Source organism: Novosphingobium rosa NBRC 15208, from assembly GCF_001598555.1.
Taxonomy (GTDB): domain Bacteria; phylum Pseudomonadota; class Alphaproteobacteria; order Sphingomonadales; family Sphingomonadaceae; genus Novosphingobium; species Novosphingobium rosa.
Genome location: NZ_BCZE01000053.1, coordinates 1 through 55784 on the forward strand (window position 1 = coordinate 1; position 55784 = coordinate 55784).

A 55784-nucleotide genomic window follows, 5' to 3' on the forward strand; every position below is an offset into this window, starting at 1 on the left:
CGGTGCTGGCAACCATGATGATCTCGTTTCCTCACGCTTGGCCCGGCCTCTTGCCCTTGCCGTGTGGCCGACCTTGTGCGTCAGGCGGGCGGCCAGCACAACCGGCAGCTTGCCCCTTGCGATTCCTTGCCTTGCTCGACCAAAGCCGACTTCGTGCCCGGGAAAAAACCGTGTATGACAAGCCGATGACCGGCCAGATTCACGAGTCAAACACCATCGCGCCCCAGCCCAAGGTTTCGGCGCGCCCACGCTCTGCCCGCGCGGGCCGGATCGAGAGCGCGGTGAGCGCCGCCCAGCCCCGGCGCCGCGATGCCGTGCAACGGCGTGAGGCGCTGATCAGCGCCGCGGCGGAATGTTTCGAGACGCGCGGCTATTCGGTGCCGCTGGAGGAAATCGCCGATCTGGCAGGCGTCGGTCGCGGCACGCTCTACCGCAATTTCCGCGACCGCGTGGCGCTGGCGCTGGCCATTTTCGAGCGCGAGATCGACGATCTGAACCCCGATCATGAACGCAATCTGCCGCTGGATCAGGCCTTGCGCTCCATGGTGTTTCGCGGCGCGCGCATGTCCTCGCTCTTCACCCGCATGGCCGCCGAGGTGGAGCTGACCGATGCCCAGCTCGCCGATTTCAAGGCGCTGGGCCAGCGCGCTCAGGTGGCGATGGAGCCGCTGGTCCGCCGCGCCCATGCCGCCGGCCAATTGCGCAAGGACATCGGCCCGCCCGAGGTGCTGACCGCCGTGCGCATGCTGGGCGCCCTGTGCAAGACGATCAAATCCGACGAGGATATGGAGGCCCATATCGATCTGGGCCTCAATCTGCTGATGAAGGGTTTGGGGCCGCGCTGAAGCTTATGCCTGCCAGCGCCTAGTCATGCCAACCCAGGCCCAGAGCCTTGTTCACCGCAATAAAGTCCAGCGTCAGATCGGCATTGGCCTGCGCCAGCGAGAGCCCGGCCTGAAGGCGCGCATTCTCACGCCCGATCTGCTCCAGCCCCGAGGCCGTGCCCGCCGCGACACGCTGCGCGCCCAAGGCCTCGTCACGCTGCGCCGCGGCCTCGCCCTGCGCCAGATGCGCCAGACGCTGGCGCGCCGCGCCAAAGCGCGACAGGCTGCTCTCGGCATCCTCCAGAGCTTTGAGCACAGCGCTGCGGTATTGCGCCTCGGCGGTGTCGCGCTGGGCTTCGGACTGGCGCAGCACGGCATGGGCCTTGCCCCAATCCAGCCCCGACCATTTCAGCTGAGGCAACAGGCCCCACGCTCCCATCGAGGGATCGACCAGATCGCCCAGCTTGCTGCCGCCCAGCCCCAGAATGCCGGTAAAGCTGATGTTCGGCAGCAGCTTGGCCTTGTTGACGCCGATCTGCGCCGTGCTGGCGGCCAGCGCCCTTTCGGCCACGCGCACATCGGGCCGCTGCGCGATCAGCCGCGCCGGATCGCCGATGGCCACCTGAGCGGGCAGCGTGGGGATCGGCTGCGCCGCGCCAAGCTGCGCGTCCAGCGCGCCGGGCGCCTGGCCGGTCAGCACCGCCAGCTGGTTCATCGCCACCTCGGCCTGGGCCTGCAAGGGCGCGCCCTGCGCCAGCGTGGATTGCAGATCGGCTTGCGCGCGCTCGACATCCTGCTGGGTGGCGGTGCCCGCGGCCTGCCGCTGTTTCGTCAGATCCAGCGCATGGCTCTGGCGTTCGGCCAGCGCCACCAGCAGCGCCTTGCGGGTCTGGGCATCGCGCAAGTTGACATAGGCCTGCGCCACCTGCGCCGAAAGGCTGACCTGCGTATCGGCAAGGCTGGCCTGCCGCTGGCCGATGGTGGCGCGCGCCGCCTCATTGTTGCGGCGGTCCGCGCCCCACAGATCGGGCTCCCATGAGGCGGTCGCGCCCAGATTGTAGAAGGTGAAACTGGTGCGGTCGCCGCTGCCGCTGATCGGCGGAATGTCGAGATGAGCCGCCATGAAGCTGGGCGCCACGGTGGGCAGACCTGCCGCCTGGCGCTGGCGCAGAATGGCGCTCGCCTCACGGATGCGGGCCTGCGCCTCATCGATGGAGGGGTTATGCGCCAGCGCCGCGTCGATCAGCGCGGAAAGCTGGGGGTCGTTCAGGGGCTCCCACCAGCGGGCCAGAGCCGGGCCTGACGTGACCGCATCATCGCCGCGCGCAAAGGCCGGATTGGCCAGAGCGGCGGAAGATTTGGGCGGCCCGGCATAGTTCGGCCCCACAGTGCAAGCGGTTAATCCCAGCGGCAGAACCATGGCGAAAGGAAGGAAACGCATTGTCATGACGGGCCTCAATGCATCGGCGCGCTGGGCGCGGCATCGCTGGGGAAAGGGCGAAGGAACAGGACCAGCGGCAGCACGATCAGCGTGCCGACCCCCATGATCCAGAAGATATCGTTGAAGGTCATCACCAGCGCCTGCGCCTGAATCTGCTGCTCCAGTTGAGGCACGGCGCGGGTGATCCCGCCCAGCGAGGCCACCTTGGCCTGCACCAGATGGCCATTGGCGTTGAGCGTTTCCTCGATGCGGCGGGCGTGGAACCATGAGCGCTGATCCTGCACGATGGCGATGCCCGCCAGCGCGAAGCTGCCCCCCAGATTCCGGAAGGCGTTGAACAACCCCGAGGCATCGCCCGAATCCTCACGCGAGACCGAGCGCACGCAGGCCTGACTCAGGAACAGCATGCCCAGAATCTGCCCGAAACCGCGCATCAGCTGCGAGGCGACAAAATCCCCGCCATCCGAAACAATGGTGAGATCGGTGTCGAACAGCGCCGAGGTGCCCATGATCAGCAACCCCGTCGCCACCGCGATCCGCACATCGATGCGTTTTAGCAGGATCGGCACGATGGCCATCATGAACAGGCTGGGGATGCCCGAAAGCAGCACGATCTTGCCCGATTGCAAGGCGTTATAGCCCGAAATCAGCGCCAGAAACTGCGGGATCGCATAGGAGGTGCCATAAAGCACCACGCCCAGCACGATGCCCATCAGCGCCACCGCCCCGAACTGCCGGTCAGCCAGTAGCCGCAGTTTGATGACCGGGCGTTTCGCCGTGAACTGGCCGATGGCGATGCTGATAAAACCGGTGGCCGAGACCACCGCCATCCAGCGGATCACATCCGAGGCGAACCATTGCTCACGCTGGCCCTCTTCCAGCAGCACGGTCAACCCGCCCAGTCCCAGCGCCAGCCCGAGGATGCCGAACCAGTCGGCCTCCTTGAACTGGTCGAGATGGCTCTTTTCATGCGGCAGGCCGATGATCAGCAGCGCCAGCAACGCAATGCAGACCGGCAGGTTGAGGAAAAAGGCATAGTGCCAACTGACATTCTCCGTCAGCCAGCCCCCGATCAAGGGCCCCATCACCGGCCCCATGATCGCCGTAACGCCAAAGGCGGCGATGCCGATGGGTTGCTGGCTGCGCGGCAAACGCATGGCAATGATGGTCTGCGCGGTGGGGATCAGCGCCCCGCCGGTAAAGCCCTGCCCCACGCGGCCGATGATCATCTGCGGCAGCGTGCCCGCCATGCCGCACATCATCGAAAAGAGCGTAAAAAGACTCGCGGCGATCAGCAGAAAGGTGCGCAGCCCCAGCACCCGCTGGAACCATGCGGCCAGCGGGATGATGACGATTTCCGCCACCAGATAGCTGGTCGCCACCCAGGTGCCCTCGGTGCCGGACGCGCCGATTTCGCCCTGAATGGTGGGCAGCGCGGAGTTGACGATCGAAATGTCGAGCGTCGCCATCAGCGCGCCCAGGGTGCCCGCCGCCACGGCGAGCCATGCGGTCAGATCCGCCTTTTCGGGCGGCGGCGGCGGATGGGGCAGGTCGCCGACCATGGCTTAGCGCGCCTCATCCTTGGCAGCTTTGGTGTTGACGATGGTCGTCACCGACAGGCCCGGCACCAGCAGGCGGCGGGTGGCGGCATCGGCATCGATGCGGATGCGCACCGGCACGCGCTGCACGATCTTGGTGAAATTGCCCGTGGCATTGCTGGGCGGGATCAGCGAGAACTGCGCCCCCGTGCCCGGCGCCATGCTTTCCACCGTGCCATTGACGGCGCGGCCACCCAGCGCATCGACCTTGATCTTCACCGGCTGACCGGGGCGCATCAGCTCTAGCTGGGTTTCCTTGAAATTGGCGGTGACGTAGATCTTGCTCAGCGGCACCAGCGTCATCAGGCGGGTGCCCGCCTGCACATACTGGCCCGGGGTGACGGTCTTGTCGCCGATGCGGCCATCCTCGCTGGCGCGGATCAGCGTGGCGTCGACATCGACATTCGCCGCCGCCAGCTGAGCCTTGCCGCCCGCGCCCTGCGCCTTGGCCTGCTCGATCTGCGCCTGAAGCGAGGCGATCTTGCGCTGCTGGCCCAGAATGGCGGCCTGCTGCGCGCGCACCTGCGCCGCCGACTGCTGGGCATTGCTGCGCAATTGCGCCAGCTGCTGGCCCTGTTCCGCGCCGCTGGCCACCAGCGGCGTGTAGCGGCGCACCTGCTCGGCATCATAGGCGGCCTTGGCCTGCGCCACGACCAGCTGCGCGCGCGCCTGCTCGATGGCGGCTTCCTGCTCGCCTATCCCGGCCTTGGCGCTAGCGATCAGCGCATCGGCCACCTCGATCTGCGCCGAGGCCTGCGAGGATTTCGCCTGGAAATCGCGGGCATCGATGCGCACCAGCGGCGTGCCCGCCTTCACATCCTGATTGTCCGTCACCAGCACCTGGGCGACGTAACCGGCGATGCGCGGCGAGACGACCACCGAATCGACCTGAATCGTCGCGTCATTGGTGTCTTCGAGATATTTGCCGGTGGTTTCGTAATTGACCAGCCAGATGCCGCCGCCAACCAGCGCCGTCACGCCCAGAACCGAGAGAATCAGCCGCGCACGGCCCGCCTTGGCCGGCGTTTCGGCCTCCTCGGGGGCAGGGGTCTGGGCGGGGGAGGAAGGCTCGCTCATCGCTCTCTCTCAATCTCTTGGCAGCAGTGTGGCAGGCCGTGTCCTTCGGCCATGGGCATCCGCAGGAGCGGCTGACCGGACGCACCCATAAACGGACACTTTGTCCGCTTCCACCAAAAAATGCATAGGAGCACGAAAAGAGGGCGCGCAGGCGCAAGGGTTTGGCAGGGGCAGGATGCCCCCTGCTCAAACCTCCAAGCGGTTGTTTTGATCCCGCGAAAGGCGGTGTCAGCCTTGCGCCTCGGCCAGTTCGCGCACGAGCAGGGCGACGAGATCTGCGGCGGGCAAGGCACGCGCCAGCGGAGCCCCCTGCCCGGCCCATTGCGCGGCAAAACCGCTTTCGCCTTGCGCCTTGGCGGCGGCGTTCAAGGCTTTTCCGGCGTCATAGGTGCGGGGGTAATCGGGAGGCTGCAGCCCACCCAGCGTGGCCTCCAAAGCGGTAAAGCGGTTGGGCAAACTGCGCGCGATCCGGCCCGAGATCAGCCTTGTGAACACAGTATGCCCCGCCCCCGGCCCGGCCAGAGCCGCGCGAAACGCCGCATCGGCGGCGCTTTCCGGGCAGGGCACGAAAGCGGTGCCCAGTTGCGCGGCGACAGCGCCCAGCTTCAGCGCGGCGGCGATCCCCGCGCCATCCATGATCCCGCCCGCCGCGATCACCGGCAAGCGCCCCTGTGCCACCAGCAGCCGGGTCAGCGCCAGCGTGCCGAGCCGGTCGTCCTGCGCGCGGGGATCGAAGATGCCGCGATGGCCACCCGCCTCGATGCCCTGCGCCACCACCGCATCGACGCCGGCATCGGCCACCGCCAGCGCCTCGGCGGGGCTGGTGGCGCAGGCCAGAAGCACGATGCCCGCCGCTTTCAGCGCCGCGATCGCTTCCGCCGAGGGCAGGCCGAAATGGAAGCTGACCACCGAGGGGCGCGCCTCCAGCAGCAGGGCCAGCATGGCGGGATCGTCGGCAAAGCTGGTGTAGATGGTGGAAAGCTGCGCGGGCGGCTGCGCGCCGAACTCCGCAAAACCGGGGGCCAGAGCCTGCAGCCACGCCGCCTCCCGCGCGGGATCGGCCTGCGGCGTGGCATGGACGAAGAGATTGACGTTGAACGGCCGCCTGGTCAGCGCGCGGGCCTTGGCGATCATCGCGCTGGCGCCCGCGGCATCGGTCGCGCCCACCGCAATCGAGCCCAGAGCGCTCGCGTTGCTGACCGCCGCCGCCATCTCCGGCGTGGAAACACCGGCCATCGGCGCCTGCACCAGAGGAAGCGTCACGCCAAGCTGATCGAGGAAACTCATGGGCCATCCTTTCCTGCGGCAGTCTTTTTTCCTGCCTAGCCCGCCCCCGGCAAGGCAGCAATTGGACAGAGGTCGATCCCCACCTTCAAGAAAGCCGCATTTCCCGCTATGGGCGCGCCATGACCGAGCCCCTGCTGACCGTTGCCGCACTCTATCAGTTCGCGCCCTTTGCCGATTGCGCCGCCCTGCGCGCGCCCTTGCAGGCGCTGTGCGACGAACAAGGCATCAAGGGCACGCTGCTGCTGGCGCCGGAGGGGATCAACGGCACCGTCGCGGGCGCGGATCAGGCCATCGCGCATCTGCTGCAGCATATCCGCGCCCTTCCGGGCTGCGCCGGGCTGGATGTGAAGTTCTCCACCGCGCCCGCCATGCCCTTTCACCGCATGAAGGTGCGCATCAAGCGCGAGATCGTCACCATGGGCCAGCCCGACATCGATCCGCTGGCCAGCGTGGGCACCTATGTCGAGCCGCGGGACTGGAACGCGCTGATCGCCGATCCCGGCACCATCGTGATCGACACGCGCAACGATTACGAAGTGGCCGTGGGCACTTTCGCGGGCGCCATCGATCCGCAGACCCGCAGCTTCAGCGAATTTCCCGCATGGTTCCGGCAGCAGCGCGAAAAGCTGCTGGGCGCCGTTCAAACTGGGGGCAAACCGCCCAAGGTGGCGATGTTCTGCACCGGCGGCATCCGCTGCGAAAAATCCACCGCCTTCCTGAAAGCCGAAGGGGTGGAGGAAGTCTATCACCTCAAGGGCGGCATCCTCAACTATCTGGAACAGGTGCCGGAAACCGACAGCCTGTGGCAAGGCGAATGCTTCGTCTTCGACCAGCGCGTCACCATCGGCCACGGGCTGGCGCAGGGCAGCCACCTGCTCTGCCACGCCTGCCGCCGCCCGATCACGCAGGACGACACCGCCTCGCCGCTCTATGAGGAGGGCGTCAGCTGCCCGGCCTGCCACGGCGAGCGCACCGATGCCCAGCGCGCCTCCTACCGCGAAAGGCACAAGCAGGAGGCGCTGGCCGCCCGGCGCGGGGAGGCCCATCTGGGCGCGCGCCACGATCTGCGCCACGGAAGCGACATGCCCTCCTGATAGCTCCATGCCTGCGCTGCAAAAAACCGATGGCCGGATCGCGCTCTGATGCGTTCCTCTCTCGTTGGTTCACGGCAAGGAGGAACAGGCATGAGCGTTGAACATAAGGTCGCGGTGCTGGTCGGCAGCCTGCGCAAGGAGTCGATCAACCGCAAGCTGGCTCACGCCTTCATCGAGCTGGCGCCCGCCGAACTGCAGCTCTCCATCGTGGAGATCGGCGACCTGCCGCTCTACAATCAGGATCTGGACGACACACCCCCCGCCCCATGGACCCGCTTCCGCGACGAGATCGCGCAGGCCCGCGGCGTGCTGTTCATCACCCCCGAATACAACCGCTCGGTGCCCGGCGTGCTGAAGAACGCCATCGACATCGGCTCGCGCCCCTATGGCCACAGCGTGTGGAACGGCAAGCCCGGCGCGGTGATCACCGCCTCGCCCGGCGGGATCGGCGGCTTTGGCGCCAACCACCATCTGCGCCAGTCCCTGGTCTTCCTCAACGTGCCCGCCATGCAGCAGCCCGAGGCCTATCTGGGCCATGCCGACCAGTTGCTCGACGCGCAGGGCAAGGTCAGCAGCGAGGGCAACCGCAAGTTCCTCACCAGCATCATCGAGGCCTTCGCGCACTGGGTGGACATCCACCACTACTGAGCATCGTGCGAAAAAGTGGGCGCCGGTTTTTCGCAAAAACGATGCGACAACAAAAATCTGGGGCGATGCATGTTTCATGCATCATGCATCCCCCAGCCGGAACAAGCGGGGTCGATGGCTCGTTGTCCTTGCATGAAACCCGGCTTTTGGGCGCGATGCCCTTTACCGCCATAAAAAGGGAACGAGCCATGCCCCGCCAGATCGATCCAACCGAAGAAGACAACAGCGAACAGCGCGACGAAGGCCAGGCACAGGATGTCGCCCAGGACGCCCTCGAGCGCCAGACAGGCCTCTATGAGGACAGCGGCAAGGGCGACGAAAACGATCCCACCGAGATCCTGCCCGACGACGTGCCCGATCTGATCGACACCATGAACCAGATGATCAGCAGCGGCCAGATCGACAATGGCGCTTATGCCGGTGAGCCCGTCCATGACGACGAGGAAGGGTTTCTGGGCAACACCGATAGCGATGAGGATGATGAGTAGGCGATTGAAGGGAGAGACGATGCGAGGGCCATAAGCGTGCGCTTGTCGCACGCGACGAGCGTTGGCGCCCTCGCGCTCCCTTTAAGGCCTGCCCTGCGTACAACCCATCCGGCTGGCCATCGGCTGGATGCGCGTTCACAGGGTTTCCGGACCTGCTTGCTGGCGTTCCGGCCGAGGAGGAATGGCTCAATCCTGCCGCACATCGCCGACCAGAGCCCCCGTCATGCCGACAAGCTGCTGCGCCGTGGTGCGAAAGACATGCGCCGGGGAACCGGCCGCCGCCCAGAGCGGATCGAGCGACAGCAGGTCGCGGTCAATCACCGTGGTCACCTCACCGATATGGCCGACCGGCGCGACGCCTCCCACCGCAAAGCCCGTCTGTGCCCGCACCCATTCGGGATCGGCGTTTTTGACAGGCTGGCCCGTGATCGCGGCGACTTTTTTCCTGTCGATGCGGTTGGTCCCCGAAGCGATCACCAGCACCACATCGTCTCCGGCGCGAAAGACGATGGATTTCGCGATCTGCGCCACACAGCAATCGATGGCTCTGGCCGCATCCGCCGCACTATGCGTGCCGGCTGGAAATTCGACGATGGTGTCGTCATGCCCCGCCCTGAGCAAGGCCTGGCGCACGGCATCGATCATGCTGGTTCCTCCATACGAAAGCGATTGCAGAGGGTTATAACCCTTTGCCCGCCGGAGGCATCCTATTTCGCCGCTGACAAGACAAGCCGGATGATCGCCACCATCCCGCCGCAACTGCGGTTCTCCAGGGCGACCTCGGCGCGGAACAGCTTGGCCTGAGCCCGCGCGATGGTCAGCCCCAGACCGGTGCCGCCCGTGGCGCGCGACCGGCTCTGCTCCCCGCGCGCGAAGGGCTGGAACATGCGCTCCAGATCGCCTTCGGGGATGCCGGGGCCTTCGTCGGAGATGCGGATTTCCAGCTGCCCGGGCGCGGCGATGCAGTCGATCCGCGCCGATCCGCCATAGTTCACGGCATTCTCGACCAGATTGGTGACGCAGCGGGTCATGGCGTCGATCTTGATGGGGATGGCGAGGCCACAGGTCTTGCCGATCTCCACCTCGGCGCCCAGCTCCATGGCGTCCTCGGCGATACTGGCCAGCAGGGAATCGATGTCCACGGTGGACCATGGCTCGCGGTTGTCGGAGCTGCGGGCCAGATCGAGGCCGTCGCGCACGATGGACTGCATGATCGTCAGATCGGCGCTGAGCTGCGCACGGATCGCGGTGTCCGCCACCTCGTCCAGCCGCAGTTGCAGGCGGGTGAGCGGGGTTTGCAGATCGTGGCTGATGGCGGCCAGCATGCCGGTGCGCTCGCGGTGCCCCTCGCTGACGCGCTGCTGCATCAGATTGAAGGTGGCGATGGCTGTGCGCACCTCGCTGGGGCCGGTTTCGGCGAGCAGATGCGGTTCCTCGCCCAGCGAAAAGGCCTCGGTGGCGCGGGTCAGCTGGCGCAGCGGGCGGATGGCGACATAGGCCGCCAGCGTGGCCAGCAAAGCGCTCAGCACCACGATCAGCGCCAGATAGAGCGGATCATACAGCGTCTGACTGACGTTGAGATAGCGCGGCAGCACCACAGCCAGCATGCGCGGATGCCCGCGCGGGTCATCGAACCGCACCAGCCAGCAGGTCGGCACGCCGGGCCAGACGAACTGCATCTCCGGATCGTTGCGGTTACGCGGGAAGCAGTATTCATTGGGCTTGGCCTGCGCCAGAGCATGGGCGCGGGGGCCCAGCCGCGTGACCAGCAACTGGGTCAGCCGGGGGCTGGGCCGGTCGATGGTCCAGCCGGGTTGAGGCGTGAGGATATGGCGCACAAGGCCCGCCGCCAGCAGCTTCTCGGTGTCCTCGGGCCGCGCGCCCAGCTGGTTGGAGATGTCCTCCACCGTGGAGGCCACGCTGGCCATGCGCAGATCGTTGAGATTGCGGCGGTGCGCCTCCTGCGCCACCATCAGCGCGGCGGTGGCGACCAGCGCCATGCCGCCGGTCAGCAGCAGCACCATCCGCCCGGCCAGCGAGGCCCAGAGGCGCGAGGCCCAGAAGCGGGCCCCCCCATCCCTGAAAGCCCTCAGGCCCATTCAAAGCTGACGGTGCTGGCGAAGACATAACCCTCATTGCGCACGGTGACGATCAGGCCCTCATCCGCCCCTGCCGCCACCAGCTTCTGGCGCAGGCGGCTGATCTGCAGCACGATCGAGCGGTCCACCGCCACCGTCGCCTTGCGCTCGGGCAGCAGCAGTTCTTTCGACAGCACGCGGTTGGGCATCTCGATAAAGCGCTCGAGCAGGCGGAATTCGGCGGAAGAGAGGATCACCAGATGGCCATCGGGCGCCACCAGCCGCCGCCCGATCAGATCGAGCCGCCAGTTGCCAAAGATCGCATAACGCGCCCCGCGCGGACGCCCCCCGGCGGGCATGGCGGCAAAACGGTGCAGCAGCTTGCGCACGCGGGCCAGCAGCTCGCGGAAATCAAAGGGTTTGGTGAGGTAATCGTCGGCGCCCAGTTCAAGGCCCAGCACGCGGTCGCTGGTGCTGTCACGCGCCGTGACCATGATGATCGCCCCGGCATAGCCCTGCGCCCGCAATTGCGCGCACAGCGCCAGCCCGTCGCCATCGGGCAGGTTCAAGTCCAGCACGATCAGGTCGATCTGCTGGCTGCCCACGATCTGGCGCACCTGCGCCACATTGCCCGCCGTGCTGACATGGAAATGCTCACGCCCGAAGCGCTGGGCCATCATGCCGCGGATATCCTCATCGTCATCGGCGACGAGAATGCTCTCTCCCTGTTGTTCGGCACCTTCCTGCATGCTTGGCCTATAACCCGCCTGCGCCAAGCCTGTCACGCCGCGCCCCCGGCTTTGAGATGTTTTGAGACATTTCAAGATGCGCCGCAATATGCCGAGACGCACTGATCCTAGGCCCCATCGCCGCGCGCGCCTAGCCTGACGGCACGATGACAAAGCCACACCTCCATCCCAGCCGCCTGATCCCGGAAACCCGCGCATGACCGAATACAGCGAAGAAGCCCCTTCCCGTGAGCGGCGCCAGCGCCGCATCATCTTCGGCGCGCTGGGGGTGGTGGCGCTGGGCCTGCTGGGCTGGGGCATCTTCCACAAGAAGGCCGATGCGCCCAAGCCCGCCACCGCCATCCCCGTCACCACCGACAAGGCGGCGGTGCGCGACATGGCGATCAACATCGCGGCGCTGGGCGCGGCGCAGGCCTGGACCAGCGACACGATCTTCGCGCAGGTCAGTGGCCGGTTGCTGAAGGTGAACTTCACCGAAGGCACGATGGTGCAAAAGGGCCAGGTGCTGGCCGAGGTCGACCCCGCCCCCTATCAGGCCGTGCTGACCCAGGCTTTGGGCACGCTGCACCGCGACGAGGCCATTCTGGCCGGCGCCGAGCGCAACCTCACCCGCTATCAGCACCTTGTCGCCACCGAAAGCATCGCCCGCCAGACCGCCGAGGATCAGGCCGCCACCGTCGCCCAGGACAAGGGCACGGTGGAGTATGACAAGGGCGTGGTCGCCGCCGCGCAGGTCAATCTGCGCTGGTGCCATATTGTCTCGCCCGTCACGGGGCGGGCGGGTGTGCGTCTGGTCGATCCGGGCAATCTGGTGAGCGCCAGCGGCTCGACGGCCAGTGCGCAGGCCACGGCCTCGGCCACCAGCAATGCCTCGGCCACGTCCTCCAGCGGAAGCGGCATCGTGGTCATCAACCAGCTTGAGCCTATCGCCGTGACATTCACCGTGCCCGAGGGCCAGTTCGAGCATCTGGTGCAGGCCTCGCAGGGCTTCACCAAACCGCTGAGCGTGCAGGCCTTTGCGCAGGAAAGCGGACAGCTGCTCGACACCGGCCAGTTGACCATTGCCGACAACAAGGTCGATCCCGCCACCGGCACCGTGGCGATGAAAGCGCGCTTCACCAATGCGGGCAAGCATCTGTGGCCCGGGCAATTCGTCAATGTGAAGCTGGCCAGCCAGACGCTGAGCCATGTGACGGTGATCCCCAACGCGGCGGTCAACCGTGGGCCCAAGGGCAGCTTCGTCTTTATCGTGGGGCCTGACGGCAAGGCCCATATGCATGCCACCCAGATCATCGGCAGCGATGGCGGCTTTACGGCGGTGAAGGGCGGCGTCAACGCGGGTGACACGGTGGTGACCGACGGGCAGATGATCCTGAGGGACGGCTCCGCCGTGCGCGTCGCTCATGCGCCTGCCGGGCAGCCCTCCGCGCTGCAGGGTGGCGCATGAGCATCTCGCGCCCCTTCATCCAAAGGCCGGTGGCGACCACGCTGCTGGCCGCCGCCATCCTGCTGGTCGGCATCGTCGCCTATTTCAGCCTGCCGGTCGCGGCGCTGCCCAGCGTGGATTTTCCCACGCTGCAGGTCAGCACCAGCCTGCCCGGCGCCAGTCCCACCACCATGGCGTCGAACGTCGCCACCCCGCTGGAGCGGCAATTCGCGCTGATCCCGGGCATTTCGCAGATGACCTCGGTCAGCTCGCTGGGCTCCACCAGCATCACGCTGCAGTTCCAGCTCAACCAGAGCATCGACAGCGATTTCATGCAGGTGCAGGCCGCCATCAACGCCGCCAGCGCCCAGCTGCCATCGAACCTGCCCGCCCAGCCCACCATCCGCAAGGTCAACCCCGCAGACGCGCCGATCATGGTGCTGACGATGACCTCGGACACGCTGCCGCTCGATCAGGTGGACAATTACGCCGATGTGATCCTTTCGCAGCAGGTTTCCAGCATTCAGGGCGTCGGTCTGGTCACCATCGGCGGGCAGCAGAAGCCCGCGGTGCGCATCCAGCTCGACCCGGCCAGGGTGGCGGCGCGCGGGCTCCAGATCGACAGCGTGCGCGCCAAGCTGGTGGCCTCCACCACCAATGCGCCCAAGGGCTCGATCAATGGCGCGCAGCAGGGGCTGACGGTCTACGCCAATGACCAGATCCTCGACGCCAAGGGCTGGCAGAATCTGGTGGTGGGCTATTCCGGCGGCAAGGCCGTGCATCTTTCGGACATCGGCAGCGCCGAGCCGGGGGTGGAGAACAACCAGATCGGCGCCTGGACCTTCCCGGGCAAGGCCAACACCGATCCCACCTTCAAGGCCAATCAGGGCATTCTACTCGTCATCTACAAGCAGCCGGGCGCCAATGTGATCCAGACCGTGCAGGCCATCCGCGATGCCCTGCCGCGCCTGAAGGCCAACATCCCGCCGGGCATCAATGTTTCGGTGCTGCGCGATTCCACCCAGACCATTCAGGCCTCGGTGAAGGATGTGGAGCAGACCCTGCTCATCACCATCGCGCTGGTGGTGGCGGTGATCTTCGTCTTCCTGCTCGATATCCGCGCCACGCTGATCCCCAGCGCGGTGATCCCGCTGGCTCTGCTGGGCGCCGCCGCCGGGCTCTATGTGCTGGGCGACAGTCTCGATAACCTGTCCCTGATGGCGCTCTCCATCGCGGTGGGCTTCGTGGTGGATGACGCCATCGTGATGGTCGAGGTGATCTGGCAGCATATGGAGCATGGCGCCAAGCCGCTGGAGGCCGCTCTGGCCGGCGCCGGCGAGGTGGGCTTCACCATTCTCTCGATCACCGCCTCGCTGATCGCGGTGTTCACGCCGCTGATGTTCATGGGCGGCGTGGTCGGCCTGTTCATGCATGAGTTTGCGGTCGCGCTCAGCACCGCCGTGCTGATGTCGATGGTGCTGACGCTGACGCTGACGCCGATGCTTTGCGCGCAGTTCCTCAAGAACCCACATCCGCCCACGCACCGCGTCACCAAATGGCTGGAGAGCAGCTTCAAGCGCATGGACCGCGCCTATGCCCGCGCGCTCGACCGGATCATGCATCATCGCCTGATCACGCTGATCGTCTTCCTCATCACCATCGGCATCGCGGTGGCGCTTTATGCCACGGCCAACACCGGCTTCTTTCCGCAGCAGGACACCGGCTTCCTCTCGGGGGTGATGCTCACCTCGCAGGATGCCGCTTTCGGCAAGACGAAGGACAAGATCCAGCAGGTGGGCAAGATCATCGGCGCCGATCCCGATGTGGCCGGGCTGGGGCTCTTCGTGGGCAATGGCAGCGCCAATCAGGCCAATCTGATGATCGCGCTCAAGCCCAAGGATTCCGGGCGCGAGGCCACCGCCGATCAGATCATCGCCCGCCTGCGCCCCAAGCTAGCGCAATTGGTGGGGGTGCAGACCTTCCTTCAGGCCACGCAGGACATCAATGTCGGCGGGCGTGCGGGGCAGGCGCAGTATCAGTACACGCTGTCCGATTCCGATCTGGATGAGCTGAACGAATGGGCGCCCAAGATGGTGGCCGCCATGCAGAAGCTGCCCGAGCTGAAGGATGTCAGCTCCGACCAGCAGAGCAAGGGCGGTTCGCTCAACCTCACCATCGACCGCGATGCGGCGGCGCGCTTCGGCCTGTCGCCCACCGATGTCGACACCGCCATCTATGAGATGATCGGCCAGGACGAGGTGGCGCAGTACTACACCCAGCAGAACGCCTATCATATCGTGATCGAGGGGCCCCCCAAGCTGCAGCAGACGCCTGACATTCTGAACTCGCTCTACATCCTGTCGTCCAGCACCGGGAAGACTGTGCCGCTCTCCTCCTTCGTGAAGGCGACGCAATCGGGCAGCAGCAGCGTGACGGTGAACCACCAGAGCGAATTCCCCGCCGCCACTTTGTCCTTCAACCTGTCGCCGGGCGTCTCCTTGAGTCAGGCCACGGCGGCGGTGGAGAAGGTGCGCGAGGATCTGGGTGCCCCGGTGACGCTGAACGGCAATTTCCAGGGCAATGCGCAGGCCTTCAAGCAGTCGCTTTCCAGCGAGCCGGTGCTGATCGCCGCCGCGCTGATCGCGGTCTATGTGATCCTGGGCGTGCTCTATGAGAGCTTTATCCACCCGATCACCATCCTCTCCACTCTGCCCTCGGCGGGCGTGGGGGCGCTGCTGGCGCTGCGCCTTGCGGGGCAGGATCTCAATGTGATCGGCATCATCGCCATCATCCTGCTGATCGGCATCGTGAAGAAGAACGGCATCATGATCGTGGACGTGGCCATGCGGCTGGAGCGCGAGGAAAACCTTTCCGCCGAAGATGCGGCGGTGAAAGCCTCGGTCCAGCGACTGCGCCCGATTCTGATGACCACGGCCGCCGCCGCGTTGGGCGGCGTGCCGATGATCCTGATGAGCGGCACGGGCTCCGAATTCCGACAGCCGCTGGGCTATGCCATCGTGGGCGGCCTGCTGGTGAGCCAGATCCTGACCTTGTTCACCACCCCGGTGGTCTACACCTATCTGGACCGCCTGCGCAGCGGCCACAGCCAGCATGGGGATGCCCCCCGGCCCGAGGATGGCCAGCATGAGGAGGTGGCCCCGGCATGACCTACTTGCGTAAAACCATCGCCGCCCTGCTGGCTGTCACCGCTTTGTCGGGCTGCGCCGTGGGGCCCAACTACCACCGCCCCGAAGCTCCGGTTGCGCCCAAGTTCAAGGAAGCCGAAGGCTGGACCCCCAGCCAGCCAGCCGACGGGATCGACCGGGGCGCCTGGTGGTCGATGTTCAACGACGCCACGCTGGATCAGCTGGAGCGGCAGGTCGCCACCTCCAACCAGACGGTCAAGCAGTATGAGGCGGCCTACCGGCAGGCTCAGGCGACAACCTCGGCGGCCAAGGCTTCGTTCTTCCCCACCGTGGGCGCCACGGCGGATGCACAGAAAAGCCATGCGCCCAGCACGGCCAACCCCGGCCATGGCGTGACGACCACCACCTACAGCGGCGCGCTGGAAGCCAGCTGGGTGCCCGATCTGTGGGGCAAGGTGCGCCGCACGGTGGAAAGCGACAAAGCTCTGGCCCAAGCCAGCGCCGCCGATCTGGCCAATGCGCAACTGGTGGCGCAAGCCACGCTGGCGCAGGACTATTTCGAGCTGCGCGTGCTGGACGAGCAGGCCAGCGTCTGGCGCGACACCATCGCCGATTACCAGAAGTTCCTCGACCTGACCCAGAACCAGTTCAAGGAAGGCACTGCCGCCAAATCCGCTGTCATCACCGCGCAGACGCAATTGTATGGCGCTCAGGCCTCGCTGGTGGACATTGGCGTCAAGCGCGCCGCCATGGAGCATGCCATTGCCATGCTGGTGGGCGTAACCCCCGCGCAGCTGACCATCACCCCTGCCCCGCTCAATCATGCGGTGCCGGTGGCGCCGGTCAGCGTGGCCTCCACCCTGCTGCAGCGGCGGCCCGACATCGCGGCATCCGAAAGGCGCATGGCCTCCTCCAATGCGCTGATCGGCGTGGCGGTTTCAGCCTATTTCCCCGATCTGACGCTGTCCGGTCAGGGCGGCACGCAGGGCTCCACCTTGGGCAGTCTGTTCAGCGCCGCCACCAGCCTGTGGTCCTTCGGCGGGCAGCTGACCGAGACGCTGCTCGATTTCGGCGCGCGCAAGGCGCAGGTGCGCGGCGCCCGCGCCGCCTATGACGAAAGCGTCGCCAGCTACCGCCAGACAGTGCTGACGGCGTTTCAGGGCGTGGAGGATGAACTCGCCGCGCTGCGCGTCTACAGCCAAGAGGAGGATGTGCTGCTGCACACGCAGGCTTCCGCGCGGGAAGCGGTGCGGCTCGATCTCAACCAGTATAAGGAAGGCACGGTGGATTACACCACCGTCATCACCGCTCAGGCCACAGAGCGCGCGGCCTCGCAGAATGTGCTGAGCGTGCTGCAGCAGCGGCTTCAGGCCAGCGTGCTGCTGGTCGAGGATCTAGGCGGCGGCTGGGATGCGAAGGATCTGCCCAAAGGCTGATCCGATGACGGAGCCTTTCCCCCGAAAGGCTCCGTTCCATCACACGATCAGGAGGTTTTCACCTTCCCATTGGTGGGCAGAGCCACGACCTTCTGCGAGGCATCATCCCGGCCACAGGCATCCAGCGCGGTGGTGAACTCATTGAGCCACCACATCACATCGCGGCGCTGCACATCCTCCATCATGATGGTCCAGCGGCGCTTGCGCTCCTCCAGCGGCATCACCAGCGCCTGAAGCATGGCGTCGGACAGTTCCTCGGCGCTGTGTGGGTTGACGAGGATCGCCTCTGTCATTTGCGAGGCCGCCCCGGCAAAGCGCGAGAGGATCAGCACGCCGGGATCGGCCGGATCCTGCGCCGCGATATACTCCTTGGCCACCAGATTCATGCCGTCCATCAAGGGCGTCACCAGACCGATGCGGCTGGCGCGATAGACGCCGGCAAGCATATCGCGCGCATAGGCCTGATTCACATAGCGGATCGGCACCCAGTCCAGTCCGGCGTAAGCGCCATTGATGCGCCCCGCCAGCCCTTCCAGCGTGGTGCGGATGCGCTGATAGCTTTCCACCGCCCCGCGCGAGGGCGGTGCGATCTGCAGCAGCACCACCTCCTTGCGTTCCTCGGGATGTTCGGTGAGGAAGCGTTCGTAACCGAGGAAACGCTCCTCCAGCCCCTTGGAATAGTCGAGGCGGTCCACGCCCACCATCAGGGCGCGGCCCACGGCGCTGTCCTTCACGCGGCGGAAGGTGGTGCGCGCGGTGCCGCTGGCGGCCAGATCGGCGAATTCGCGTGCGTCGATCCCCACCGGGCAGGCGATGAGTTTCAGCGTGCGCCCGTTCAGCGTGGCGGTGAAATCATCGCTGATCGTGCCGCCCAGCTCCTCGCGCACGAAATCGCAGAAGCTTTCCAGCCATTCCTGCGTGTGAAAGCCCATCAGATCATAGGCGAAGAGCATCTCCACCATCTCGCGCGCCTCGGGCAGGGTCATCAGCAGCTTGCGCGGCGGCCAGGGGATGTGGAGGAAAAAGCCGATGCGGTTGGTCACGCCGCGATCGCGCAGATCGGCGCCCAGCGGCAGCATGTGATAATCCTGCACCCAGACCGAATCCTCCGCCTCGATCAGCGGCAGCACGGTTTCGGCGAAACGCTCGTTCACCCGGCGATAGCCGCCGGCAAAGCTGCGTTCGTACTCGGCCAGATCGATGCGGTAATGGAACAGCGGCCACAGGGTGCGGTTGGCGTAGCCGTTGTAATATTCCTCGATGTCCTGATCTTCCAGATCGATGGTGGCGGTGCGCACATCATCCTCGATATGGAAGTTGATATGGCCGGTGAACTGATCGGTGCGCCCCCCCGACCAGCCGAACCAGATGCCGCCATTTTCGCGCAGCGCCGCCATCAGCGCCACGGCAAGGCCGCCAGCGGCGCCTCCGCCAGCACTGACACGATTGGAAATGACGATCAAACGACTCAACGGATGGAACTCCAGGGTTTGCTGAGCAGAACAGCGCAGTTGATGATGCCCACCAGCGAATAGGTCTGGGGGTAATTGCCCCACAGCTCGCCGGTCACGGGGTCGATGTCCTCGGAAAGCAGCCCGGCGGCGGTGCGGCGGGAGAGCATTTCCTCGAACAGGGCGCGCGCCTCGGCCTCGCGCCCGGTGTAATAGAGCGCCTCGATCAGCCAGAAGGTGCAGACGTTGAAGGCGGTCTGCGGCAGGCCGAAATCATCCTCCGTGGCATAGCGCAGCATGTTCGAGCCGCGCCGCAAACCTTCCTCCACCGCCGCCAGCGTATCGCGGAAACGGCTGTCGTCGGGCGCGAGGAACCGCAGTTCCAGCAATTGCAGCACGCTGGCATCGAGATCGTCGCCCGAGAAGGTGGCCGAAAGACGATGCGTCTCGGGCCGCCAGGCCGCCGTCTCGATGCGGGTGCGGATGGTGTCGGCCCGCTCCTGCCAGAGCTTCGCGCGTTCCTCCAGGCCCAGAACATGGGCGGCATTGGCGAGGCGGTCGCAGGCGGCCCAGCACATGGCGGCGGAATAGGTGTGCACCGATTGCCGGGTGCGCAGCTCCCACAGGCCCGCATCGGGCTGGTCGTAATGATGCCAGGCGCGCTCGCCCACCCGTTCCAGCGACTGGAAATCGTCGATCCCGGCCTTGCGGAACAGGCGCTCGTCGAAAAAGGCCTGCGTGTTGGACAGCACGATCTGGCCATAGGCATCGTGCTGGATCTGCTCATAGGCCAGATTGCCCACGCGCACCGGGCCCATGCCGCGATAGCCGGTCAGCTTCTCCTCTTCGCGCTCATGCAGCGTGGCCTCGCCCAGCACGCCATAGAGCGGCTGGATATGCCCGCCGCGCGCCGAATCCACGATGTTGCGCAGATAGACCAGATAGCCTTCCAGCACATCGAGCGCACCCAGCCGGTTCAAGGCCTGCACCGTGTAATAGGCGTCACGGATCCAGCAGTAGCGGTAATCCCAGTTGCGCTGCGATCCATGGTGCTCGGGGATCGAGGTGGTCAGCGCCGCCACGATGGCCCCGCTCTCCTCATGCTGGCACAGTTTCAGCGTGATCGCCGAGCGGATCACCGCCCCCTGCCACTCCAGCGGAATGGCCAGGCCCCGCACCCATTCGCGCCATTCGTCCGCCGTGTTCTTCAGCATCTCGTCCAGCGTGGCGCTCATGTCGGCCGAGAAGCTCTCGTCGGGGCCGAGGAAGAAATGCATCGTGCCTTCCAGGCGGAACAGCCGTTCCTCATGGATATAGCCCACCGGGGCCGTGGTGGTCAGGCGCATCACCATCGCCTCGGTGGGATAGCGGATATGGTTGGTGCCCCCCACCACGCCCTTGGCGGGATGGCCCCAGTTGCGCGTGGGGCGCAGCCGCATGCGGATGCGCGGATTGCCCGAGACAGGGCGCACGATGCGCGCAAAGGCCACCGGGCGATAGGTGCGACCATGGCGGCGGAAATAGGGGCAGAAATCCAGCACTTCGATGGCGTTGCCCGCCCCGTCGCTCTGGCGGGTCACCAGCACCGGCGTGTTGGTGAGATAGGATTGCGTGGTTTCCGCCACATCCTCCAGCTCCACCGACCAGAAGCCGTGACCATCCTCATCGCTGACCGGATCTTCCCCGCCGATCAGCGCGGAAAACAGCGGATCGCCATCGACGCGCGGCACGCAGCCCCACACCATGCGGCCCGCGCGGTCGATCAGCGCGCTGACATGGCAATTGCCGATCACCCACAGATCCAGACCGCTCATGCCGCATCCTCCAGCCAATGATGAACCGCCGCCACATCGGGCAGGCGCCACAGGGCGGCGGTCTGCCGCATCGGCCCCACCAGAATGCCCGCCCCGCCCAGCGCGCGGGCGGCGCGGAAGGCGGTTTCATCGGTGTCGTCATCGCCCAGAAACACCGGCTTGGTGCCGCGCATCGCGGTCTGGCCCATCAGCCGGTTGAGTGCGATGCCCTTGTCAGAGCCGCCCATGCGCAGCTCCACCATCATCTTGCCGGTCTGCAGATAGAGCCCCAGCCGACGCGCCAGATCCACGGCGAAGCTGTCGGCTGCCTCCTGAAGCTGGGGGGCCATGCGGTAATGGAGCGCCACGCCCTGCGGCTTGTCCTCCACCAACAGGCCCTGCTGGCCCTGCGCAAAGGCCTGAACCGCCAGCACCGCCTCCTCCAGCGCCGCCGAGCGCGGCGGGGCGGCGATCCGGCCCTGCGCATCGCGATATTCAGCGCCATGGCTGCCGACGATCAGGCAGGAGGGCTGGCCCAGTTGCTCGGCCACATCGCTGGCGCCGCGTCCGCTGACGATGGCCAGCCGCCCGTCGAGCCGCCGGGACAACAGGCTCAGCAGATCATGCAGGCCGGCGGAGACATGCACCGCATCGGGCCGCTCCGCCAGATCGACGAGCGTGCCGTCGAAATCGAGGAAAAGGCTGGCATTTTCGAGCAGCTGTGGCGGAGGAGACTGCAGATCAAGGCAGGCGGTCGAGCCCTCTTCGGGCGATGGAGCATAATCCGTCATCCCTTGGCGAACGCTTCGCGAGGGGCTTCGGTTCCCTGCCTTGCTGGTGGATGAACGGCTTATTCACACGCTTCGCCTTGCAAAACGGGGCCTCCGCCGCGTCTCACAAGCTATTGATGTGCTGGCTTTTCATGTTTTTCGCGCCGCACAACATACTCGCGCAACGCCGCGCCCAGCAGCACGACGGCCAGTGCCGCCTCCACCGCCAGCCGGGGTTGTTCATGCCCCAGCGGCAGGGCCAGCACCAGCACCGCCATGGCGATCAGATGCGAAAGCGGCCAATGGCCATAGACCACCCTTTTGTAGAGCGTGCTGCCCAGCAGATAGAGCCCCGGCCCGGCCCCCAGCGCCAGCAGATCACGCCATTCGGCATGTTCCAGCGGCGCCTCGATCACCAGATCATGGCCCACCGCCGCCGCCACGATGCCGCCCACCAGCAGGGCATGGACATAGTGGAACTGCGCCCCGATCGCGCCGGGGTCCGCCGCATGCTCGATCTTGGCATTGGCGGCGCGGCTGGAGGTGCCGAAATAGAGCCACCACAAGGTGAGCGTGGTGATGAAATTGACCACCAGCGCGGCAACCAGCACGGGTGACCAGTCCTTGCCTTCCGCAAAGCCGCCTCCGGTGGCCAGCACGGATTCGCCCAGCGCGACGATCACGAAGCACTGGCAACGCTCGGCCAGATGGGCGCCGTCGATGGTCCATTCTTCCGTGCGGGAGCGGCCCAGACCCGGCAGCCAGAAACCGATCATCGGCGAGATGTAGATGCAGGCCACGCCGCCCAGCCACAGCGCGCGCCGCGCCATGGGCTCGGCCAGACCGCCCGCGATCCAGAAACAGGCGGCGATCACCATCCAGCAGAAGATGCGCAGATAGTTCATCCGCAAGGGATGGCCGCCGCGCAGATCCCACAGGCTCCAGCCCGCGCAGCCCACCTGCATAGCGGCATAAGCCAGCGCGAAGATCAGGCCTCTTTCGCCAAAGGCCTCCGGCAGGGCGGCGGCGATCACCAGCGTCAACGGCATCACCGCGAAGAGCATGCCGCGTACTTTGGGTGTCTCGGGATCGAACCAGTTGGTGATCCAGCAGACATATTGCCAGCCCAGCCACATGGCGAACCACAGGATCAGCGTATCCACCGCGCCGAGCCAATCCAGCCGGTGCAGCAGCAGATGCGACAGCTGGGTGATGGCAAAGGCATAGACCAGATCGAAGAACAGCTCTTCATTGGTGACGCGCGCATGCTTGCCGTCACGGCGACGCAGCAGAGGCTGATGGTTGCCCTTCATGCGCGACTTCCCTTCAACAGAGCGGGCAGGCCATGGGTGGCACTCACCACCACAAAGCCCGCGATCAGCCCGGCCACCCCGGCCAGCGCCGCAGAGGTCAGCCAGCCCAGAGCCGCGCCCGCAAAGCCCGCCAGCGCCGCCTCCACATGATGCGCCGCCTGATGCTGCCACTCGGCCAGCAGCGGCCAGCCCAGCACCGCCGCGCCATGCAGCAGAATACCGCCGCCCACCCACAGCATCGCCGCCGTGCCGATCTTCGCCAGCGCGTTCAGCATCACCGGCGTGCCCGTCACCAGCGAGCGGCCCAGCGCCTGCATACCCGCGCCGCCCTTGCGCACCAGATGCAGCCCGATATCGTCCAGCTTCACGATCAGCCCCACCGTGCCATAGACCAGCGCGGTCATCCCCACGCCCACCAGCGCCAGCACGATGGTCTGTTCCAGCAGCGGCTCGGCGGCGACTTCGGCAAGAGCAATGGCCATGATCTCGGCCGAGAGGATCAGATCGGTGCGCACCGCACCCGAAACCCGCTGCCGCTCGAAAGCCGCGGCATCGGCGATGGGGGCATCGTCCTGCGCCTCATGGTGGCCACCCAGCGCCTCGACCAGCTTTTCGGCGCCCTCATAACTCAAATACAGGCCGCCCAGCATCAGCAGCGGGGTGATCGCAGCCGGCAGCAGCGCCGAGAGCACCAGCGCCAGCGGCAACAGAATCACCAGCTTGTTGATCAGGCTGCCCCGGGCAATCCGCGCGATCACCGGCAGTTCGCGGTCCGGCGTGAAATTGTTGACATAGGCGGGCGTCACCGCCGCATCGTCGATCACCACGCCCGCCGCCTTGGCGCCCGCCTGCGCCACCCCGGCCCCGATATCGTCGAGCGAGGCGGCGGCGCCGCGGGCGATCATCGCCACATCGTCAAGCAAGGCGAGCAGGCCCACGGACATAAAACGAAAATTCCCCAATTGTACCGTCAAGACATGCCTATCCGCGCGCATCAGATCAAGCATCCGCTGCCCGCCACTATGGGCTTTAGAGGATCAGCATCTGAAACAAGGGGCAACCAGGGTTGCAAGACTTCGCCCCGCCATCCAGTCATTCTCCGAGGGGGTGAATTTTAACCGAAATTAAGCAGGATTTTTGCCATTCCGGAGAGGAACGCCATGTATAAAGTTCCTGACCATGGGGCAAGTCCCCGCCGGAAGACGCAAATCATCGCGCCCGGCCAAATCAGACGTGTGTGATCCGGGTCGCATAATAAAAACGGCAAGACGATCAGCCCCAGCGCGCCAACATATGGCGCAAACCGCATCACGACGCTGCACGATGTTTGCATAATGCCGCACACAATGACCGGATCAGGCTCCGGCCCCTCCGGCGAGCTATGTAAAATAATTTAACACAATCTCCATAGTTTCAACCCTAGCCTGTCCCCCCGAACTCACATTGAGGCCCCCCACCGCAATGCCATCCGCCGCCCTCCCCCCCGACGAAGCCGAGCGCATCGCCACGCTGCGTGGCTATCGCATCCTCGACAGCCTGCCTGACGAACGCTTCGACCGGCTGACGGCGCTGGCCGCGCAGCATTTCGGGGTGCCGATGGCGATGGTCTCGCTGATCGACAGCGCGCGGCAGTGGTTCAAATCCTCGGTCGGCGTGCCGCACCGCGAGACCGAGCGCGATCTCGCCTTTTGCGCCCATGCCATCCTGACCCCCGAGAGCGTCACCGTGGTGAATGACGCCACGCAGGATCCGCGTTTCGCCAACAATCCGCTGGTGCTCGGGCCGGATCATCTGCGCTTCTATGCCGGAGCGCCGATTCTGGCCTCCAATGGCCAGCCGCTGGGCACGCTCTGCGTGCTGGACCACGAGCCGCGCGCCTTCAGCGAGGACGACCGCCATGTCCTCGCCCAGCTGGCCGCCCATGCCAGCGATCTGCTCGACCTGCATCTGAGCCATCTGACGCTGGCCGAGGCCGCCACCCGCGACCCCCTCACCCGTCTGGCCAACCGCCGCCAGCTTGAGGCGGCGATGGATACGGCGATGGAAGCGGCCTTTGCCGGGCGACCTTTCGCGCTGCTCACCATCGATCTCGACGGCTTCCGCGCCATCAACAACAAATATGGCGACGAGGCGGGCGACGATGTGCTGAGCCAGATCGGCCAGCGCCTGTCCTCCAGCATCCGCGCCAGCGATGTGCCCGCGCGCATCGGCGGCGACGAATTCGCCATCATCCTCTCGGACCCGGTCTCGCATGAGATCGTCAGCCGCGTCGCCCAGCGGCTGATCGCCGACATCAACGCGCCCATCGCGATCGACGGCGCGGCAGACGGCAGGCCGGTGGTGGTTTCCGCCTCGGTGGGTTGCGCGCTGGCGCTGCGCCATGGCACCACCGCCGCCGAGGTGCGCCGCTCCGCCAAGGAGGCCATGTATATGGCCAAGCGCGAGGGCCGCAACCGGCTGGTGATCGCCGATGAGGTGGTGCCGCTGCTGGGCAATGCCTCTTACAACACCATCGAGCACCGGCTGGAAGAAGCCATCGCGCAGGATCAGCTGAAACTGCAATGGCAGCCCTATTTCCTGACCGGCGAGGGCAAGCTGACCGGTTATGAGGCGCTGGTGCGCTGGACCTGCCCCGGCCTTGGCCCGGTGGTGCCCTCCACCTTCATCCCGGTGGCCGAGGCATCCGGGCTGATCGGCGCGCTGGACGAATGGGTGCTGCGCACGGCCTGCAAGGCGGCGCTGGAGATCCCCGAGGATCTCACCATCTCGGTCAATCTCTCGGCCTATTGGTTCAGCCGCGAGGAGCTGGTGCCGCTGGTGCAGCGCGTGCTGAACGAGACCGGCATCGCCCCGCAGCGCCTGATCCTCGAACTCACCGAGCGCACCATCATCACCCATGACGAAAGCGCGCGCCATTCGATGGAAAGCCTGCGCGAGCTGGGCGTGGGCTTCGCGCTGGACGATTTCGGCACCTCCTATTCCTCGCTCAACTATCTGCGCAAGCTGCCCTTCGACCGGCTGAAGCTGGACCGCAGCTTCGTGGGCGATCTGGGCGCGGACCGCCAGGCCGAGGCGGTGGCGGGCGCCATCGTCCAGCTGGGCCATGCGCTGGGCATGAGCGTCTGCGCCGAGGGGGTGGAAACGCCCTTGCAGCTGGGCTTCCTCAATGGCGCGTCCTGCGATCTGGTGCAGGGCTATCTGCTGGGCCGCCCGGAGTGGGAGCCGATGAGCGCCGCCACCCCGGTTGCCGCTTTCGCCAAAGCCTGAAGGACGTTGTTGAGCGTCGCGGCGCCAGCCCGTTCCCCCGCCCGGTTACCCAACGGTGGTATCCTCTGGGCGGTCGGGCCAAGAAAACAGGTAACGCGAGCGGGCTGGCGCCGCAAAATCCGGCTCTTTCGCCGGATTTTCAAACAGGCGTATGCGCAATGGCCTCGGCAATATGGCCGCGCCACAAGGCGCCCAGCAATTCGGTCTGGGTGATGAGCCCGGCATAGCGCCCCTGAGCATCAACGATGATCGCCTCGCGATAGCGCCCGCCCGAGAGGATCGGCAGCACCTCGTCGATGGGCGTATCGGCCGAGGCGATGCAGGGCGACAGATCCATCGCCCCGATCACATCGCCGCCGCCAGCCAGCCGGGCAAGGCCGGCAAGCCCCTCGACATGGCCCTCGGCTGAAACCACCGGCAGGGCCTGCAAATCCTGCGCTTCCATGGCGCGGGCAGCATCTTGCGCCCGCGCATCGGGCGACAGCGGCGCCACCTCGCGCATGATCTGGGCGCAGCGGATCACGCCATGCAGGCGGCGCCATGCCCGGCCTTCCACCTGACGGAACAGCGTGTCCAGATCCTCGCTGCTGACATCGAGCAGATCGTCGTAATGGGCCAACACCTCGTCCACATCGGCGATGGTGTAGCCCACGCTGCCCGCAGGCGGCGCGACATACGCCACCGCGCGATGCGGATAATTGCCCCGCACCGCTGCATTGAACAGCCAGCCGATCCCCACCAGCAGCAGGCAGTTCACCAGAACCGGCAGAACGGCGAAACTCCACCCCGCGCCCACCACCGCAGGCCCGCCGATCACCGTGGTCAGCGCCACCGCGCCGCCGGGCGGATGAAGGCAGCGGGCCAGGCTCATCATGGCGATGGCGGTGGCCACAGCCAGACCCGCCGCATAGGCCGGATCGCCGATCAGCTTCATCCAGAGAATGCCCGACAGCGCCGAGACGGTATTGCCGCCGATGATCGCCCAGGGCTGCGCCAGCGGGCTGGCGGGCACCGCGAACAGCAGCACCGCCGAAGCGCCCATCGGCGCGATCAGCAGCGGCAGCCCCCCGCCGCCACCCCCGTTCCGGCCAAGCCAGAGATGCATCACCGCCCCGGTAAACAGAATGCCCAGCGCCGAGCCGATAAAGGCCTGCACGATACGCGTGGCGGTGCTGGCGGGCTGGATGCCGATCCAATGCGCAAGAGTGTGAAGCCGGGAGGCCGGGGTGGTCATGCAATATCCTTGGCGGGTGAGTTGGTTCGGGCCTTAGAGTCTGTTTGGAATTTCGGCGAAGCCGAATTTGCGGCACCAGCCCTCTCCCCCACCCGGCCACCCAGCGGCAGTATCATATGGGTGGCCGGGTGGGGGAGAGGGCTGGTGCCGCTTACGAAAATTCGCTTTTGCCCATTTTCCAAACAGGCTCTTAACGCTCGTCGATCTGGTCGAGCAAGCCGGTGAGCATGGGGCGTAGGCGCAGGATTTCCTCACGATGGGTGGCCGTCAGCCGGGCGAGTTGCTCCCGCGCCTTGTCGGTCAGCACCAGCAGGGCGCGGCGCTTGTCACCGGGCGCGGCATGGCGCTCGACAAGGCCCAGCGCCTCAAGCCGGTCGATCAGACCGGTGGCGCTGTGAGGCTTGAGGATCAGCCGCTCGGCGACATAGCCCACGGTGACCTCCCGATGGCCCGCGCCGCGAATCGCCAGCAGCGCCTGATGCTGTTGCGGGGTCAGGCCACAGGCGGTCGCCGCCGCCTCGCTGAAGGCCAGAAACTGGCGCAGCGCATGGCGGAAATCGGCCAGCGCCACGTAATCGGCGTCGGCCAGATCGACCGGCGCCGCGCCGCTGACGGCATCATCACTCATCATCTTTGCCCTCATGGCTTGAATAATATCGCATCACGATATAAATGACCAGTCGTTTCACGCAGCTCCCCCGGAAAAACCCAGCCATGGCTCAGGATTACAGCATAAACCCCGCCCCCGATACCAGACCCTTGGGCGATCATAGCGCCGACTGGCGGATGGTCATGCTGGCGCTGGCCGCCATCGTGGCGGGCGCGGGCGGCGCGCTGGGCGCATGGCTGCTGCTGCGGCTGATCGCTCTGGCCACGAACCTGTTCTGGTTCGGCGGCGTCTCCACCGCCACCACAGACATCGGGGCAAGCCATGTCGGCCTGTGGGTGCTGGCGATCCCGGCCATCGGCAGCGTGATCGTGGGGCTGATGGCGCGCTTCGGCTCCGAAAAGATCCGCGGCCACGGCATTCCCGAGGCCATCGAGGCGATCCTCTATGGCGAGAGCCGCCTGTCGCTGAAGGTGGCGATCCTCAAGCCCTTGTCCTCGGCGATCTCCATCGGCAGCGGCGGACCTTTCGGCGCCGAGGGGCCGATCATCATGACCGGCGGGGCGATCGGCTCGCTCTTCGCGCAGTGCTTCAGGCTCAGCGCCGCCGAGCGCAAGACGCTGCTGGTGGCGGGCGCGGCGGCGGGCATGACCGGCATCTTCGGCACGCCGCTCGCCGCGATCCTGCTGGCGGTGGAGGTGCTGCTGTTCGAATGGAAGCCGCGCAGCTTCGTGCCTGTCGCCATTGCCGTGCTGGTCAGCTTCGCCTTGCGCCAACTGCTGCTGGACCATGGCCCGCTGTTCCCCATGGCGACCAGCCTGCCCTTCAGCGGCGGCGTGGCGGGCATGGCTCTGGCGCTGGGCGGGGTGATCGGGCTGGAGGCGGCGCTGCTCTCATCATGCCTCTATCGCATCGAGGATCTGTTTCATCGCCTGCCGATCCACTGGATGTGGTGGCCCGCGCTGGGCGGCGTGGCCGTGGGCATCGGCGGCTGGATCGATATGCGCGTGCTGGGCGCGGGCTATGGCAACATCCAGTTGCTGCTCGATGGGGCGTTCACGCTCAAGATGATCGCGCTGCTGCTGGTGGTGAAGGCGGCGGTGTGGCTGGTGGCGCTGGGTTCGGGCACATCGGGCGGCGTGCTGGCGCCGCTGCTGATTCTGGGCGGGGCGACAGGGGCCTTGCTCGGCCACTTTCTCCCCGGTCCAATGGGTTTCTGGGCCATGGCGGGCATGGGCGCGATGATGAGCGGCGCCATGCGCGCGCCACTGACCGGCGCCCTGTTCGCTGCGGAATTGACCGGGCAGTTCAATGCATTGCCTGTGCTGATGGCGGCCTCGATCGGCGCCTATGGCATCAGCGTGCTGGTGATGCGCCGCTCGATCCTGACCGAGAAGATCGCCCGGCGCGGGCGGCATATCCTGCAGGAATACACCGTCGATCCGCTGGACTTCATGCAGGCCGGGCAGATCATGACTCACAATCCGCAGACCCTGCGCGGCGCCATGCAATTGCGCGAAGCCTCGGCGTTTTTTGCGCAAAGCGCGAAACACCGCTCCTATCCGGTGGTGGATGAGGATCAGCGCCTGCTGGGGCTGGTCTCGCGTTCGGATGCGCTGCGCTGGCGCGTGGAGGGCGCATCAAGCGTCCAGACTCTGGCCGAGGTGGTGTCCGATGCCTCCCAGCCTTTTGCGCGGGCACGCAGCCCGATCGGCGAGGTGGCCGATCTGATGGTGGAGACCGGGATCGGGCGCATTCCCATCGTGGAGGATGATAGCGCGCGGGTGATCGGGATCCTGTCGCGCCATGATCTGCTGAAAGCCCGCAGCACCACGCGCGGGGCCGAACGGCGCTAGATTCGCTTTTTGGCGCGGGCCTGTGCTAGGGGCCGCGCCGATGAAGCAGCCAGCAGGAAACAAGTCATGATCGAGCCCGAATTGCTGGGCACCGCGCAGGTGCCCGATGGCGTGGAGCTGCGCCTGATGCGTCGCGGCGCGGATTTCATGATTACCCTCGCCGGCAATGAGCTGATGACCACCCGCATGCATCACTCCGAGGACAGCCTCGCGGTGATGACGCATGAGCGGCTGGGTGAGCGTGGCCCCCAGCGCTGGCTGATCGGCGGCTATGGCATGGGCTTTACCCTGCGCGCGGCGCTGAACGTGCTGGGGCAGGACAGCGCCATCACCGTGGTCGAACTGGTGCCCGAGATCATCGCCTGGGCACGCGGCCCGATGGCCGAGGTGGCGGCGGGCTGTCTGGACGATCCGCGCGTGATGCTGGTGGAGGACGATGTCTCCAACGCCATCAAGGCGGCGCATGGCATCTATGACGCGATCCTGCTCGATGTCGACAATGGGCCCGACGGGCTGGTGCGTGAGGGCAACAATGGGCTCTACACCGGGCGCGGGCTGCGCGCGGCGAAACATGCGCTGAGTCCTGGCGGCATGCTGGCGATCTGGTCAGCCCATCAGGACAATGCCTTTGTGAAGCGCCTGAAGGACACCGGCTTCGAGGTGGAGGAGCGCTTTGTGCGCGCCCGACCTAACAACAAGGGGCCGCGCCATTTCATCTGGTTCTGCCGGAAGCCCGGTGAAGCTGAGGATTGATGAAGCTGTGGCCCGATGAAACTATGGTTTGACGGCGGCTGCCGCCCCAACCCCGGCGTTCTGGAAACCTCGGTGGTGACGGGCGGTCAGGCGCATATCCGCAAGGATTGCGGCACGGGCGACAACAATGATGCCGAGTGGTTGGCGTTGATCCATGCTCTGGAACTGGCGCGGGATCTGGGCGCGAAGGATGTCGCGCTGCTGGGCGATGCGGCGATGATCGTGCATCAGGCGCGGGGCGACTGGCCCTGCAAGACCGAGCGGTTTCGCGCTTACCATGCGCGGTTCACAGCTTTAAGCGTGCATTTCGATCGCGTCCGTGTGCGCCATATCAAGCGGCAACAGAATCTGGCGGGAATTGCGCTGGAACGCCATCACGGCAGGCTATAGGTTCACCCGATGCCCCGCCTGATCCTGCTCAACAAGCCGTTCGACGTGCTCTCGCAATTCACCGATGCGGGGACGCAGGGCAGCACGCGCGCCACGCTCTCGGATTTTGTGAAGGTGCCCAGCGTCTATCCCGCCGGTCGGCTGGACCGTGACAGCGAGGGCCTGCTGCTGCTCACCGACGATGGCCGCCTTCAGGCCCGCATCGCCGATCCGCGTTTCAAGCTGCCCAAGACCTATCTGGTGCAGGTGGAAGGGGCGCCGGATGAAACAGCCTTGGAAAACCTGCGTCGCGGGGTGATGCTGAAAGACGGCCCCACCCTGCCTGCCGAGGCCGAGGCGATCGAAACGCCCGACCTGTGGCCGCGCGATCCCCCGGTGCGCTTCCGCAAAAGCGTGCCTGACCACTGGTTGCGCCTCACCATCCGCGAGGGTCGCAACCGGCAGGTGCGCCGCATGACCGCCGCCGTGGGCCTGCCCACCCTGCGACTGGTGCGCTGGAGCATCGGCGACTGGACCGTCGAGGGCATCCCGCAAGGCGAATGGCGCGAGGGTGTGATCCCTCGCCTCCGGTAAACCGCCTGCGTTAATCCTCGTCTTCGAAGGCGAGGCTGCCTTGATTGCACAGGGCCGCGATCATAGTGATGGCTTCGGGACGATCGACCAGCGCCTGATCGGGTTCGATCTCCCCGCCCGCGCAGATTTGCCTCGCCAGTTCAGCGGTGGCGCCTGAGGCCTCGAAGCAGGCGCCATCGGCGAACAGCCATAGCGCATCTCCGCCACGCGCCACAAAAGCAAAGCGGCTGGCGGGGTTGCGATACAGCGCTTGCCCCGCTTCCAGCCCCTCGCGCACCTCTTCATCGGTGAGGGGTTCTTCCGGGCGCCAGTCCTGATCGGCATATTTGGGCGTGGTGTTATGGCAGCCAAACCAGCGGGCGAAGGCCTCGCGGTCCTGCAGGCTTTCCGTCACCATCTTGTGCAGGCCATCGAGCGCCGAGGCCGCGATCTCGCCCGGATGGTCCTGCGCGGGCAGGCCGGGGTCGGCATAGCGGTCATCATCGTTTTCGCGGCTGAGCAGTTCCTCGCTCCAGCCCTCGATCAGATCGTGGCGAGACGGCGCGCGGAAGCCGATCGAATAGGTCATGCAATCATCGCCCACGGCCACGCCATCATGCGCGAAGCCGGGGGGCACATAGAGCATGTCGCCCGGCTCCAGCACGAAGTCTCCGGTGGGCTCGAAGCCTTCGAGCAGGCGCAGATCCTCATGCGGGCGCAGCGGCGTGGAGGCATCGCAGCGCGGGCCCACCGTCCAGCGGCGGCGGCCAAGGCCCTGCACCAGAAAGACATCATACTGGTCGAAATGCGGGCCCACGCCGCCGCCATCACTGGCGTAGCTGACCATCACATCGTCGATCCGCCAGTCGGGGATAAAGCGGAAGGGTTCGATCAGATCGGCGACATCGGGGACATGCTGGTCCACCGCCTGCACCAGCAGGGTCCATGGCTGCGCGCCCAGTTTTTCGAAGCGATCCTCGGCCAGCGGGCCGCTTTCCATGCGCAGCTTCTCGCCATCCTGAAAGATCAGGCGCGATTCCACGCCTTCCTCGCAGGCGAGGCCCGCCAGTTCGTCGGGCTCCAGCGGGTTGGTGAAGGCGGGGAAGGCCTTGCGGAACAGGCGGGGCTGGCGCTGCCAGTCGCCGCGCAGGAAGGTGGGGATGTCGAAGTTCTCAAGAGCCATGGCGGTGCTGTAGGGCGAGCAGCCTTTTCAGGCCAGCCCCTTGCAGGCTACAGGGCGCTTATGAAACGCAGAAAGCGCTATCTGACGGCCACCATGCCGGACGGCTATGTGAAGACCATTGGGCCCACGTCCGATCCCTTCACCCATTACTGGCGCATCGTGGCCCTTCTGCAGAACGGCAAGACCGAGGTGTTCTGGGGCCATGCGCGCTCGCAAGCCGAGGCCAGGAGCAAAAAATCCGCCACGCAGGAAGCGGCCAAAATGCGCGGCTGGACCAGCTGGCAATTCGAAATCGCCGAGCTGGTCGAGAGCGACGCACCGCCAGTCTGATCACCCAAAGGTGAAGGCAAAAGCCTCCACGCCGGGATCGAGGAAGGTGATGGCAAAGCTGTGGTCGCCCGCGCCCTTGGCCAGCCGCACCAGCTGATAGAGCCGGTTGCCTGTCACCACGCCATCGCCCTGAGCATCGGTGTCGACACCGTGATCGGCGCCGGGCGCATGGCCATCGATGGTCACACGGAAACGCACCGGCTTGCCGCCCGCCGCGGGCCCCAGCACCAGATGCAGATCACGCGCCTGAAAGCGATAGGCGATCATCCCGCCCGCCTGCTCCAGCCGGGCATTTTCGGCGCCAACCGTCCAGCGCCCTTCCAGCCCCCAGCCATCAGACTGCAAACCGCCCAGAGCATAGGTTTCCGCCGAATCCTGCTTCACCGCAGGCGTGCTGGAAAAGCCCTGAGAACGGGCATAGCCGATATAGGTCTCCGGGCTCTGCTCCTGACCGCTGCGCTCGGCCTCGATCCCCTGATCCATGCCCTGCACCGTACCGCCGGGCACCGCCGAGGCGCCATTCTCGGCCAGCACCTTCTGGATCAGTTTTTCGAAAGCGGCATCGTCACCCTCGCCGAACATATGCGCGCGGATGCGGCCCTGCGCGTCGATCAGATATTCGGCGGGCCAGTACTCGTTGTTGAAGGCCTTCCAGATGGCGTAATTGTTGTCCAGCGCCACCGGATAGGTCACGCCCAGCCGCTTGACGGCATCGCGCACATTGGTCGGGTCTTTCTCGAAGGCGAACTCGGGCGTGTGGACGCCCACCACCACCAGCCCGGCCTGCCTGTACTTCTCGGCCCAGCCCTTCACATAGGGCAGGGTACGCAGGCAGTTGATGCAGCTGTAGGTCCAGAAATCGACCAGCACCACCTTGCCCTTGAGATCAGCGGCGGTCAGCGGCTGGCTATTCAGCCACAGGCTCGCGCCATTGAAACCGGGGTTGGCGCCTTCATCGCCCAGCCCGTCGGCGCTGCTGGCGGGTTTGCGCACAATGCCGAAACGTTCCAGCAAGCCCTGCTCTATGCGGTTGGTGCTGGCCGCCGACAGCTTGGTCAGCACGCCGGTATCCAGCCCCAGAGCGATCACCGCCACTGCCGCCAGCACCACCAGCCCCAGCCCCTGCCGCACCTTTTCGCCAAAGCCCAAGGAGCGCTTCATCGCGCCATAAACCTTGCCGCCAACCACCAGCGCCAGCGCCAGCGATGTCGCCGCGCCCAGACCGTAAGCCAGCAGCAGCGTGCCCGTCGCCAGACCGCCACCCTTGAGCGCCGCGCCCGTCAGCACAAGGCCAAGGATCGGCCCGGCGCAGGGCGCCCAGAGCAGGCCCGTCGCCGCGCCCAGAGCCAGCGAACCGCGCCAGCCCGAATCGCCGTGAGCACTTTCCGCCCAGCGACCGCCCAGTTGCACCAAAGGCCGCGTCATCCGGTCGGCCAGGGCGGGAAACACCAGCGTCAGCCCGAACAGCGCCAGCAGCACCAGCGCCACGCTGCGCCCCACATCATTGGCGCCCACCGCCCACTGCCCGCCGACCGAAACCAGCACCGCCATGCCCGCAAACATCACTGTCATGCCCACCAGCATCGGCAGCCCATGCGAGAGAAAGGGCTTGCCCGCGCGCGCAAAGGCGAAGGGCAGGATCGGCAGGATGCAGGGGCTCATGATGGTGAGCGCGCCGGCCAGATAGGAGAGCAGGTAAAGCAGCATGGATCATTGGCCTGAAGGAGTCTCGATACTGGCTTTACGCGCGAAACACCCCCCGGGTTACGCTCAGGCCAGCAGATCCTCGTAAAAAGCGCCGAAGTTGCGGGTGGGATGGCGGATCTGCATCTCCAGAATCCACAGGCCCGGCCTGGGCGCCTCGGGGAATTGCCCCAGCTTGCCGCCGTTGTGGACCGAATGCGGATAGTCGCCCACGCGATGGCCCTGAATGTCGAGGTTGATGACCCAGCCCAGCTTTTCAGCTTCGGCGCGGGCGGCTTCATACAGGGTTTCGCCCGTCACCGCGCCGCCGTTCCACAGGGTGGCCACCGTGTCGAACAGCAGTTTCACATCGCGGGCGCAGGCCTGCATCTCGGCATCGTCGCCGGTGGTGAAGGTGGCCCCGGCATCACCCTCATGGCCGCCGAACACAGGGCCCATATCGACGAACCAGATGTCGTTCTCGCCCAGAATGGCGGTGCCTTCCGAGCGATCAGAGAAAATCTTCAGCGTGTTCTCGCCGAAGCGGATCAGCAGCGGGTGCCAGGCCAGCTCCATGCCCATGCCGGCCAGAATGTCCTTGCCCATGGCGGTGGCCTCCGCCTCGGTCATGCCGGGGCGGACCTGCGCGGCGATGGCGTGCAGCGCCTCCCAGCTTTTGGCCTGAGCCGCCTTGATCGTGGCCAGATCATAGCTGACGCCGACGGCTTCGCGGGGGGACAGGGTGGTGGACATGCGGCAATCTCCGAGGTGGGTGTGGCAGCGCTAACTTGCGGGCAACCCTAGCGCAAGGCCGCGTTGACGATGCGCGTCTGGGTGAACTCCTCCACCCCCTCGATCCCCTGATGCCGCCCCATGCCCGAGGCCCGCGCCCCGCCCAGAGGCACATCGAAGGGCAGATCGAACACGCGGTTGACCCACACCAGCCCGGTCTCCAGCCGCGCCGCCACGGCCATGGCGCGCCCCGCATCGCCGCTCCACACCGAACCGCCCAGCGCATAATCGCCGGCATTGGCCAGAGCAATGGCATGATCCAGATCGTCATAGGCCTGCACCGGGATCAGCGGGCCGAACTGTTCTTCGCGGATCAGGCGGGCGGTTTCGGGCAGGTCGCGCACCACGGTCGGGGCGATGAAATAGCCTTCACCCGCAGGCGCACTACCCTGCCCGACGATGCGGCCCAGGGCTCCAGCTTCCGCCGCCAGATCGAGCACCTTGCGATGCTGCGCCGCATTCTGCACCGGCCCCATGGTGGAGCCCGGCGCCAGACCATCGCCCACCACCGCCTTGCGCGCCAGATCGGCCAGCGCCTCGGCCAGATCGTCGGCCTTGTTGCGGGCGGCATAGATACGCTTGACGCCAAGGCAGACCTGCCCGGCATTGGCGGTGGTGCCCGCGAAAAGATCCGCAGCGATGGCGCCCACATCGGCATCGTCCAGCACCAGAGCGGCGTCATTGCCGCCCAGCTCCAGCGTGAAGCGCTTCAAACCATCCGCCGCGCCGGCCAGCACCTTGCGACCCGTCGCCTGCGATCCGGTGAAGCTGATCTGCGCCACATCGGGGTGTGCCACCAGCAGCGGCCCCAGATCAAAGCCCCCGGAAGGCCCGGCATCCCCCAACACCTGCACCACGCCCGCCGGGAAAATCTCCGCCGCCAGCGCGCCCAGCATCAGCGTGGTGAGCGGCGTGGTCGGCGCGGGCTTGGCGATCACCGTATTGCCCGCCAGCAGCGCCGGGGCCAGCTTCAGGATCAGCATCAGCAGCGGGTAGTTCCAAGGCACGATCGCCACCACCACACCCAGCGGAAAGCGCTGCTCCACCACCAGCTCAGCGGCGGATTGCTTGAGGATGCGCGGCTCCAGCCGCAGCCCGGCGTGATAGCGCAGCGCCGCGATGGAGCCCTCCACCTCGCCGCGTGCTTCATCCAGCAGCTTGCCCTGTTCGCGGGTGAGCATCCGGGCGAAGGGTTCGGCATGGGCCTGCAGGGCATCGGCCAGCGCGTCCAGCGTGGCGGCGCGGCGGTCCTGCGGCACCAGCGCCCAATCCCGCACGGCGCGCTTGCCTGCGGCCACGGCCTGCTCGGCCTGCAAGGCATCGGCGTGCGGGGCCTGCGCGAAGATCTGCCCGCTGGCCGGCTCGATCACCGGAAGAAGCCCCGCGCCCGCAACCAGACGCCCGTCGATCAGAAGATGGTCATGCATGGTCGCGCTTTACCCCGATCCATCCACCAAGGCGAGCATCGCGCGTAAATTCCGCATAATTCCGCGCAAGATCGCTGCGCGGCATGGAACAGCAAACCCCGCGCCCCGTTTCACCAGCACGGGCGATCCACGCCCGGGGAGGCCGCCATGAAAAAGACTTTAGCCCTGCTCGCACTGTCCCTGTCGGTCACGGGTTTGACCGCTTGTGTCGACGATGGCTATGGTTACGGCGGCGGCGTGGCCTATGGCCCAGGCCCCTATGCCTATGATGGCTGGTACGATGGCGCCTATGGCCCGATCTATGACGGCTATTGGGGTTCCGACAATTACTTCTATTACCGCCATGGCGCGGGGGATCGCGGCTTTACCCGCGGCGATCGCGGGCACTTCATGCGCGAGGCACCGCAAGGCCGCCCCAACTTCCAGCGCTTCCAAGGCACGATGACGCCGGGGCAAGGCATGCACATGCCGCATTTCCGGGGCAATGGCGGCGGCGGGCATCACCACTAAGCCACCGCACTCTAACACGAAAGGGGCCGCGCCTGATCTCGCAGGCGCGGCCCTTTGCCTGATCAGCGCCGGCCCGCCAGTTGCAGCGGCGGCTGATCGAGGCTCGCCCCCTGATCCGCCGGAGCATAAAGCACCGCCTTGAGCGGCATGCTGACCCACTGCTTGCCGATCTGCACCGACAGCCGCGCCGCCACCAGCTTTCGGCTGCCATCATAGACCGGGCCTGACACCCAGCGCAGCGTGCCTTGCGCCCGCGCGCCCTTCTCCAGCCGCAGCGGCACCATCACCGGCCCCGGATGCATGCCCACCGGCGCCCGCCGTGCGACGGGAAGCGCCCGCCCGCGCGCATCGCGCAGCACAACTTGCGGCAGAGCGGGCAGACGGCAGGCCGCGCCCCGGTTCGCCAGCGCAAAGCCGGTTCCCGAATGCGACATGCCGTTCACATCACCATCCCGATCTTCAGGCAGCAAGCGCAATTGCCCCGCGCGGCATGGCGCAAGATCGCCTTGCGGCGGCGGCGTGGACGGCAGGCCCTGAGCAAGGATCAGAAGGGCAGGCAGCAGGGGCATCGTAGCTCTCCCATGGCGGTGCGGATGTCTTAGCGGTTCCCCTTAATAGGCCGGTCATAATGTCGCGAGGATGAATGCCATTTCCGGTTAATTATTTATTCTATAAAAGTAACCATTCAACAATTTCCTATCACGAAAACTAACAAATTCAATATTGATACAAATATTACGTGAAAATCGCAAAAAAACAGGAACCCGACAGCTTATGGCCGATTTCCTTTTTGGATTGGCACATGATCTGGCGCCTTTCGCACCACCTCACGCCGCCAAGACGCGGGCCGCAAGACAGACAATTACGCCGGTCCGTTCTCAAGCGAAGGAGGATGACATGATCGCACATCACAGTCGGGCGAAGGGCAGTCGGTGGATGGTTTCGACCATGGCCGCTGCGGCGGGCATGCTGCTGAGCCTGAGCGCCTGTGCCGGTGATTCCCATCTGGCCTATGGCTCGGTCGGCACGCCGGGCGGCGCCGGGTCGGGCGGCTCGGATGGGGCGGGCGGCGGCACGGGCAGCACCGGCGGCACAGGTGGCAGCGGCAACACCGGAGGCACGGGCGGCACCGGGGGAACCGGCGGCACGCAGACCGCCGCCTCCAGCGATGTGCAGACCGTGCTGGCTCAGGCCGGGCCTGCTCTGGTGACGGCGGGCAACGCCACGCTGGGGCTGGCCAATGGCGTCGATGGAGCCACCACCACGCTGGCCAGCGCCGTGCCCATCACCGCTCCCGTCACCGGCACGGTCACGCGCGTGCTGGGCGATACGGGGCAGGTGCTGGTCGATACCGGCAATGGCAAGACGCTGCTGCTCGATGGCGTGCAGAAGGTCGTGGGCGATGTGGTGACGATCGACCTCGGCAATCAGGCGGTGACGACCTCCGCGGATGGCACGCCGGGCGCGGTGGGGCTCAGCGTGCTGTCGCCCACGCAGGCGCAGGGCACGCTGGCCAGCGTGGGCGTGCTGACCTCGGGCCAGGTGGCCACGGCCAATGTCAATGGCGTGGCCAATGTGGCGGTGGCCAATGTCACCGCGCCGGGCGGCGGGCTGTCCAACCAGCTGCTCAATGTCGCGGTGGCCGATCACGCGATTCTGGGCAGCGGCAATCCAGCCCTCATCAACGCCAATCTGCTCTCGGGCGCGGCGGGCGGCGGGCTGACGAGCGGCGGCGCGGTGTTGACGCCCGTGACCAGCCTGCTGACCAATGTGACCAATGGCGGCCTCACCAATGGCGCCACCGGCAGCACGGCGACCGGGGGTCTGCTCAAGCCGGTGACCAGTCTGGTCGGCACGGTGACGGGCGCCACCACTGCGGCCACAACGCCTGCAGCGGTGAATGCCGGCGCCACGGCCACGGCGGCCAACACCACGGCGACAGGCACGCTGACCGGCACCACCACCGGCCTGCTCAAGCCCGTCACCTCGGCGGTGAGCAACACGGTGGGCACGCTGACCAACGGTACGCTGCTGTCTTCCAAGCGTTGATGCCTCAGATGGAGGGGGAGCCGCACCCGGCTTCCCCTCCCTTCCCCGTTTTTCCGCTCCATGTTCGGGGAGACAGGCTTCCATGCTCACCTTTCTGATGGCTGCTGCGCTGGCCGCCGGGCCCGTGGCCGGCACCCCGCCGCTGATCATCGATTCCGGCCGCGCCGACCGCGTGCAAACCCCCGACCTGCCCCCGCCCATGCCTGAAAAGCCTGTCGAGCAGCGCGCCAGGGGCCTGTCTCGGGTGGACGCCACCGGCTCGGACCAGCCGATCAAGGGCATCCGCTTTCTCGGCGATCTGGTGCCCGCCCCCGTCGCCCATGCCGCCGAGCGCTTCGTGGGCCAGCCCGCCAGACGTGACACGCTGGAGAGACTGGCGGCAGCCATGTCGGACGCCTATGGCGCCAGCGATGTGGCGCTCTACACCGTGGCCATTCCGGACCAGAACCTGTCGGGCGGGCGGGTGCTCGTGCAGGTGGCGCAGGGCTTTATCGAGGGGATTTCCTATCCGCAGGGCTCGACCCCGCTGATCCGCGCCTATGCGCGGCATCTGCTGGGAATGAAGCCGCTGCGCCGCTCCGCGCTGGAGCGGGAGCTGTCCCTGATGCGCGACATCGCCGGGGCCACCGTCAGCGCCGATCTGCTGCGCGGGCGGCAGCCGGGCGGGGTGATCCTGTCGCTGAAGGTGAAGCGCAAGCATCTCGACGGCTCGCTGGCCTATGACAACAGCCGCTCGCAACTGCTGGGGCAAGGGCAGTTCAACGCCACGCTTGCGGGCAACAGCCTGCTGCGCGATGGCGATGAGACCAAGCTGAATGTGATGGTGGCCCGCAACTTCCGCAGCTTTATCTACACCGCGCTGACCCACGCCACCCCGCTGGGCCAAGACGGCCTCAAGCTGACTCTGACCGGCGCATGGCTGCAAACAAATGTGCCCGAATACAATCTGCGCGGCCATGCGGTGGTGGGCGGCGCCTCGCTCAGCTATCCGGTGATCCGGGGCTATCGCAAGAACCTGACCGTCAGCGCCGGGCTGGATGTGCTGAACAGCGATTCCGCCCTGTTCGGCACCGTGGCTTCCAGCGACCATATCCGCACCATGCGCGTGGCGGCGGGCTATTCATGGGCGGGCAAAAAGACCGTCTGGTCGCTGGGCAGCACGGTGAGCAAGGGGCTGGCGATCCTGAGCGACCGCGGGCTGGTGGGGCAGAGCGATCCGCGTTTCACCAAGCTCAACGCCTCGGCCAGCTATGATCGCGCCTTTGGCAAGCATGTGGTGCTGCGGCTGAAGGCGCAGGGCCAGTACAGCCGCAACCAGCTGCCCGCCACCGAGCGCATCGCCTTTGGCGGCAGCGACTATGGCCGCGCCTTCGACACCGCCGCCATCACCGCCGACAGCGGGGGCACGGGCTCTGTGGAACTGGCCCTGCGGCCCAGGCTGGGCAAAAGGCTCAACGGCACCGAGATCTACGGCTTCGTCGATCACGCCAGATTGCGGATCAATGAGCGGGTCGGGGCGCCGGCGTCGAGCTGGGATCTGGGCTCGGCGGGGGGCGGGATCAGGCTGGCATGGAACGACTGGGCTGTGATCGGGGTGGAAGGCGCCAAAGCCGTGACCGATCCGTTTCATGGGGCTTTGGGGGACTGGCGGGTGAATGTGAGTTGGAAAATCAGCAGGCCGGGGAAGAAGTAGAAAGAGACAATGCGAGGGGGTTACCCCCTCGCGCTCCCGGGTTTTGTCAGCGTGGCGCATCGGGTTCGGCCATGGAGCAACGTCGCTGCGCCGCAGGCAATCAAAGAGGTTTGCGTGAATTTGCCATCACAGCGCCAGCTATCGTTTCTGCCTGCGGCGCCATGAATGCGTGCCGAAACGATAGGTTGTACGCAAGGTGGACAGTCATGGGAGCGCGAGGGGGTAACCCCCTCGCATCTTCTCCTCTTCAGTCCTCTTCCCGACTATGCTCCAGATGCAGCGCCACGATCCTCGCCAGCAAGGTCGCGGGGAACAGTTGCCCCATCACCGCCTCCAGATTGGCCAGGCTGCGCGCCAGCGGCAGCACGGGCACCACGTCGCCGTAGCCGGTGGTGGTCAGTGTCGAGAGGCTGAAATAGGTGAGCAGCGCGGTGCGTCCGCCTGCATCAGGAGCAAGTGGAGCGCCGCTCCCCGTTACCAGCGCGTCAGGCCAGTGCGAGAGGATCGCGGTGAACACGATGCCGAACACCGCCGCGATGTTGAGGTAGAGCAGCACCGCCCCGCGCACGCGGTGTCCCGTCACGCGCCCGGGGCCGAAGACATGGCGCGCCACCAGCAGGGTGACGCCCATGTTGAAGGCGAAGGCGGCAACCTGGATCAGATCGTGGCGCAGAGCGGCGCTGGTGGTGGTGTCGAGGCTGATGAGAACCCGCCGCCCGATCTCCGGCCCGACGATCAGCAGCAGCAGCGCCGCGATCAGCACTGCCTGCACCACGCGGTGCCGCGCCAGCGCGGCCACGCAGACCAGCGCATAGGCCAGATGGCACAGATCGAGCAGGATATGCAGCGAGGGATCTTCAGTCACCAGCGGCATGGCGACGAACAACGTCACCACCTGCACCGCCAGCAGCGTGGTGAGGCTCCGGTCGATCTTGTGCGGCTGGACCTGCGCTGGCGGCATGGTGGAAGGTTCCTCTGCTGGCAGCGGGAATGTGGCGCGCGCGGGCACAACCGGCGATGAACGGCCTGGCCCGGGCGCTGACCTTATCCGTTTTGAATCATGTCACAAAATCATTACTGACATCGCTGTCAGCAATGATTCTGGCGCTGGTCGAAGGCGGTGCGGGCGGCTTCCACCGCGCCCAGATGCTCCTCGGCCCAGAGCCATACCCCGCAGAAGGCCGCGCCAAGGCTCATGCCCAGCGGCGTCAGGCGGTAATCGACATGCGGCGGGATCACCGGGTGAATGGTGCGCACCACCAGCCCGGTGCGCTCCATCTGGCGCAGGGTCTGGGTCAGCATCTTCTGGCTGATACCGGTCACCGCCTTGGCCAGTTGGGAGAAGCGCAGCGTGCCATGCTCATCGAGCGCTTCGAGAATCAACATCGTCCATTTGTCGGCCACGCGGCCGATCAGCTCATTGACCAGCGCCTCGACACGGGGGTCGATCACCGGGGGCGGCGTCTGCCCCATGATCTCGCAGGCCTTGCTGATGGTCGCTTCATCGAACGGTGGGGGCGCCATGCCGACACTCTCTTTCAGGTAAGTATCAATCTTTGAGGTGCCTTCTTACCATCGGTGAGCAGCAGTTTAAATAGAGCCCATCCCTTCCAAGGAGACCTCCCATGAAGAACAGCGGCAACACCATTCTTGTCACCGGCGGCGGATCGGGCATCGGCGCGGCGCTGGCGCAGCGCTTTCACGATGCCGGCAACACGGTAATCGTGGCCGGACGGCGGCAGGATGCGCTGGATCAGGCCATCGCGGGCCGCCCCAACATGCATGCGCTCACGCTGGATGTGGAAAGCGCCGATGGCGTGGCGGATTTTGCCAGGCGCCTGCTGGCCGCGCATCCCGCGCTCAATGTGCTGATCAACAATGCCGGGATCATGCGCTTCGAGGATGCCACGCAGAAGCGCGATCTGGCCGATGCCGAGGCGACCATCACCACCAATCTGCTGGGGCCCATCCGGCTGATCGATGCGCTGGTGGACCATCTTTCCGCGCAGAGCGATGCGGCGATCGTCAATGTCACCTCGGGTCTGGCCTTTGTGCCGCTGACCACCACCCCCACCTACAATGCCACCAAGGCCGCCATCCATTCCTACACCGTGGCCTTGCGTGAGGTGCTGAAGGGCAAGGTCGAGGTGATCGAGCTGGCCCCGCCCGCCGTGCAGACCGGCCTGACGCTCGGTCAGGAAAGCCGCCCGGGCTATCAGCCGCTGGGCGAGTTCACCGATGAGGTGATGGCCCTGTTCGAGCAGGCCCCCACCCCTGCCGAAGTGCTGGTCGAGCGCGTGAAATTCCTGCGCTTTGCCGAGGCGCAGGGGCGTTTCGATGAAACCCTTGTGCAGCTCAACGCTTTCGCGGCAAAGGCCCGCGAAGAGCAGTAAGCGGAAGAAGGATCAGACCCATGGCCATGCGGCAGGACATCACCACGTTGACGATTGCCACCCATGGCCAGGGTCTGATCGCAGTCACCCGCGAGATCATCGGCTGGGTGGAGCAGACGCAGATCACCGATGGGCTGCTGACGGTGTTCTGCCGCCACACCTCGGCCTCGCTGCTGATTCAGGAAAATGCTGCACCGGAGGTCAGGACCGACCTGCAACATTTCTTCGCCCGCCTCGCCCCGGAAGACCCGCGCGCCTATGCGCATGACGATGAGGGGCCCGACGATATGCCCGCCCATCTGCGCACGGCGCTCACGCAGGTGCAACTCTCGATTCCGGTGGCGGGCGGCAGGCCGGTGCTGGGCACCTGGCAGGGCGTCTATCTCTTCGAGCATCGCCGCGCGCCGCATCGCCGCCAGATCGTGCTGCATCTGCTGGGCGCATGAAAAAGGGAGCCGAACCCGAGCCCGGCTCCCCTTCATACCTTAAGCGGCGAAAGGCTTAGCGATAACGCCAGCCACCGTGCCAACGCTCACGGTTGTGCCAGTAGCGGCGGCCATCCCAATAGCCCCGGCCCTGATAGTAATTGCCGATGATCAAGCCGCCAGGGCCAACGCCCACGACGGGGCCGCGCGGCCCGGGGCCACGGTTGGGGCGGCAGTGGCCGTAAGCCCCGCGATGACCGCCGGGGCCGCAGCCCTCGCGCGCCTCGGCAGGGGCAGCAGCGGCCAGCACCGAGCCGGCGGCAAGGGCGATCAGAAGTGCGCGTTTCAACATGGATGTTCTCCCATCTTTGGATCAGGCGGCTGGTCGCATAGCCGCAAAGCAGGTGACTGGTTGTGTAACGCTAGGCGCCGTCTGCTCTTCGACGCCGACACATTCATAAAAAGCATAGTCTTTCTGAACATGTCATGGCTGGCATGTTATTGTTTGTGCAGGGACAATAAAGGAATCAGGCCGCCACCAGCCGCAGCCCGGCCACAGGCGCCGCCGATGATCCCGACAGGGCCTGGCCCAGCGGCGCCGTGATCGCCGCTCCGCGCGCCAGAATGGCGTCGCGCAGCCGCACCAGATCGGCCCCGGCGCGGCGGCCGAGGGCGAAGATACCCTCGCCAAAACGCTCATCCTCGGCGATCTGGCTGCGCACGGCGCGCGAAAGGCGGGTGACCATCACGGCCAGCCCGTCGTCACCGATGCCGGATTCCCCGGTGACCGTTTCAGCCGCTTCAACCGCCGCGACCAGCCCTGCCGCCTGCGCATGCAGGCCGCAGGCCCGGTCGAGCAGATCATCGGCCACGCGGCCGCGCAGGGCGGGGTAGAACAGGCTCGCTTCCAGCGCGATCTGGCTTTTCCAGATGGCGCAGATCTGCGCGGCCAGCTTGCGGCGACGGGCGGGGGATCGGGTGGCTTCGAACCGCTCGAACAGATCCTCCACCTCACGGTGCCCGGCCTTGAGCACGGCGATGGCGTCGGTGAACTGCGGGTCGATCATGGCAAGCCCCTCGTTTCGGATTATCGAGTCAGAGAAGCCTGCAAAAGCCCTTTGGTTCCATGGTTTCGCACTGTTTCACGCAAGTTTTATCGGGCGGCGTTCAGTGGCCGAATGCATCGGAATCCATGATACCGCTATCGCCTTCATCCAGCGCGGCGAGAGCGGTCATGTCGTCGGCGCTCAGCGTGAAGGAAAAGACATCCAGATTGGTGCTTTGCCGCGCGGCATCGGCGGATTTGGGAATGGGAATGATGCCCTGCTGCACCTGCCAGCGCAAAGCCACCTGGGCGGGCGTGCGGCCATGCTCCTCAGCGATCTCCGCAAGCACGGGATGGGCCAGCAGATCCTTGCCCTTGCCCAGCGGGCTCCAGCCCTCGGTGGCGATGCCGTGCAGCTGGTGGAAGGCCAGCAGATCGCCGCGCCCGTGGCGGGGGTCGAGCTGGATCTGATTGACCTCCGGCACGAAGCCATGGTCGATCAGCCGCAGCAGATGGGCCTGTTTGAAGTTGGAAGTGCCGATGGCGCGCACCAGCCCCGCCTCGCGCAGCTTTATCAGCCCCGCGAAAGCATCGACATAGGCGTTCTGGTCCGGATTGGGCCAGTGGATCAGCAGCAGGTCGAGATACTCCACCCCCAACCGCTTCAGACTGGCCTCGCAAGCGGTGCGCGCGCCATCGATGCTGTGCCACTGGCGGTTGAACTTGCTGGTGATGAAAATCTCGCCACGCGGCAGGCCGGACTGGCGGACGCCTTCGCCCACGCCGCGCTCATTGCCGTAGTTTTCAGCGGTGTCGATCAGGCGATAACCGCGCTGGATCGCGCTGCTGACAGCACCGGCCGCCTGAGCATCATCCAGAGGCCATGTCCCCAGCCCAAGCTGCGGGATGGAAGCCCCGCCACGCAGCAGCCTTGTTGGAGCGATCATCATAAAACCAGTCCTTTATCAGGAGGAACCAGGCCGAGATGGGCCTGCCTTATGCCATTGCAATGAAGCTCGACGCGCCTGCCGCACGAACCACGGTGTTATCGCATCGCTTTTGCGAAAAACCGGTTCCCACTTTTTCGCGCGATGCTCAGCGCCACATCAGCGCCCCGGCCACCATCACCGCCGCCGTAATCAGCCCGCCCGCGATCCAGCGCGCACCCTCGCGCAGCGCCGGGGCCAGAGCCGCAGCACCGGTGCTGTCCACCGGCTCGGCCTCCAACCGGCGGATCGCGGCGCGCAGCAGGCGGGGCGCATCCTCGCCCAGCCGGCCCAATTCCCACGCCAGCGCCATCAGCGTGGGCCGCCAATGCTCAGGCGATAGCCGCGCCCGCACCAGCCGCAAAGACGACCGCTCCATCGCGCCGGACAGATCGAAATCCGGGCAGATCGCCGTCAGCACGCCATCGAGCGTCACCAGAGTCTTGAAGATCAGCAGCAGATCAGGCGGCATGGTCAGCCCCACCTCGCGCATCAGCGGCAGGAAATCGCCCACCAGCGCGCGCAGCACCAGCCGCCCCCGGCCATGGCGCGCGATCAGCCGGTCCGCCGCCAGAGCGATCTGGGCGCGCGGCACCGCCTCCACCCCCTGCCCGGCGCTCTGTTCGGCCCATACGGCCAGAATATCGGTGAGCTGCGCCGGATCGCCCATCGCCAGCGACTGCACGAAAGCCATGAACTCCTCGCGCCGCCGGGGCGAGACATGGCCGATCATCCCGAAATCGAGCAGCGCCAGCCGGTCGCCCGGCAGGCACAGCAGGTTGCCGGGATGCGGATCGCCATGAAAGCGCCCATGCACCAGCACCATATCCAGCACCAGATCGGCGCCCAGACTGGCAATGGCCTCGGGATCGATGCCCCCGGCGCGCAGGCTGTCGGCATCGCGCGGCGGCAAGCCCTCGATGTAATCCATCACCAGCAGGGTTTCGGAAGACCAGTCCCAATGGATGCGCGGAATGTCCACCCGGGGTTCCGCCGCGAAATCCTCACGCATGGCGTCGGCATTCCGGCCCTCCATGGTGAAGTCCAGCTCGCCCAGCACCGCATCGCCCAGCTGCCGCATCAGCGCCACCGGGGCGAAACGCCGCGCCGCCGTGCTGGCCGCCTCCACCAGCGCCGCACCTTGCGCGATCAGCCGCAAATCGGCCGCCATGCGCGGGCGGATATCGGGGCGGCGGATTTTCAGGATCACCTCTTGCCCGTCGGTCAGCCGCGCGCGGTGGATCTGCGCCATGGAAGCGGCGGCCAGAGGCTCCGGATCGAAATCGGCGAAGATGTCTTCGGGCGGCGCGCCCAGGGCTTCCTCGACCGCCGGGCGCAACTGTTCGAAAGGCAAAGTCGGCGCGCGGGAGTGCAATTGCTCCAGCTCCGCGATCCATTCAGGGGGCAGCAGATCGCCGCGCGTCGCCAGAATCTGGCCCAGCTTGACGAAGGTTGGCCCCAGCTCCTCCAGCGCCAGTCGCGTTCGCAGGGGCAGACTGCGCGGGTCATTGTCACCCCCACCCGCTTTGGCGCCCTCATCGCCCTTTTCAAGGCCCAGTTGCGCCAGCAGCAGCCCCAGCCCGAAGCGCGAGGTGATCTGCAGGATTTCCCCCAGCCGGTTACGGTCCCGCGCGGCCACCAGCAGAGTCTTGATCATCGCGCATTCCTTTACGCAAAACTTACATTAACCAGAGCGTACAATCGGATGACCCGCCCGCCATTTGATGGCACAGAAGGCAGCATGAATGCCCCGAGCCACCGCCGCAAGCCAAGACCTGCCCCGGATGGCCGCCCGCTGAACACGGCTTCTCGCGGGCCATTGCTGCGTCGCATCGCCCGCAAGCTGGAAGTGCGGGCGATCGGTCTGGTTCCCGAATATTTCAACCCCGCCGAGGGTTTGCGCGCCGCCGTGGCGGTGGGGGCGCCACTGGTGCTGGTGCTGGCGAGCGGGCTCTATGGGCTGGGCTGGTCGATCTTCGCCGCCTTCTGGACCTGCCTGTGCGTCGGGCCGGGATCGGGGCGCAGTCAGCGGCGCCTGCTGGGTGCTTTCGTGGTGCTGGGATCGGTCATCGCCTTTGCCGGATCATGGCTGGCCTTCTGGGGGCCGACAGCGGCGCTGGTGGCCGGACCCTTGCTGGTGTTCCTGTCCATCCTGCTGCCTGCCCGTGTCGCCAATGCCAATCTGCTGGCCACTTTGCTGGCGGTGGTCGCGGTGGTGGCCGTGGGCTTTCCGCTGCCCATGCATCAGGCGCTGATCGAGGCGCTGTCCTTTCTGCTCGGCGCGGGCTGGGCCTATGCGCTGATCCATGGGCTGTGGCGGATCGATCCGCATGCGCCGCTCGATCTGGCGGTGCGCGCCGTGGTGGCGCGGCTCGCCGATATGGCCGCGGATCTGGTCGGCACCGGCGAAGGGCCGCATCGCGACGCGCAATGGCACCGCGCCCATGGCGAGCACCGCCGCGCCGTGCGTCTGGCGCTGGAGCGGCTGGGCGCGCTGCTGCCGCTCCATGCCGACGAAACGCCAGAGCGGCTGGCGCCCTTTCTGCGCGCGCAGGAGGCGGCGGAAACCGTGTTCAGCGCCCTGATCGCGCTGGACCATGCCTTTATCCTGCAATCCGGCCCCGCGCATGAACGGCTGGCCGTCGCCCGCACCTTCCATGGCGGATTGGAAGCATGGCGCCGCATGCCGCGCAGCTTCCGGACCGAGACAGGCGTGATCGACCGCTGGCTGCGGCTGGTGGAGCGCCGCCGCGAAAGGCTGCGCGGCGCTCTGGTCAGCGGCTGCCTGCGCGCGCTGGGGCAGGCACTGGCCACGTTGAAGCAGAGCGGGCCAGCTGCCATGCCTCAAGCGCCCCGCCCCGTGTCCTCGCGCGCGGCTTTCAGGCAGGCGCTGCGGCAGGCAACCGGCGTGCTGCTGGTCTATATCGCGGCGCGAGCCTTTCATCTGGGCTATCCCTATTGGGGGTCGATGGCGGTGGTGGTCGTGCTGCAGAAGGGCACGCGCATCACCTGGATGCGCGCCATGGAGCGCATCTGCGGCAGTCTGCTGGGCGGGATGGGCGCGGCGGCGCTGCTGCATGTCGCCTATCCGGTGCCGCTGCTGGCAGGGCTCTGCGTGGTGCTGGCGGCTTTGGCCATTGCCCTGCGCAGCGTGAATTATACCAGCTTCGTGGTGTTCCTGACGGTGCTGTTCGTGACGGTGACCGCCCTGCTTCACCCCGGCGAGGGCATCGCCACCGCGCGCATTGCCGACAACACGCTGGGCAGTCTGGTGGCGCTGCTGAGCGTGCTGGCGGTCTGGCCCGAGCGGCGGCCCCGGCTGCGCGCCACGCTGAAGACCGCGCTGCAGGCCAACCGCGCCTATCTGGACGCCGTGGAGAACCGCGCGCCCTTTGCGCAAGTGCATGCCGCGCGGCGGGCTGCGGGGCTGGCCAGCATCGAACTGGAGATGGCGCTGCACGATCTGGGCAGCACGGTCCAGCGTTTGCGCCACCGCGCGCCCGAGGATCTGGCCGACCTGACCGCGCTGCGCCTGGTGGCGGGACAAGCCGCCGCCGCCTGGCATGAGCGGCTGGCGGACTTGCCCCGGTAAGCATCGTGCGAAAAAGTGGGCACCGTTTTCTTGCAAAACGATGCGACCACGAAAACGCATTAAGCGGCGATCACCTCAATCTGGGCGGTGTCGATGGTGAAGGAGCCATCCTCCTCGATCTCGAAATGGCGGACCGTTTCCGCGCCTGCCAGATGCTGAAGCGCGCGGATCGCGGCGCGATGGACCTCGGGCGTCTGCATGCGCTCGACCCAGCTGGCATACTCCATGCGCAGGCGGCGGGTCTGCACGGACTGCACGCGGAAACCGGATTGCTCCAGAGCCTCCAGCCATTGCGCCACCGTATAGTCGCGCACATGCGAGGGATCGCGCAGCAATTCGACCGTCTGCAGATGAGTGTCAAAGGCAGCAGAGCCGGGGGACACCACATCGACAAACACCGCGGGCGCCCCCGCCTTCAGCACCCGACGCGCCTGACGCAACCCACCGACAAAATCCCGCCAGTGATGCGCCGAAAAGCGGCAGGCGAGCAGATCGAAGCTGGCGTCCGCAAAAGGCAAGGCTTCGGCGGGGCCCGCTTTGGTGTCGATGTTGGCGATGCCACGCCCGGCGGCGGTGGCCGCGACGACCTCCAGCATGGCGGGCGAGAGGTCGCTGGCGGTCACCTGCGCGGCATGGGCCGCCAGCGCATAGGCGACATGGCCCCCGCCCGTCCCCAGATCGAGCGCATGGGCCGGGGCATGGCGGCGGGCGATCTCACCGATGGCGGCCAGATCCTCGCCGCTGGCATGGACGGCGCTGGAGACATAGGCCGAAGCGCGGGGGCCGAACTGTTGCCGGACCAGCGTATCGTGCGAGTGGGTCATCGAAATCTCTCCTTCTGACCGCTGGTTGAACCTCTTCTCAGCCTAGGACCAGTTGCGATCTTATCCTGTTATAAGAAGACCTAGGCTTGGGCTGCCTGCTGCATCAGCCAGTCGCGCCATTGCCGCATGGCGCGGCTTTCGGAGCGGGTGTGCAGACGCGTCAGCCAATAGGCGCCCAGATCGACCTCCTGCGCAAAAGGTCGAACGAGGCGGCCACGCGCCAGTTCCCGCGTGAACATGGCGGCGGGGGCCAACGCCACGCCGCGCCCCTCCATCGCCGCCGTGACGCTCAGCACCGACGCGTCGAAGATCACCCCCCGCAGGGGTGGGCAGGCCAGACCGCAGGCGCCCAGCCAGCGCGGCCATTCGTCGGCGCGGTAGGAACGCAGCAGGGTTTCGCGCAGCAGATCTTCGGGACTGTGAAGGCGCTCCGCCGTGGCCGGGTCGCAAAGGGGCGTCAGCGGGGCGGGCATGATGCGTTCGGCATGGGTGCCGTGCCAGGCGCCATCGCCAAAGCGGATCGCCAGATCGAGCCCCTCGCCCGCCAGATCGACGCGGTTGTTGTTGGTGAGCAGGCGCAGGTCGATATGGCGGTGGGTGGTGGTGAAGCTGTCCAGCCGGTCCAGCAGCCAGCCCGAGGCGAAAGTGCCCACCACGCCGAGGGTCAGCACCTCTTCCACGCCGCCGCCGGCAAGGCCGTCCAGCCGGGCGCCGATGATGTCGAAGGCGGTGCCCACGCTGGGGAGCAGGGCCAGTCCCTCGTCACTGAGCGCCAGCCCGCGCGGCAGGCGGCGGAACAGAGGCGCTCCGACCATGCGTTCCAACTGCGCCACCTGATGGCTGACCGCGCCCTGCGTGACGCACAATTCCCGCGCGGCGCGGGTGAAGGAGAGGTGGCGCGCGGCGGCCTCAAAGGCGCGCAGGGCGTTGAGCGGCAGGCGGGAGCGGTCCATCGGAAAGCCATGAATTCAATTCATGGCTTTGTCGAGAATTGATGCTTTGCGGTGAGCGCCCAGCGTTGCGAAAGGAAGGCATACGCTAACAGGGAGCGCCACAATGGCCAGACTGACCACCACCCTTGCCATGAGTTTGATTGCAGCTTTGGGCGCAGCATCTGCAGTTGCGGCGGATGATCCGCTGCTGCGCCCTATCGCGCCCGCATACTCGGCCAAGCGTTTTCTCACCCCTGCCCAGCCGGTGCGGGTCTTTGGCAACACCTATCTCGTCGGCTTTGGCGGGGTGAGCGTGGCGCTGATCCGCACCAGCGCCGGGCTGATCCTGATCGACGGCAGCGTCCCCCAGAGCGTGGGGGCGGTTGAAGAGCATATGCGCGCGCTGGGCCTCTCGATCCGCGATGTGAAGCTGATCCTCTCCACCGAGCCGCATTTCGACCATGCGGGGGGCATCGCCGCTCTGGAACGCGACAGCGGCGCCACCGTTCTGGCGGGCGCGGCGGCGGTGCCGGTGCTGCGGGCGCGCGGTCTTGATCCCAGCGATCCCCAGGCCTCGGGGTTGGAGCGCTTTCCCGCGCCGCGCAAGTTGCGGGCCGTGCGCGATGGAGAGCGGATCACCTTGGGCGACGTGACGGTGACGGCCATCGCCATGCCCGGCCATACGCCCGGCTCGACAAGCTGGAGCTGGAAAAGCTGCGAGGGGCAGCGCTGTGAAACGGTGGTCTTCGCCGCCAGCATCAATGCCGTGGCGCTGGGGGGCTATCGCTTTTCGGCGCCCGCGCATCGCGGTCGGGTGGACACCATTCGGCGTTCGATCACCAAATTGCGCGGCATCCCCTGCGATCTGGTGCTCACCTCTCACCCGGAACTGTCGGATGGGGAGGCCAAACAGGCGCAATTGGCGCGCCAAAGGTCGCCCAATCCGTTTCTCGATTCCGAAGGCTGCCGCAAGGCCGCCAATGCTTTCGAGAAACGGTTGAACGACCAGTTGGCCGAAGAGGCAAAGCGTTAGAAACGGCTCATGACGCCGTTCCCTCAGACGCTGCCCTGAAGCACCAGAACCAGCAGAACGATGATCAGAATGGTGCCCAGACCCACCGGAGCATAGCCCCAATTGGCATTGTAAGACCCCGCGCGGGGGAAGGAGCCGCCCAGCCACAAGACGAGCAGCACAACGAGCACGATGGTCAGCATAGGTCCATCCTTTCCCAGAAAGATCAGTGATGTCGGTTAGCGGGGGATGGAATGTTTACCAAAAGCGGATGTTCCATGGCGGGATTGGCGGGCGGCGGGGATTTGGACATCGACCTTGGTCGAGAGGCCACGGGCACTCGCCGCAAGACCTCTTGCATCAGGGCCTTGCGCTCCCCACTCTGGGTATCATGACAGCCCCCGTCCCCCTCTCCGTCCTCGATCTGGTCCCCGTCAACGATGGGGGCAGCCTGAGCCAGGCGCTGGCCAATGCCGCCAGCCTGGCCGCCCATGCGGAAAGCGCGGGTTACCACCGCTATTGGGTGGCCGAGCATCACGGCATGCAGGGCGTGGGCGGCGCGGCGACATCGGTGGTGCTGGCCCATGTCGGCGGGGCGACGAAGACCATCCGCATCGGGTCGGGCGGGATCATGCTGCCCAACCACGCGCCCTTGCAGATCGCCGAGCAATTCGGCACGCTCGACGCGCTGTTCCCCGGGCGCATCGATCTGGCGCTGGGCCGCGCGCCGGGCTCGGACGGGCGGGTGGCGATGGCCCTGCGCCACGGCAATCCGGAAGAATTTCCCCGTCAGGTGGTGGACCTGCAGAACTATTTCGCGGGCGATCCGCGCATGGGCTTTACCGCCGTGCCCGGCGCCGGTGCTGCGCCCGGGATGTGGATTCTGGGCTCCAGCACCTATGGCGCGCAGCTGGCGGCGGCTCTGGGCCTGCCCTATGGCTTCGCCTCGCATTTCGCGCCCGCCGCGCTGGATGAGGCGCTGGCGGTCTATCGCCACCAGTTCCAGCCCTCCGCCGTGCTGGACAAGCCGCATGTGACGGTGGGCTTCAACATCTTCGCCGCCGATACGGCTGCGGAAGCGCGCTTTATCGCCACCTCCATGCAGCAGAAATTCGTCGCGCTGCGCAGCGGCCATGGCAGCGGGCCTTTCCGCGCGCCTCTCGAAGGGTTTTACGAGGGCTTGCCGCCCCATCAGCGCGCCATGCTGGACCAGATGATGCACTGCACCGCCATCGGCACGCGCGAGGATGTTGCGCGGAGTTTGACCGCCCTGCTGGAGCGCACCGGGGCCGATGAGGTGATCGTGGCCGGGCAGATTTTCGACCATGAGGCGCGGTTGAAGAGCTATACGCTGGCCGCAGAGGCGATGGAGATGGTGGGGAAAGCTTCGGTTTCGGTTTGAGGGTAAGAAGGAAGTCAAGATGCGAGGGTGTTACACCCTCGCGCTCCCTTTAGTGTCTGCGTTGCACCCTGGCTAAGCCAACGGGCTCGCATTCATAGAGTTGCGGACACAAGATCGCCAGCATGGGGCTCCTCTCTGCAAGGTCAAATGCCTGCGGCGCTTTGCATTTCCACCATCCAGACGCCGTCTTCTTAAGACAATCCGTCTACACCCCGCACAATCGAATTTCTGATGGGGCAGGTAGAGTGAGGGCATGGAAAGCATCGCTGATGGCCTCGGCGATTTTATCATTGTCTTCGTGCTCGCTCACAGCGCAAGGCGGCGATGCTTGCGAGAACCCCGAAATCCTGCGCATTCAAGTGGGGGACACCCTCTTTGACCTCACCAATTCGGTGGACACGCCCAGTTCCTCCAGCCTTGGGGAGGGAGAGAAAGGCCGCCGCAAATCGGGAATTGTGGAACCGCATATTCCCGGCCCACGCAACCGCTTAGCCTGCAACCTGAAGGGCCATCCCATTGCCAATCTTGGCCCCGATGTGAATTTTCTTTATCTCGGAGATGGCAGCGAACCGCCTCGGTATCGTTGGCGCGGCCACATGCATGCCATGGTGTGGATTTATAACTATGACGCCTTGGTCGCCCGTGGTTCCAACCATGATTACCTGACGGATGTGGAGCAGATCAAACATGTTCGCTTTATCAAGCGAACGGAGCTGCCCCGGAATGGCGCTTCCACCTTTAAGAAAACTGCTTTTGAATTTTCCGCCGGTGATCGGAAAGTTCGAATGGAATGCCTGACTGATTTTTATGCACGTTCAAAATCCGAAAACGATACGATCGTGCCTCCCAGCACTTGCTTTCCGAATGCCACATTTCGGGCTGGAAATCTGCTGATTTCAACCGATCAGCTGCCGATGGAATGGAAAACCAAACACCTCATTCCGCCTGAAGAATGGCCGGAACAATGGGCCTATACGATCAACAAGGTCTCGAGCTTCCGTGTCCCTCGGCAGGGCTCGTAAGAGGCTCAAACCCACCTCCCGCCGGGAGAGGTCATGGGAGCGCGAGGGGGTAACCCCCTCGCATTTCCCTTCATTCCCTTAATTCAAATCCAGTCCCGCCACTTGAACCACAGGTAGGGCACCACCGCAGACAGCACGCAAAGCCCCAAAGCATAGGGATAGCCCCATGCCCAGCTCAACTCGGGCATGTTCTTGAAGTTCATGCCATAGATGCCAACGATCAGCACCGGCGGGATACCCACCACAGAGGCCACCGTCAGCAGCTTGACCACATCGTTCTGCTCGATGCTGATCAGCCCCGTCGCGGCATCCTGAATCAGCTGGATCCGCCCGGACAGGCTCACCTCGAACTCATCGAGCGAGGCGATATCGTGGTTGATCGCCGTCAGCCGGTCGTTGATGGCCTCATCCAGCTTGGGGGTGCAGCGGTCGGTCACGAAGCTGGCCATGCGGCCCATGCTCAGAAACATATAGCGCACGCGTGAGGCGCGGTCATTGGCGCGGCCGATGGTGCGGATCGTGCGGCGCAACACGCGGGTTTCCCTGGCGAGGCCGGCATCGCCCATGTCCTCGAAGAAGACGGTGCGGGCCACCTCGCCCACCAGTTCGGCGGCATGTTCCAGATGATCTGCGGCGCGGTCCACCGCTGCTTCCAGCAGCAGCACCAGCGCCAGGGCGGGGGTGAGATCCTCGGCTTCGCCCGCCTCCTTCATCACGCCCTCGAACACGCCGAGCGGGGCATAGCGCACCGTCACAAACACCTGGGGCGCCAGAATAAAGCCGGTGGGGGCGATTTCCCAGAGTTCGGTGTCGGTGTGGGCCAGCATGGGCGCGCTCATATAGAGCGTGTCACCATCGGCGCGCAGGCGGCTGGAGCTTTCGATCTCGCGCAGCGCCGCGCGGTCGGGCACCTTGATGCCGTAATCCTTCGCGATGCGGGCGATATCGGCCTCATCGGGGTTGAGCAGGTCGATCCAGACCGGTTTGGCGGCATCTGCGGGAATCGCTGTCAGCATGGATCGTCCGTTTCCTCCTCATATCCCCCGAGCAGGCCAACACCTTGAAACCACGAAGGTTGCGTCACAATGAAAAAGACCGGCGAGGAGCTGCCCCGCCGGTCCTTTTTTCTGCGCCATCAGGCCGGGCTTACTGGCGGTGGCACACCTCGGCGGCGGCGATGGTCGTCAGGTTGAGGATGCCGCGCGC

Annotated in this window: 52 protein-coding genes (1 of these 52 running past the window's edge); 22 read left to right on the top strand and 30 right to left on the bottom strand. The window is 66.1% G+C overall.

The window, feature by feature from the left end; all coding sequences use genetic code 11:
- Window positions 1–170 precede the first annotated feature (170 nt).
- Complete coding sequence (locus SR3_RS19255) at window positions 171–845, top strand: TetR/AcrR family transcriptional regulator (protein ID WP_068089922.1); 675 nt, start codon at window positions 171–173, stop codon at window positions 843–845.
- A gap of 19 nt (window positions 846–864) precedes the next feature.
- Here SR3_RS19255 and SR3_RS19260 read toward each other — a convergent pair whose 3' ends face one another.
- From SR3_RS19260 to SR3_RS19275, 4 genes are all read right to left on the bottom strand, one after another.
- A complete protein-coding gene (locus SR3_RS19260; protein WP_245653996.1) occupies window positions 865–2271 on the bottom strand; it encodes an efflux transporter outer membrane subunit in 1407 nt (468 codons plus the stop codon).
- Window positions 2272–2279: 8 nt separating this feature from the next.
- Window positions 2280–3827: an MDR family MFS transporter gene (locus SR3_RS19265; protein ID WP_068089924.1), complete on the bottom strand. Its 1548-nt coding sequence runs from the start codon at window positions 3825–3827 to the stop codon at window positions 2280–2282.
- Window positions 3828–3830: 3 nt separating this feature from the next.
- Window positions 3831–4940 (bottom strand): HlyD family secretion protein, encoded by a 1110-nt coding sequence (locus SR3_RS19270; protein WP_068089925.1) that lies wholly within the window; start codon window positions 4938–4940, stop codon window positions 3831–3833.
- Window positions 4941–5168: 228 nt separating this feature from the next.
- Window positions 5169–6227 (bottom strand): NAD(P)H-dependent flavin oxidoreductase, encoded by a 1059-nt coding sequence (locus SR3_RS19275; protein WP_068089926.1) that lies wholly within the window; start codon window positions 6225–6227, stop codon window positions 5169–5171.
- A 119-nt stretch (window positions 6228–6346) separates the two neighbouring features.
- Here SR3_RS19275 and trhO point away from each other — a divergent pair, with 119 nt between their 5' ends.
- From trhO to SR3_RS19290, 3 genes are all read left to right on the top strand, one after another.
- Window positions 6347–7321 (top strand): oxygen-dependent tRNA uridine(34) hydroxylase TrhO, encoded by a 975-nt coding sequence (trhO, locus tag SR3_RS19280; protein ID WP_068089927.1) that lies wholly within the window; start codon window positions 6347–6349, stop codon window positions 7319–7321.
- Between the two features lie 90 nt (window positions 7322–7411).
- Window positions 7412–7969, top strand: a complete 558-nt coding sequence (locus tag SR3_RS19285; protein WP_068089928.1) for an NADPH-dependent FMN reductase — start codon at window positions 7412–7414, stop codon at window positions 7967–7969.
- 188 nt (window positions 7970–8157) lie between these two features.
- Window positions 8158–8457: a hypothetical protein gene (locus tag SR3_RS19290; RefSeq protein ID WP_068089929.1), complete on the top strand. Its 300-nt coding sequence runs from the start codon at window positions 8158–8160 to the stop codon at window positions 8455–8457.
- A 186-nt stretch (window positions 8458–8643) separates the two neighbouring features.
- Here the strand turns inward: SR3_RS19290 and SR3_RS19295 are convergent, their stop codons facing one another.
- From SR3_RS19295 to SR3_RS19305, 3 genes are all read right to left on the bottom strand, one after another.
- A complete protein-coding gene (locus tag SR3_RS19295; protein ID WP_068089930.1) occupies window positions 8644–9102 on the bottom strand; it encodes a YbaK/EbsC family protein in 459 nt (152 codons plus the stop codon).
- 62 nt (window positions 9103–9164) lie between these two features.
- The gene (locus SR3_RS19300) at window positions 9165–10556 is read right to left on the bottom strand and encodes an ATP-binding protein (RefSeq protein WP_068089931.1); all 1392 of its coding nucleotides are present in this window, start codon (window positions 10554–10556) and stop codon (window positions 9165–9167) included.
- Entirely contained in the window at window positions 10547–11284 is a 738-nt protein-coding gene (locus tag SR3_RS19305; RefSeq protein WP_068089932.1) for a response regulator transcription factor, read from the bottom strand. Before SR3_RS19305 ends, SR3_RS19300 begins: the two co-directional genes overlap by 10 nt.
- A 196-nt stretch (window positions 11285–11480) precedes the next feature.
- Between SR3_RS19305 and SR3_RS19310 the strand changes: the two genes are divergently transcribed.
- Genes SR3_RS19310 through SR3_RS19320 form a run of 3 tightly spaced genes read left to right on the top strand, consistent with a single transcriptional unit; the run spans window position 11481 to window position 17292 of the window.
- Window positions 11481–12731, top strand: a complete 1251-nt coding sequence (locus SR3_RS19310; protein ID WP_068089933.1) for an efflux RND transporter periplasmic adaptor subunit — start codon at window positions 11481–11483, stop codon at window positions 12729–12731.
- Window positions 12728–15877, top strand: coding sequence for an efflux RND transporter permease subunit (locus tag SR3_RS19315; RefSeq protein WP_068089934.1), 3150 nt, complete (start codon window positions 12728–12730; stop codon window positions 15875–15877). Before SR3_RS19310 ends, SR3_RS19315 begins: the two co-directional genes overlap by 4 nt.
- Window positions 15874–17292, top strand: coding sequence for an efflux transporter outer membrane subunit (locus SR3_RS19320; protein ID WP_068089935.1), 1419 nt, complete (start codon window positions 15874–15876; stop codon window positions 17290–17292). The genes SR3_RS19315 and SR3_RS19320 overlap by 4 nt, the downstream gene beginning before the upstream one ends.
- Window positions 17293–17339: 47 nt before the next feature.
- Here the strand turns inward: SR3_RS19320 and SR3_RS19325 are convergent, their stop codons facing one another.
- From SR3_RS19325 to SR3_RS19345, 5 genes are all read right to left on the bottom strand, one after another.
- Window positions 17340–18764 carry an alpha,alpha-trehalose-phosphate synthase (UDP-forming) gene (locus SR3_RS19325; RefSeq protein WP_068089936.1) on the bottom strand — a complete coding sequence of 475 codons (1425 nt, stop codon included), beginning with the start codon at window positions 18762–18764 and terminating at the stop codon, window positions 17340–17342.
- Complete coding sequence (locus SR3_RS19330) at window positions 18761–20557, bottom strand: glycoside hydrolase family 15 protein (RefSeq protein ID WP_068089937.1); 1797 nt, start codon at window positions 20555–20557, stop codon at window positions 18761–18763. Before SR3_RS19330 ends, SR3_RS19325 begins: the two co-directional genes overlap by 4 nt.
- Window positions 20554–21327: a trehalose-phosphatase gene (gene otsB / locus SR3_RS19335; RefSeq protein ID WP_068089938.1), complete on the bottom strand. Its 774-nt coding sequence runs from the start codon at window positions 21325–21327 to the stop codon at window positions 20554–20556. The genes SR3_RS19330 and otsB overlap by 4 nt, the downstream gene beginning before the upstream one ends.
- A 110-nt stretch (window positions 21328–21437) precedes the next feature.
- A complete protein-coding gene (locus SR3_RS19340; RefSeq protein WP_068089939.1) occupies window positions 21438–22619 on the bottom strand; it encodes a low temperature requirement protein A in 1182 nt (393 codons plus the stop codon).
- Window positions 22616–23563, bottom strand: a complete 948-nt coding sequence (locus SR3_RS19345; RefSeq protein ID WP_068089968.1) for a DUF808 domain-containing protein — start codon at window positions 23561–23563, stop codon at window positions 22616–22618. The genes SR3_RS19340 and SR3_RS19345 overlap by 4 nt, the downstream gene beginning before the upstream one ends.
- Window positions 23564–24080: 517 nt before the next feature.
- On the opposite strand from SR3_RS19345, the gene SR3_RS19350 reads away from it, so the two are divergent.
- The gene (locus SR3_RS19350) at window positions 24081–25886 is read left to right on the top strand and encodes a putative bifunctional diguanylate cyclase/phosphodiesterase (RefSeq protein WP_068089940.1); all 1806 of its coding nucleotides are present in this window, start codon (window positions 24081–24083) and stop codon (window positions 25884–25886) included.
- Window positions 25887–26025: 139 nt separating this feature from the next.
- Here the strand turns inward: SR3_RS19350 and SR3_RS19355 are convergent, their stop codons facing one another.
- Entirely contained in the window at window positions 26026–27120 is a 1095-nt protein-coding gene (locus SR3_RS19355) for an HPP family protein (protein WP_084455724.1), read from the bottom strand.
- A gap of 190 nt (window positions 27121–27310) precedes the next feature.
- Window positions 27311–27751 (bottom strand): MarR family winged helix-turn-helix transcriptional regulator, encoded by a 441-nt coding sequence (locus tag SR3_RS19360; RefSeq protein ID WP_245653997.1) that lies wholly within the window; start codon window positions 27749–27751, stop codon window positions 27311–27313.
- Window positions 27752–27906: 155 nt separating this feature from the next.
- Here SR3_RS19360 and SR3_RS19365 point away from each other — a divergent pair, with 155 nt between their 5' ends.
- The 4 genes from SR3_RS19365 (at window position 27907) to SR3_RS19380 (ending at window position 31299) form a co-directional block, all read left to right on the top strand.
- Window positions 27907–29583 carry a chloride channel protein gene (locus SR3_RS19365; protein ID WP_084455729.1) on the top strand — a complete coding sequence of 559 codons (1677 nt, stop codon included), beginning with the start codon at window positions 27907–27909 and terminating at the stop codon, window positions 29581–29583.
- 66 nt (window positions 29584–29649) lie between these two features.
- On the top strand, window positions 29650–30336 hold the full coding sequence (locus tag SR3_RS19370; protein WP_068089942.1) for a spermidine synthase: 687 nt from the start codon (window positions 29650–29652) through the stop codon (window positions 30334–30336).
- A 15-nt stretch (window positions 30337–30351) separates the two neighbouring features.
- The gene (locus SR3_RS19375) at window positions 30352–30726 is read left to right on the top strand and encodes a reverse transcriptase-like protein (protein WP_068089943.1); all 375 of its coding nucleotides are present in this window, start codon (window positions 30352–30354) and stop codon (window positions 30724–30726) included.
- A gap of 9 nt (window positions 30727–30735) precedes the next feature.
- Window positions 30736–31299: a pseudouridine synthase gene (locus SR3_RS19380; RefSeq protein WP_068089944.1), complete on the top strand. Its 564-nt coding sequence runs from the start codon at window positions 30736–30738 to the stop codon at window positions 31297–31299.
- 10 nt (window positions 31300–31309) lie between these two features.
- Here SR3_RS19380 and SR3_RS19385 read toward each other — a convergent pair whose 3' ends face one another.
- Window positions 31310–32461, bottom strand: a complete 1152-nt coding sequence (locus SR3_RS19385; RefSeq protein WP_068089945.1) for a cupin domain-containing protein — start codon at window positions 32459–32461, stop codon at window positions 31310–31312.
- 60 nt (window positions 32462–32521) lie between these two features.
- Between SR3_RS19385 and SR3_RS19390 the strand changes: the two genes are divergently transcribed.
- A complete protein-coding gene (locus SR3_RS19390) occupies window positions 32522–32791 on the top strand; it encodes a hypothetical protein (RefSeq protein WP_068089946.1) in 270 nt (89 codons plus the stop codon).
- Here SR3_RS19390 and SR3_RS19395 read toward each other — a convergent pair whose 3' ends face one another.
- The 3 genes from SR3_RS19395 to SR3_RS19405 all read right to left on the bottom strand — a co-directional run bounded on the left by SR3_RS19395 (window position 32792) and on the right by SR3_RS19405 (window position 36693).
- The gene (locus SR3_RS19395; RefSeq protein ID WP_068089947.1) at window positions 32792–34498 is read right to left on the bottom strand and encodes a cytochrome c biogenesis protein DipZ; all 1707 of its coding nucleotides are present in this window, start codon (window positions 34496–34498) and stop codon (window positions 32792–32794) included.
- A gap of 63 nt (window positions 34499–34561) precedes the next feature.
- Window positions 34562–35227, bottom strand: a complete 666-nt coding sequence (locus SR3_RS19400; RefSeq protein WP_068089948.1) for a M24 family metallopeptidase — start codon at window positions 35225–35227, stop codon at window positions 34562–34564.
- A 47-nt stretch (window positions 35228–35274) separates the two neighbouring features.
- Window positions 35275–36693 carry an aldehyde dehydrogenase family protein gene (locus tag SR3_RS19405; protein ID WP_068089949.1) on the bottom strand — a complete coding sequence of 473 codons (1419 nt, stop codon included), beginning with the start codon at window positions 36691–36693 and terminating at the stop codon, window positions 35275–35277.
- A 147-nt stretch (window positions 36694–36840) separates the two neighbouring features.
- Between SR3_RS19405 and SR3_RS19410 the strand changes: the two genes are divergently transcribed.
- Window positions 36841–37203 (top strand): hypothetical protein, encoded by a 363-nt coding sequence (locus tag SR3_RS19410; protein ID WP_068089950.1) that lies wholly within the window; start codon window positions 36841–36843, stop codon window positions 37201–37203.
- A gap of 62 nt (window positions 37204–37265) precedes the next feature.
- Here SR3_RS19410 and SR3_RS19415 read toward each other — a convergent pair whose 3' ends face one another.
- On the bottom strand, window positions 37266–37772 hold the full coding sequence (locus tag SR3_RS19415) for a DUF4232 domain-containing protein (protein ID WP_068089951.1): 507 nt from the start codon (window positions 37770–37772) through the stop codon (window positions 37266–37268).
- A gap of 328 nt (window positions 37773–38100) precedes the next feature.
- On the opposite strand from SR3_RS19415, the gene SR3_RS19420 reads away from it, so the two are divergent.
- Window positions 38101–39252: a hypothetical protein gene (locus tag SR3_RS19420; protein WP_157098975.1), complete on the top strand. Its 1152-nt coding sequence runs from the start codon at window positions 38101–38103 to the stop codon at window positions 39250–39252.
- Between the two features lie 82 nt (window positions 39253–39334).
- A complete protein-coding gene (locus SR3_RS19425) occupies window positions 39335–40945 on the top strand; it encodes a ShlB/FhaC/HecB family hemolysin secretion/activation protein (RefSeq protein ID WP_068089953.1) in 1611 nt (536 codons plus the stop codon).
- 247 nt (window positions 40946–41192) lie between these two features.
- On the opposite strand, the gene SR3_RS19430 is transcribed toward SR3_RS19425, so the two are convergent.
- Complete coding sequence (locus tag SR3_RS19430) at window positions 41193–41906, bottom strand: potassium channel family protein (RefSeq protein WP_068089954.1); 714 nt, start codon at window positions 41904–41906, stop codon at window positions 41193–41195.
- Between the two features lie 128 nt (window positions 41907–42034).
- On the bottom strand, window positions 42035–42418 hold the full coding sequence (locus tag SR3_RS19435) for a winged helix-turn-helix transcriptional regulator (protein WP_245654000.1): 384 nt from the start codon (window positions 42416–42418) through the stop codon (window positions 42035–42037).
- Window positions 42419–42570: 152 nt separating this feature from the next.
- Here SR3_RS19435 and SR3_RS19440 point away from each other — a divergent pair, with 152 nt between their 5' ends.
- Entirely contained in the window at window positions 42571–43338 is a 768-nt protein-coding gene (locus SR3_RS19440) for an SDR family oxidoreductase (RefSeq protein WP_068089956.1), read from the top strand.
- Window positions 43339–43364: 26 nt separating this feature from the next.
- Window positions 43365–43784 carry a secondary thiamine-phosphate synthase enzyme YjbQ gene (locus tag SR3_RS19445; RefSeq protein WP_068089971.1) on the top strand — a complete coding sequence of 140 codons (420 nt, stop codon included), beginning with the start codon at window positions 43365–43367 and terminating at the stop codon, window positions 43782–43784.
- Between the two features lie 55 nt (window positions 43785–43839).
- Here SR3_RS19445 and SR3_RS19450 read toward each other — a convergent pair whose 3' ends face one another.
- The 4 genes from SR3_RS19450 to SR3_RS19465 all read right to left on the bottom strand — a co-directional run bounded on the left by SR3_RS19450 (window position 43840) and on the right by SR3_RS19465 (window position 47451).
- Complete coding sequence (locus SR3_RS19450) at window positions 43840–44115, bottom strand: GCG_CRPN prefix-to-repeats domain-containing protein (RefSeq protein ID WP_245653998.1); 276 nt, start codon at window positions 44113–44115, stop codon at window positions 43840–43842.
- A gap of 175 nt (window positions 44116–44290) precedes the next feature.
- Window positions 44291–44830, bottom strand: coding sequence for a hemerythrin domain-containing protein (locus SR3_RS19455; RefSeq protein ID WP_068089957.1), 540 nt, complete (start codon window positions 44828–44830; stop codon window positions 44291–44293).
- A 100-nt stretch (window positions 44831–44930) separates the two neighbouring features.
- Window positions 44931–45758, bottom strand: coding sequence for an aldo/keto reductase (locus tag SR3_RS19460; protein ID WP_068089958.1), 828 nt, complete (start codon window positions 45756–45758; stop codon window positions 44931–44933).
- 145 nt (window positions 45759–45903) lie between these two features.
- On the bottom strand, window positions 45904–47451 hold the full coding sequence (locus tag SR3_RS19465; protein WP_068089959.1) for an ABC1 kinase family protein: 1548 nt from the start codon (window positions 47449–47451) through the stop codon (window positions 45904–45906).
- Window positions 47452–47535: 84 nt separating this feature from the next.
- On the opposite strand from SR3_RS19465, the gene SR3_RS19470 reads away from it, so the two are divergent.
- Entirely contained in the window at window positions 47536–49386 is a 1851-nt protein-coding gene (locus tag SR3_RS19470) for an FUSC family protein (protein ID WP_169805666.1), read from the top strand.
- Window positions 49387–49445: 59 nt separating this feature from the next.
- Here the strand turns inward: SR3_RS19470 and SR3_RS19475 are convergent, their stop codons facing one another.
- Both SR3_RS19475 and SR3_RS19480 read right to left on the bottom strand, forming a co-directional pair.
- Window positions 49446–50210: a class I SAM-dependent methyltransferase gene (locus tag SR3_RS19475; RefSeq protein WP_068089961.1), complete on the bottom strand. Its 765-nt coding sequence runs from the start codon at window positions 50208–50210 to the stop codon at window positions 49446–49448.
- Between the two features lie 80 nt (window positions 50211–50290).
- On the bottom strand, window positions 50291–51163 hold the full coding sequence (locus tag SR3_RS19480; RefSeq protein ID WP_068089962.1) for a LysR family transcriptional regulator: 873 nt from the start codon (window positions 51161–51163) through the stop codon (window positions 50291–50293).
- Between the two features lie 103 nt (window positions 51164–51266).
- Between SR3_RS19480 and bla the strand changes: the two genes are divergently transcribed.
- Complete coding sequence (gene bla, locus SR3_RS19485) at window positions 51267–52175, top strand: subclass B3 metallo-beta-lactamase (protein WP_068089963.1); 909 nt, start codon at window positions 51267–51269, stop codon at window positions 52173–52175.
- A 23-nt stretch (window positions 52176–52198) separates the two neighbouring features.
- On the opposite strand, the gene SR3_RS30715 is transcribed toward bla, so the two are convergent.
- Window positions 52199–52357 (bottom strand): DUF3309 family protein, encoded by a 159-nt coding sequence (locus SR3_RS30715; protein WP_084455727.1) that lies wholly within the window; start codon window positions 52355–52357, stop codon window positions 52199–52201.
- A gap of 188 nt (window positions 52358–52545) precedes the next feature.
- Between SR3_RS30715 and SR3_RS19490 the strand changes: the two genes are divergently transcribed.
- Together SR3_RS19490 and SR3_RS19495 are read left to right on the top strand one after the other, a co-directional pair.
- Window positions 52546–53556, top strand: coding sequence for an LLM class flavin-dependent oxidoreductase (locus SR3_RS19490; RefSeq protein ID WP_068089973.1), 1011 nt, complete (start codon window positions 52546–52548; stop codon window positions 53554–53556).
- A gap of 122 nt (window positions 53557–53678) precedes the next feature.
- Window positions 53679–54578 carry a hypothetical protein gene (locus tag SR3_RS19495; protein ID WP_157098976.1) on the top strand — a complete coding sequence of 300 codons (900 nt, stop codon included), beginning with the start codon at window positions 53679–53681 and terminating at the stop codon, window positions 54576–54578.
- Between the two features lie 83 nt (window positions 54579–54661).
- Here SR3_RS19495 and SR3_RS19500 read toward each other — a convergent pair whose 3' ends face one another.
- Window positions 54662–55594, bottom strand: coding sequence for a magnesium transporter CorA family protein (locus tag SR3_RS19500; RefSeq protein WP_068089965.1), 933 nt, complete (start codon window positions 55592–55594; stop codon window positions 54662–54664).
- 130 nt (window positions 55595–55724) lie between these two features.
- Window positions 55725–55784 carry the final stretch of an NADP-dependent malic enzyme gene (locus SR3_RS19505; RefSeq protein WP_068089966.1) on the bottom strand. It continues 2208 nt past the right edge of the window, so 60 of the gene's 2268 nt are visible here — the last part of the coding sequence; its start codon lies off the right edge, out of view — the gene reads right to left on this strand; the stop codon is at window positions 55725–55727.

What these genes read in the sequence shown, in the direction of transcription:
- SR3_RS19260 (WP_245653996.1), bottom strand. Translation starts at nt 2,271, where the DNA reads ATGACAATGCGTTTCCTTCCTTTCGCCATGGTTCTGCCGCTGGGATTA.
- SR3_RS19265 (WP_068089924.1), bottom strand. Translation starts at nt 3,827, where the DNA reads ATGGTCGGCGACCTGCCCCATCCGCCGCCGCCGCCCGAAAAGGCGGAT.
- SR3_RS19270 (WP_068089925.1), bottom strand. Translation starts at nt 4,940, where the DNA reads ATGAGCGAGCCTTCCTCCCCCGCCCAGACCCCTGCCCCCGAGGAGGCC.
- SR3_RS19275 (WP_068089926.1), bottom strand. Translation starts at nt 6,227, where the DNA reads ATGAGTTTCCTCGATCAGCTTGGCGTGACGCTTCCTCTGGTGCAGGCG.
- trhO (WP_068089927.1), top strand. Translation starts at nt 6,347, where the DNA reads ATGACCGAGCCCCTGCTGACCGTTGCCGCACTCTATCAGTTCGCGCCC.
- SR3_RS19285 (WP_068089928.1), top strand. Translation starts at nt 7,412, where the DNA reads ATGAGCGTTGAACATAAGGTCGCGGTGCTGGTCGGCAGCCTGCGCAAG.
- SR3_RS19290 (WP_068089929.1), top strand. Translation starts at nt 8,158, where the DNA reads ATGCCCCGCCAGATCGATCCAACCGAAGAAGACAACAGCGAACAGCGC.
- SR3_RS19295 (WP_068089930.1), bottom strand. Translation starts at nt 9,102, where the DNA reads ATGATCGATGCCGTGCGCCAGGCCTTGCTCAGGGCGGGGCATGACGAC.
- SR3_RS19300 (WP_068089931.1), bottom strand. Translation starts at nt 10,556, where the DNA reads ATGGGCCTGAGGGCTTTCAGGGATGGGGGGGCCCGCTTCTGGGCCTCG.
- SR3_RS19305 (WP_068089932.1), bottom strand. Translation starts at nt 11,284, where the DNA reads ATGCAGGAAGGTGCCGAACAACAGGGAGAGAGCATTCTCGTCGCCGAT.
- SR3_RS19310 (WP_068089933.1), top strand. Translation starts at nt 11,481, where the DNA reads ATGACCGAATACAGCGAAGAAGCCCCTTCCCGTGAGCGGCGCCAGCGC.
- SR3_RS19315 (WP_068089934.1), top strand. Translation starts at nt 12,728, where the DNA reads ATGAGCATCTCGCGCCCCTTCATCCAAAGGCCGGTGGCGACCACGCTG.
- SR3_RS19320 (WP_068089935.1), top strand. Translation starts at nt 15,874, where the DNA reads ATGACCTACTTGCGTAAAACCATCGCCGCCCTGCTGGCTGTCACCGCT.
- SR3_RS19330 (WP_068089937.1), bottom strand. Translation starts at nt 20,557, where the DNA reads ATGAGCGGTCTGGATCTGTGGGTGATCGGCAATTGCCATGTCAGCGCG.
- otsB (WP_068089938.1), bottom strand. Translation starts at nt 21,327, where the DNA reads ATGACGGATTATGCTCCATCGCCCGAAGAGGGCTCGACCGCCTGCCTT.
- SR3_RS19340 (WP_068089939.1), bottom strand. Translation starts at nt 22,619, where the DNA reads ATGAAGGGCAACCATCAGCCTCTGCTGCGTCGCCGTGACGGCAAGCAT.
- SR3_RS19345 (WP_068089968.1), bottom strand. Translation starts at nt 23,563, where the DNA reads ATGTCCGTGGGCCTGCTCGCCTTGCTTGACGATGTGGCGATGATCGCC.
- SR3_RS19350 (WP_068089940.1), top strand. Translation starts at nt 24,081, where the DNA reads ATGCCATCCGCCGCCCTCCCCCCCGACGAAGCCGAGCGCATCGCCACG.
- SR3_RS19355 (WP_084455724.1), bottom strand. Translation starts at nt 27,120, where the DNA reads ATGACCACCCCGGCCTCCCGGCTTCACACTCTTGCGCATTGGATCGGC.
- SR3_RS19360 (WP_245653997.1), bottom strand. Translation starts at nt 27,751, where the DNA reads ATGATGAGTGATGATGCCGTCAGCGGCGCGGCGCCGGTCGATCTGGCC.
- SR3_RS19365 (WP_084455729.1), top strand. Translation starts at nt 27,907, where the DNA reads ATGGTCATGCTGGCGCTGGCCGCCATCGTGGCGGGCGCGGGCGGCGCG.
- SR3_RS19370 (WP_068089942.1), top strand. Translation starts at nt 29,650, where the DNA reads ATGATCGAGCCCGAATTGCTGGGCACCGCGCAGGTGCCCGATGGCGTG.
- SR3_RS19375 (WP_068089943.1), top strand. Translation starts at nt 30,352, where the DNA reads ATGAAACTATGGTTTGACGGCGGCTGCCGCCCCAACCCCGGCGTTCTG.
- SR3_RS19380 (WP_068089944.1), top strand. Translation starts at nt 30,736, where the DNA reads ATGCCCCGCCTGATCCTGCTCAACAAGCCGTTCGACGTGCTCTCGCAA.
- SR3_RS19385 (WP_068089945.1), bottom strand. Translation starts at nt 32,461, where the DNA reads ATGGCTCTTGAGAACTTCGACATCCCCACCTTCCTGCGCGGCGACTGG.
- SR3_RS19390 (WP_068089946.1), top strand. Translation starts at nt 32,522, where the DNA reads ATGAAACGCAGAAAGCGCTATCTGACGGCCACCATGCCGGACGGCTAT.
- SR3_RS19395 (WP_068089947.1), bottom strand. Translation starts at nt 34,498, where the DNA reads ATGCTGCTTTACCTGCTCTCCTATCTGGCCGGCGCGCTCACCATCATG.
- SR3_RS19400 (WP_068089948.1), bottom strand. Translation starts at nt 35,227, where the DNA reads ATGTCCACCACCCTGTCCCCCCGCGAAGCCGTCGGCGTCAGCTATGAT.
- SR3_RS19405 (WP_068089949.1), bottom strand. Translation starts at nt 36,693, where the DNA reads ATGCATGACCATCTTCTGATCGACGGGCGTCTGGTTGCGGGCGCGGGG.
- SR3_RS19410 (WP_068089950.1), top strand. Translation starts at nt 36,841, where the DNA reads ATGAAAAAGACTTTAGCCCTGCTCGCACTGTCCCTGTCGGTCACGGGT.
- SR3_RS19415 (WP_068089951.1), bottom strand. Translation starts at nt 37,772, where the DNA reads ATGCCCCTGCTGCCTGCCCTTCTGATCCTTGCTCAGGGCCTGCCGTCC.
- SR3_RS19420 (WP_157098975.1), top strand. Translation starts at nt 38,101, where the DNA reads ATGATCGCACATCACAGTCGGGCGAAGGGCAGTCGGTGGATGGTTTCG.
- SR3_RS19425 (WP_068089953.1), top strand. Translation starts at nt 39,335, where the DNA reads ATGCTCACCTTTCTGATGGCTGCTGCGCTGGCCGCCGGGCCCGTGGCC.
- SR3_RS19430 (WP_068089954.1), bottom strand. Translation starts at nt 41,906, where the DNA reads ATGCCGCCAGCGCAGGTCCAGCCGCACAAGATCGACCGGAGCCTCACC.
- SR3_RS19435 (WP_245654000.1), bottom strand. Translation starts at nt 42,418, where the DNA reads ATGGGGCAGACGCCGCCCCCGGTGATCGACCCCCGTGTCGAGGCGCTG.
- SR3_RS19440 (WP_068089956.1), top strand. Translation starts at nt 42,571, where the DNA reads ATGAAGAACAGCGGCAACACCATTCTTGTCACCGGCGGCGGATCGGGC.
- SR3_RS19445 (WP_068089971.1), top strand. Translation starts at nt 43,365, where the DNA reads ATGCGGCAGGACATCACCACGTTGACGATTGCCACCCATGGCCAGGGT.
- SR3_RS19450 (WP_245653998.1), bottom strand. Translation starts at nt 44,115, where the DNA reads ATGTTGAAACGCGCACTTCTGATCGCCCTTGCCGCCGGCTCGGTGCTG.
- SR3_RS19455 (WP_068089957.1), bottom strand. Translation starts at nt 44,830, where the DNA reads ATGATCGACCCGCAGTTCACCGACGCCATCGCCGTGCTCAAGGCCGGG.
- SR3_RS19460 (WP_068089958.1), bottom strand. Translation starts at nt 45,758, where the DNA reads ATGATGATCGCTCCAACAAGGCTGCTGCGTGGCGGGGCTTCCATCCCG.
- SR3_RS19465 (WP_068089959.1), bottom strand. Translation starts at nt 47,451, where the DNA reads ATGATCAAGACTCTGCTGGTGGCCGCGCGGGACCGTAACCGGCTGGGG.
- SR3_RS19470 (WP_169805666.1), top strand. Translation starts at nt 47,536, where the DNA reads ATGAATGCCCCGAGCCACCGCCGCAAGCCAAGACCTGCCCCGGATGGC.
- SR3_RS19475 (WP_068089961.1), bottom strand. Translation starts at nt 50,210, where the DNA reads ATGACCCACTCGCACGATACGCTGGTCCGGCAACAGTTCGGCCCCCGC.
- SR3_RS19480 (WP_068089962.1), bottom strand. Translation starts at nt 51,163, where the DNA reads ATGGACCGCTCCCGCCTGCCGCTCAACGCCCTGCGCGCCTTTGAGGCC.
- bla (WP_068089963.1), top strand. Translation starts at nt 51,267, where the DNA reads ATGGCCAGACTGACCACCACCCTTGCCATGAGTTTGATTGCAGCTTTG.
- SR3_RS30715 (WP_084455727.1), bottom strand. Translation starts at nt 52,357, where the DNA reads ATGCTGACCATCGTGCTCGTTGTGCTGCTCGTCTTGTGGCTGGGCGGC.
- SR3_RS19490 (WP_068089973.1), top strand. Translation starts at nt 52,546, where the DNA reads ATGACAGCCCCCGTCCCCCTCTCCGTCCTCGATCTGGTCCCCGTCAAC.
- SR3_RS19495 (WP_157098976.1), top strand. Translation starts at nt 53,679, where the DNA reads ATGGGGCTCCTCTCTGCAAGGTCAAATGCCTGCGGCGCTTTGCATTTC.
- SR3_RS19500 (WP_068089965.1), bottom strand. Translation starts at nt 55,594, where the DNA reads ATGCTGACAGCGATTCCCGCAGATGCCGCCAAACCGGTCTGGATCGAC.